The organism is Lipingzhangella rawalii (genome assembly GCF_031628175.1).
GTDB classification, from domain to species: Bacteria; Actinomycetota; Actinomycetes; order Streptosporangiales; family Streptosporangiaceae; genus Lipingzhangella_A; species Lipingzhangella_A rawalii.
On sequence record NZ_JAVLVT010000001.1, the window covers coordinates 776,572 to 834,242 of the forward strand.

The 57,671-nt window shown below is 67.4% G+C and carries 52 protein-coding genes (2 of these 52 only partly in view); 17 read left to right on the forward strand and 35 right to left on the reverse strand.

From position 1 onward, the window contains the following. The 9 genes from RIF23_RS03470 to hisD all read right to left on the reverse strand — a co-directional run. A protein-coding gene (locus tag RIF23_RS03470; RefSeq protein WP_310910832.1) for an ABC transporter ATP-binding protein crosses the window boundary here: on the reverse strand, nt 1–190 show its start. 1,679 nt of this gene lie to the left of the window's left edge; only the first 190 of its 1,869 coding nucleotides appear in the window; it begins with the start codon at nt 188–190; its stop codon lies off the left edge, out of view. Next, nucleotides 187–2,046 (reverse strand): ABC transporter ATP-binding protein, encoded by a 1,860-nt coding sequence (locus tag RIF23_RS03475; RefSeq protein ID WP_310910833.1) that lies wholly within the window; start codon nt 2,044–2,046, stop codon nt 187–189. The genes RIF23_RS03470 and RIF23_RS03475 overlap by 4 nt, the downstream gene beginning before the upstream one ends. A 242-nt stretch (nt 2,047–2,288) precedes the next feature. After that, nucleotides 2,289–3,077, reverse strand: a complete 789-nt coding sequence (gene hisF, locus RIF23_RS03480) for an imidazole glycerol phosphate synthase subunit HisF (RefSeq protein WP_310910834.1) — start codon at nt 3,075–3,077, stop codon at nt 2,289–2,291. After that, nucleotides 3,074–3,802 carry a bifunctional 1-(5-phosphoribosyl)-5-((5-phosphoribosylamino)methylideneamino)imidazole-4-carboxamide isomerase/phosphoribosylanthranilate isomerase PriA gene (gene priA, locus RIF23_RS03485; protein ID WP_310910835.1) on the reverse strand — a complete coding sequence of 243 codons (729 nt, stop codon included), beginning with the start codon at nt 3,800–3,802 and terminating at the stop codon, nt 3,074–3,076. The genes hisF and priA overlap by 4 nt, the downstream gene beginning before the upstream one ends. Nucleotides 3,803–3,848: 46 nt before the next feature. Next, the gene (hisH, locus tag RIF23_RS03490; protein WP_310910836.1) at nt 3,849–4,487 is read right to left on the reverse strand and encodes an imidazole glycerol phosphate synthase subunit HisH; all 639 of its coding nucleotides are present in this window, start codon (nt 4,485–4,487) and stop codon (nt 3,849–3,851) included. A gap of 78 nt (nt 4,488–4,565) precedes the next feature. After that, entirely contained in the window at nt 4,566–4,721 is a 156-nt protein-coding gene (locus tag RIF23_RS03495) for a hypothetical protein (protein WP_310911268.1), read from the reverse strand. Continuing rightward, on the reverse strand, nt 4,721–5,314 hold the full coding sequence (gene hisB, locus RIF23_RS03500; RefSeq protein ID WP_310910837.1) for an imidazoleglycerol-phosphate dehydratase HisB: 594 nt from the start codon (nt 5,312–5,314) through the stop codon (nt 4,721–4,723). The genes RIF23_RS03495 and hisB overlap by 1 nt, the downstream gene beginning before the upstream one ends. Nucleotides 5,315–5,396: 82 nt before the next feature. Beyond that, nucleotides 5,397–6,485, reverse strand: a complete 1,089-nt coding sequence (locus RIF23_RS03505) for a histidinol-phosphate transaminase (RefSeq protein WP_310911246.1) — start codon at nt 6,483–6,485, stop codon at nt 5,397–5,399. Continuing rightward, entirely contained in the window at nt 6,478–7,788 is a 1,311-nt protein-coding gene (gene hisD, locus RIF23_RS03510; RefSeq protein WP_310910838.1) for a histidinol dehydrogenase, read from the reverse strand. Before hisD ends, RIF23_RS03505 begins: the two co-directional genes overlap by 8 nt. Before the next feature lie 280 nt (nt 7,789–8,068). Between hisD and RIF23_RS03515 the strand changes: the two genes are divergently transcribed. Continuing rightward, nucleotides 8,069–8,620, forward strand: coding sequence for a ferritin (locus RIF23_RS03515; protein ID WP_310910839.1), 552 nt, complete (start codon nt 8,069–8,071; stop codon nt 8,618–8,620). A 171-nt stretch (nt 8,621–8,791) separates the two neighbouring features. Here the strand turns inward: RIF23_RS03515 and RIF23_RS03520 are convergent, their stop codons facing one another. Next, entirely contained in the window at nt 8,792–9,409 is a 618-nt protein-coding gene (locus RIF23_RS03520) for a hypothetical protein (RefSeq protein ID WP_310910840.1), read from the reverse strand. A gap of 217 nt (nt 9,410–9,626) precedes the next feature. Here RIF23_RS03520 and RIF23_RS03525 point away from each other — a divergent pair, with 217 nt between their 5' ends. The 6 genes from RIF23_RS03525 (at nt 9,627) to fxsT (ending at nt 19,347) form a co-directional block, all read left to right on the forward strand. Then, nucleotides 9,627–10,496, forward strand: coding sequence for a helix-turn-helix domain-containing protein (locus RIF23_RS03525; RefSeq protein ID WP_310910841.1), 870 nt, complete (start codon nt 9,627–9,629; stop codon nt 10,494–10,496). Nucleotides 10,497–10,503: 7 nt separating this feature from the next. Further along, nucleotides 10,504–10,686, forward strand: coding sequence for a hypothetical protein (locus RIF23_RS03530; protein WP_310910842.1), 183 nt, complete (start codon nt 10,504–10,506; stop codon nt 10,684–10,686). Between the two features lie 76 nt (nt 10,687–10,762). Continuing rightward, nucleotides 10,763–11,299 (forward strand): hypothetical protein, encoded by a 537-nt coding sequence (locus RIF23_RS03535; RefSeq protein WP_310910843.1) that lies wholly within the window; start codon nt 10,763–10,765, stop codon nt 11,297–11,299. 185 nt (nt 11,300–11,484) lie between these two features. Then, nucleotides 11,485–13,470, forward strand: coding sequence for a VMAP-C domain-containing protein (locus tag RIF23_RS03540; protein WP_310910844.1), 1,986 nt, complete (start codon nt 11,485–11,487; stop codon nt 13,468–13,470). 34 nt (nt 13,471–13,504) lie between these two features. After that, a complete protein-coding gene (locus tag RIF23_RS03545; protein WP_310910845.1) occupies nt 13,505–14,614 on the forward strand; it encodes an AAA family ATPase in 1,110 nt (369 codons plus the stop codon). Next, complete coding sequence (fxsT, locus tag RIF23_RS03550) at nt 14,611–19,347, forward strand: FxSxx-COOH system tetratricopeptide repeat protein (protein WP_310910846.1); 4,737 nt, start codon at nt 14,611–14,613, stop codon at nt 19,345–19,347. The genes RIF23_RS03545 and fxsT overlap by 4 nt, the downstream gene beginning before the upstream one ends. Before the next feature lie 8 nt (nt 19,348–19,355). Here fxsT and RIF23_RS03555 read toward each other — a convergent pair whose 3' ends face one another. Continuing rightward, on the reverse strand, nt 19,356–19,628 hold the full coding sequence (locus tag RIF23_RS03555) for a DUF397 domain-containing protein (protein ID WP_310910847.1): 273 nt from the start codon (nt 19,626–19,628) through the stop codon (nt 19,356–19,358). 299 nt (nt 19,629–19,927) lie between these two features. On the opposite strand from RIF23_RS03555, the gene RIF23_RS03560 reads away from it, so the two are divergent. Further along, nucleotides 19,928–20,245, forward strand: a complete 318-nt coding sequence (locus RIF23_RS03560) for a CU044_2847 family protein (RefSeq protein ID WP_310910848.1) — start codon at nt 19,928–19,930, stop codon at nt 20,243–20,245. A gap of 1 nt (nt 20,246) precedes the next feature. Here the strand turns inward: RIF23_RS03560 and RIF23_RS03565 are convergent, their stop codons facing one another. Together RIF23_RS03565 and RIF23_RS03570 are read right to left on the reverse strand one after the other, a co-directional pair. After that, nucleotides 20,247–20,975, reverse strand: coding sequence for a PaaI family thioesterase (locus tag RIF23_RS03565; protein WP_310910849.1), 729 nt, complete (start codon nt 20,973–20,975; stop codon nt 20,247–20,249). A gap of 175 nt (nt 20,976–21,150) precedes the next feature. Continuing rightward, the gene (locus RIF23_RS03570; RefSeq protein WP_310910850.1) at nt 21,151–21,600 is read right to left on the reverse strand and encodes a GNAT family N-acetyltransferase; all 450 of its coding nucleotides are present in this window, start codon (nt 21,598–21,600) and stop codon (nt 21,151–21,153) included. Nucleotides 21,601–21,703: 103 nt separating this feature from the next. On the opposite strand from RIF23_RS03570, the gene deoC reads away from it, so the two are divergent. The 6 genes from deoC (at nt 21,704) to RIF23_RS03600 (ending at nt 27,066) form a co-directional block, all read left to right on the forward strand. Then, nucleotides 21,704–22,657: a deoxyribose-phosphate aldolase gene (gene deoC / locus RIF23_RS03575; protein WP_310910851.1), complete on the forward strand. Its 954-nt coding sequence runs from the start codon at nt 21,704–21,706 to the stop codon at nt 22,655–22,657. A 26-nt stretch (nt 22,658–22,683) separates the two neighbouring features. Next, a complete protein-coding gene (locus RIF23_RS03580) occupies nt 22,684–24,129 on the forward strand; it encodes an aldehyde dehydrogenase family protein (RefSeq protein ID WP_310910852.1) in 1,446 nt (481 codons plus the stop codon). After that, a complete protein-coding gene (locus tag RIF23_RS03585) occupies nt 24,122–25,030 on the forward strand; it encodes an aldehyde dehydrogenase family protein (RefSeq protein WP_310910853.1) in 909 nt (302 codons plus the stop codon). The genes RIF23_RS03580 and RIF23_RS03585 overlap by 8 nt, the downstream gene beginning before the upstream one ends. A 32-nt stretch (nt 25,031–25,062) precedes the next feature. Beyond that, entirely contained in the window at nt 25,063–25,905 is an 843-nt protein-coding gene (locus tag RIF23_RS03590) for an AraC family transcriptional regulator (RefSeq protein WP_310910854.1), read from the forward strand. 121 nt (nt 25,906–26,026) lie between these two features. Next, complete coding sequence (locus RIF23_RS03595; protein ID WP_310910855.1) at nt 26,027–26,755, forward strand: AzlC family ABC transporter permease; 729 nt, start codon at nt 26,027–26,029, stop codon at nt 26,753–26,755. Next, nucleotides 26,752–27,066 (forward strand): AzlD domain-containing protein, encoded by a 315-nt coding sequence (locus RIF23_RS03600; protein WP_310910856.1) that lies wholly within the window; start codon nt 26,752–26,754, stop codon nt 27,064–27,066. The genes RIF23_RS03595 and RIF23_RS03600 overlap by 4 nt, the downstream gene beginning before the upstream one ends. A gap of 528 nt (nt 27,067–27,594) precedes the next feature. On the opposite strand, the gene RIF23_RS03605 is transcribed toward RIF23_RS03600, so the two are convergent. After that, entirely contained in the window at nt 27,595–29,325 is a 1,731-nt protein-coding gene (locus tag RIF23_RS03605) for a DUF2207 domain-containing protein (protein WP_310910857.1), read from the reverse strand. A gap of 125 nt (nt 29,326–29,450) precedes the next feature. Between RIF23_RS03605 and RIF23_RS03610 the strand changes: the two genes are divergently transcribed. After that, nucleotides 29,451–31,136, forward strand: a complete 1,686-nt coding sequence (locus tag RIF23_RS03610) for a thiamine pyrophosphate-dependent enzyme (protein WP_310910858.1) — start codon at nt 29,451–29,453, stop codon at nt 31,134–31,136. Here RIF23_RS03610 and RIF23_RS03615 read toward each other — a convergent pair. Continuing rightward, entirely contained in the window at nt 31,093–32,094 is a 1,002-nt protein-coding gene (locus RIF23_RS03615; RefSeq protein ID WP_310910859.1) for a LysR family transcriptional regulator, read from the reverse strand. The two genes, RIF23_RS03610 and RIF23_RS03615, sit on opposite strands and share 44 nt — an antisense overlap. A gap of 72 nt (nt 32,095–32,166) precedes the next feature. Between RIF23_RS03615 and RIF23_RS03620 the strand changes: the two genes are divergently transcribed. Further along, the gene (locus tag RIF23_RS03620; protein ID WP_310910860.1) at nt 32,167–33,147 is read left to right on the forward strand and encodes a DMT family transporter; all 981 of its coding nucleotides are present in this window, start codon (nt 32,167–32,169) and stop codon (nt 33,145–33,147) included. Here RIF23_RS03620 and RIF23_RS03625 read toward each other — a convergent pair. From RIF23_RS03625 to RIF23_RS03640, 4 genes are all read right to left on the reverse strand, one after another. Beyond that, on the reverse strand, nt 33,099–34,025 hold the full coding sequence (locus tag RIF23_RS03625) for an RluA family pseudouridine synthase (RefSeq protein WP_310910861.1): 927 nt from the start codon (nt 34,023–34,025) through the stop codon (nt 33,099–33,101). The genes RIF23_RS03620 and RIF23_RS03625 overlap by 49 nt on opposite strands. Further along, a complete protein-coding gene (gene lspA / locus RIF23_RS03630) occupies nt 34,022–34,615 on the reverse strand; it encodes a signal peptidase II (RefSeq protein ID WP_310911247.1) in 594 nt (197 codons plus the stop codon). Before lspA ends, RIF23_RS03625 begins: the two co-directional genes overlap by 4 nt. Beyond that, nucleotides 34,612–35,022 carry a TraR/DksA family transcriptional regulator gene (locus RIF23_RS03635; protein WP_310911248.1) on the reverse strand — a complete coding sequence of 137 codons (411 nt, stop codon included), beginning with the start codon at nt 35,020–35,022 and terminating at the stop codon, nt 34,612–34,614. Before RIF23_RS03635 ends, lspA begins: the two co-directional genes overlap by 4 nt. A 414-nt stretch (nt 35,023–35,436) precedes the next feature. Then, nucleotides 35,437–35,706, reverse strand: coding sequence for a hypothetical protein (locus tag RIF23_RS03640; RefSeq protein WP_310910862.1), 270 nt, complete (start codon nt 35,704–35,706; stop codon nt 35,437–35,439). A 437-nt stretch (nt 35,707–36,143) separates the two neighbouring features. Here RIF23_RS03640 and ileS point away from each other — a divergent pair, with 437 nt between their 5' ends. Next, nucleotides 36,144–39,353 carry an isoleucine--tRNA ligase gene (gene ileS, locus RIF23_RS03645; RefSeq protein ID WP_310910863.1) on the forward strand — a complete coding sequence of 1,070 codons (3,210 nt, stop codon included), beginning with the start codon at nt 36,144–36,146 and terminating at the stop codon, nt 39,351–39,353. Nucleotides 39,354–39,424: 71 nt separating this feature from the next. On the opposite strand, the gene RIF23_RS03650 is transcribed toward ileS, so the two are convergent. The 16 genes from RIF23_RS03650 to RIF23_RS03725 all read right to left on the reverse strand — a co-directional run. Next, nucleotides 39,425–40,459: a hypothetical protein gene (locus tag RIF23_RS03650; RefSeq protein ID WP_310910864.1), complete on the reverse strand. Its 1,035-nt coding sequence runs from the start codon at nt 40,457–40,459 to the stop codon at nt 39,425–39,427. Nucleotides 40,460–40,483: 24 nt separating this feature from the next. Next, complete coding sequence (locus RIF23_RS03655; protein WP_310910865.1) at nt 40,484–41,434, reverse strand: DivIVA domain-containing protein; 951 nt, start codon at nt 41,432–41,434, stop codon at nt 40,484–40,486. A gap of 131 nt (nt 41,435–41,565) precedes the next feature. Beyond that, nucleotides 41,566–41,859: a YggT family protein gene (locus RIF23_RS03660; RefSeq protein WP_310910866.1), complete on the reverse strand. Its 294-nt coding sequence runs from the start codon at nt 41,857–41,859 to the stop codon at nt 41,566–41,568. A 69-nt stretch (nt 41,860–41,928) separates the two neighbouring features. Next, the gene (locus RIF23_RS03665; RefSeq protein ID WP_310911249.1) at nt 41,929–42,456 is read right to left on the reverse strand and encodes a cell division protein SepF; all 528 of its coding nucleotides are present in this window, start codon (nt 42,454–42,456) and stop codon (nt 41,929–41,931) included. Between the two features lie 112 nt (nt 42,457–42,568). Further along, a complete protein-coding gene (locus RIF23_RS03670; protein ID WP_310910867.1) occupies nt 42,569–43,285 on the reverse strand; it encodes a YggS family pyridoxal phosphate-dependent enzyme in 717 nt (238 codons plus the stop codon). After that, nucleotides 43,278–44,009: a peptidoglycan editing factor PgeF gene (pgeF, locus tag RIF23_RS03675; RefSeq protein ID WP_310910868.1), complete on the reverse strand. Its 732-nt coding sequence runs from the start codon at nt 44,007–44,009 to the stop codon at nt 43,278–43,280. The genes RIF23_RS03670 and pgeF overlap by 8 nt, the downstream gene beginning before the upstream one ends. A gap of 16 nt (nt 44,010–44,025) precedes the next feature. Then, on the reverse strand, nt 44,026–45,582 hold the full coding sequence (ftsZ, locus tag RIF23_RS03680) for a cell division protein FtsZ (protein WP_310910869.1): 1,557 nt from the start codon (nt 45,580–45,582) through the stop codon (nt 44,026–44,028). Nucleotides 45,583–45,981: 399 nt separating this feature from the next. Continuing rightward, the gene (locus tag RIF23_RS03685) at nt 45,982–46,707 is read right to left on the reverse strand and encodes a cell division protein FtsQ/DivIB (protein ID WP_310910870.1); all 726 of its coding nucleotides are present in this window, start codon (nt 46,705–46,707) and stop codon (nt 45,982–45,984) included. Next, a complete protein-coding gene (murC, locus tag RIF23_RS03690; protein WP_310910871.1) occupies nt 46,691–48,178 on the reverse strand; it encodes a UDP-N-acetylmuramate--L-alanine ligase in 1,488 nt (495 codons plus the stop codon). Before murC ends, RIF23_RS03685 begins: the two co-directional genes overlap by 17 nt. Beyond that, entirely contained in the window at nt 48,175–49,350 is a 1,176-nt protein-coding gene (murG, locus tag RIF23_RS03695) for an undecaprenyldiphospho-muramoylpentapeptide beta-N-acetylglucosaminyltransferase (protein ID WP_310910872.1), read from the reverse strand. Before murG ends, murC begins: the two co-directional genes overlap by 4 nt. Further along, nucleotides 49,347–50,645, reverse strand: coding sequence for a putative lipid II flippase FtsW (gene ftsW / locus RIF23_RS03700; protein ID WP_407659390.1), 1,299 nt, complete (start codon nt 50,643–50,645; stop codon nt 49,347–49,349). The genes murG and ftsW overlap by 4 nt, the downstream gene beginning before the upstream one ends. Before the next feature lie 242 nt (nt 50,646–50,887). Continuing rightward, the gene (murD, locus tag RIF23_RS03705) at nt 50,888–52,318 is read right to left on the reverse strand and encodes a UDP-N-acetylmuramoyl-L-alanine--D-glutamate ligase (RefSeq protein ID WP_310910874.1); all 1,431 of its coding nucleotides are present in this window, start codon (nt 52,316–52,318) and stop codon (nt 50,888–50,890) included. Nucleotides 52,319–52,427: 109 nt separating this feature from the next. Further along, entirely contained in the window at nt 52,428–53,474 is a 1,047-nt protein-coding gene (gene mraY / locus RIF23_RS03710; RefSeq protein WP_407659391.1) for a phospho-N-acetylmuramoyl-pentapeptide-transferase, read from the reverse strand. 62 nt (nt 53,475–53,536) lie between these two features. Beyond that, the gene (locus tag RIF23_RS03715; protein ID WP_310910876.1) at nt 53,537–54,976 is read right to left on the reverse strand and encodes a UDP-N-acetylmuramoyl-tripeptide--D-alanyl-D-alanine ligase; all 1,440 of its coding nucleotides are present in this window, start codon (nt 54,974–54,976) and stop codon (nt 53,537–53,539) included. Between the two features lie 237 nt (nt 54,977–55,213). Beyond that, complete coding sequence (locus tag RIF23_RS03720) at nt 55,214–56,824, reverse strand: UDP-N-acetylmuramoyl-L-alanyl-D-glutamate--2,6-diaminopimelate ligase (protein ID WP_310911250.1); 1,611 nt, start codon at nt 56,822–56,824, stop codon at nt 55,214–55,216. A gap of 122 nt (nt 56,825–56,946) precedes the next feature. Next, nucleotides 56,947–57,671: the 3' end of a peptidoglycan D,D-transpeptidase FtsI family protein gene (locus RIF23_RS03725; RefSeq protein ID WP_310910877.1), read on the reverse strand. The gene runs 955 nt beyond the window's last position; the window shows 725 of its 1,680 coding nt (coding positions 956–1,680); its start codon lies beyond the right edge, outside the window — the gene reads right to left on this strand; it ends in the stop codon at nt 56,947–56,949.

Genomic DNA, 57,671 nt, shown 5'->3' on the forward strand with positions numbered 1-57,671 from the left:
ACAGGGCCAGGAGCACGGTCAGCCACAGCCCCCGAGTGAACTCGGGAGACAGACGCAGCCCCCGCAGGATCGTGCGGGGAGCCGAGTCTATCGCCTGGCTGAGGGCGACGGCCTGCGCCCCGGTCGCTGTCGTGGATTCCGTTTGCTCACCGACGTTCGGTTCTGCCTCGGGTCTGGGGCGTGTCGTCACCGTGCCGCCTCCTGGTCGCGTCGCGGATCGTCCCCGTCGAGCCGCGCCCGTCGTGCAGCCCGCTCGTAGGCGGTGACCAGATCCCGGTATCCCGCCGACCGCGCGAGCAGCTCTGCGTGCGTACCGTGATCCTCGATGGTTCCCCCGGCCAGGTAGGCAACATCGTCGGCCAGTTCGATCGTGGCCCGACGGGATGCCACCACCACCGTGGTCATCTGGGTGCCCGCCATTCCCTCACGCAGTGCCGCGAGAATCCGTGCTTCGACCTGCGGATCCACCGCCGAGGTGGCATCGTCCAGGATGAGCAGCCGCGGGCGCCGGACGAGCGCCCGCGCCAGGGCCAGACGTTGCCGTTGCCCTCCGGACAGGGTCGTTCCCCTCTCCCCCAGGTGACTGTCCAGCCCCTCGGGTAGTGCCGCCACGAAGGAGTCGGCGTGTGCCAGACGCAGTGCCTGCCAGACCAGCGCATCGGAATGGTCCTCGCCGAGGGTGACGTTGTGGCGCACCGTCCCGTCGAAGACGAAGGTTGTCTGTGGGACGAGCGCGGTGGTTCGGGCGATCTCACCGTGGGCGAGATCACGTACGTCGATGCCGTCCAGGGTGACCGTGCCGGAATCGGCGTCGACAAGCCTCGCGAGCAGCAGGGTCAGCGTGGTCTTTCCGGATCCCGTCGGTCCGACAAGGGCCGTAGTTCGTCCCGGCTGCACCGTGAGGTTGACCTCGTGCAGTGTCGTGGCATTGGCGTGGCGCTCGGTGTCCGGGTAGTCGAAGCCGAGTCCGTGCGCCCCGACCGCGAGTCCGCCGCCGGGCTCCAGACGTCGGGAACCGTGGTCCATCTCGCCGTCCGCGTCGAGCACTGTGCGGACACGACGCCATCCGACCACACTGCGGGGCAGGTCGCCCAGCACGAAGCCGAGCGAGCGCACCGGAAGCGCCAGCAGGGTGAACAGGTAGGCGACCTGTACCAGATCTCCGGGCCCGATGGCGCCGGAGGAGATCCGCACCATGCCCACCAACAACACCGCCAACACACCGAGATTGGGGAGCGCCTCCATGATGGGGTCAAACAGTCCCCGAAGTCGGCCCAGACGGATCTGGGCATCCCGCAGCCGGTGTGCCTGCGTGGCGAACCGCCTGGTCTCCGTGTCCTCACGGCCCAGGGTCTTGACCGCGAGCGCACCATCGAAGGACTCGTGCGCAACCCCGGCGACCTGTGCCCGCAACGCCTGGGCGCGGGTGGCCACCGGTGCGAGCCGCCGCTGGAAGATCACGTTGACCAGAGCGACGGCCGGGAACACAACGAAGGCCACCAGGGCCAGAACGAGATCAGTGTGGAGCATCGCGCCACCGGCCACGACCAACATGCACAGGCTTCCCACAACGAGTGGGAGTGGCGCCAGCGGCTGCCACGCGGCCTCCACATCCGCGTTGGCACGGCTGAGCAGCTGGCCCGTGGGGTGGCGCTGATGCCAGGACATCGGCAGGCGTAGGTAGGCGCGGGAGACGGCCCTGCGGTACCGGGCCTGCATCCGGTACTGGTGCAGGCCGGCGTAGAAGCGACGCGCCGCAATTCCCAGGGCCTTGAGAACCCCGACCCCCAGCAGGAGCGCGGCCGCGGTGGTGAGTAAGGCGGTGGTGGTCGCGCCACTGTCGAGGCTGGGCAGAATCACTGTGTCGGTGAGATATCCCAGGACGTGCGCGGAGGCCACGTTCGTTACGGCGTGGACGGCGCTTCCCAGGACCGCGAGGGCGAACACCCACGGTTCGGTGCGCATCGCCACCCACAGCACGCGCAGGCCACGTCGGAACACGGGAATCTCGGAATGCGGATCCGGATCAGCCGTGGATGAAGACATGAGGGTGGGTCCTCCCGGGAGTGTGCCGCGCGCCGGGCCGACGAAGCCGGGAAGGCCGGTGGACTGGCGGCTCGTGTTCTGACTGGCTCCTTGGATCCTCTCGGGCTCGCGGCTGCCGAAAGGACACGGGCTGCACCGGAATGCTCAGCCAGTGTCGCTCCGGAGGCGGTTGGCATTCCGGCCGTGCGCGGCCCCGCCCTCCGGGACCGCTCCCTGCCCCGAAAGCACGCACCCAACACTCCCTAGCGCACAGGATGCCCGTGGTTGCCCAGTTCCGTCTTGACCTCACCGATCGTGAACTCACCGAAGTGGAACACGGATGCGGCCAGCACCGCATCGGCGCCGGCGGTAACCGCGGGGGGAAAATGCTCGACCCGTCCCGCGCCCCCACTGGCAATCAGTGGGACATCGACGACAGCGCGGACCGCCCGGATGAGGTCAAGGTCGAATCCGGTCCTGGTTCCGTCGGCGTCCATCGAGTTGAGGAGGATCTCCCCGGCCCCCAGCTCCGCGGCCCGGGCGCACCAGGCCACCGCGTCCATACCCGTGCCACGACGCCCCCCGTGTGTGGTTACCTCGAAGCCACTGGACACATTCCCCTCATCGTCGCCGGTCCCCCCGCCGGTGACCCGACGCACGTCGGCGGACAGCACCAACACCTGACGACCGAAGCGTTCGGCGATGTCGGCCAGCAGCTGCGGGGCGGCGATCGCCGCGGTGTTCACGCCGATCTTGTCCGCTCCGGCGCGAAGCAGACGGTCCACATCGGCGACGGAGCGCACACCACCCCCCACCGTCAACGGGATGAAAACCTGCTCTGCCGTGCGGCGAACGACGTCGTAGGTGGTTTCCCGGTCCGCGCTGGAAGCCGTCACGTCGAGGAACGTCAGTTCGTCGGCACCTGCACGGTCATACCGGTGTGCCAGCTCCACGGGGTCGCCGGCATCGCGTAGGTTCGCGAAGTTCACCCCCTTGACGACCCGTCCCGCGTCCACGTCGAGGCAGGGAATCACCCGTCGCGCCAGACTCATGCGTTGACCGCCTCACGCGCCTCGGGGAAGGTGAAGGCTCCCTCGTAGAGGGCGGTTCCCATGATCGCCCCCTCGACCCCGTCCGGGACGAGCCCCGCGATCGCTCGAAGGTCGTCCAGGCTGGAAATTCCGCCACTCGCGACGACGGGCTTTCCGGTGCGGGAGCAGACCGTGCGCAGCAGGTCCAGATTGGGTCCCTGGAGGGTCCCATCCTTGGTGACGTCGGTAACCACATAGCGGGCGCATCCGGCGGATTCAAGCCGCTCCAGGGTGGCGTCCAGGTCACCCCCCTCGCGGGTCCAGCCCCGCGCGGCCAGGGTGCTCCCACGCACGTCGAGGCCGATGGCGATGCGGGGTCCGTGCTCGGCAATGATCCGTGAACACCACTCGGGGTTCTCCAGTGCGGCGGTACCGATGTTGACCCGCGTACATCCGGTGGCCAACGCCGCCCGGAGGGACTCATCGTCGCGGATTCCCCCGGACATCTCGACCTTGATGTCCAGAGAACGGACGATCTCCCCCAACAGCTGTCGGTTGTTGCCGCGCCCGAACGCGGCGTCGAGGTCGACCAGGTGGATCCACTCGGCTCCCTCCTCCTGCCACTTCCTGGCTGCGGCGAGCGGGTCGCCGTAGGTGCCGCCGGTGCCGGCCTCTCCCCGGACGAGCTGCACGGCCCGCCCTTCGGACACGTCCACGGCGGGAAGGAGCTCGAGTTTGCTTGGCATCGGTGTACTCCAGGTGGAAAGCGCTACTGCTGTGGGATGTGGTGCCCTAAAGGCTGCTCACCCAGTTGGTGAGCAGCCGCGCACCGGTGTCTGCGGACTTCTCGGGGTGGAACTGGGTCGCCCACAGCGGGCCGTCCTCCACGGCGGCAACGAACGGTTCACCGTGTGTGCACCAGGTGACCTGGGCGGGTTCCCGTTGCTCGCGGAGTTGCCCGGTGGGCTCCCAGCTGCGTAGGGCATAGGAGTGGACGAAGTAGAAGCGCTCGGTGGGCGCGATTCCCGCGAACATGCGGGAGTGTTCCGGTGCACGGACTGTGTTCCAGCCCATGTGGGGCACCACCGGTGCCTGGAGACGCTCGACCGTGCCGGGCCACCGTCCACATCCTGCGGTGGTCACCCCGTGTTCGACACCTCGCTCAAACAGAATCTGCATTCCCACACAAATCCCCAGTACCGGCTTTCCGGCAGCAAGGCGTCGCTCGACGATCTGCTCCCCGCCCACGGAACGAAGTCCCTCGGCGCATGCGGCGAATGCGCCCACACCAGGAACGATGAGTCCCGCCGCGTCCACGCTGGCGGCGGTGTCGTCGGTGACGTGCACGCGCGCGCCGGCACGTTCCACAGCACGTTGCGCCGAGCGTAGGTTCCCCGAACCGTAGTCGAGGATCACAACGTCTGGACTCACCTGTGTCCCCCTGTCTCGGTGGCGTCGTTCTCGCCGCGTTCCAGTTTCGGTGTGGGACGGTGGCCCACGAACCGAGCTTCAGTAGTCCAGGCGCAGGATGCCGGCGATCACCGCCAGCGCCGCACACACGGCCAGGGCGAGCGCCACGGCCCTGTTCACGCGCCACAGGGAAAATGTTCCTCCGGCGAGCAGGCCTCCCAGCGCGATAAGGAGGACACCCCACACCTGTGTCATCACAGAGTGCCTTTGGTTGAGGGCACGCCGACGACCCGCGCGTCCGGTTCGCAGGCGAACCGCAGTGCCCGGGCGAACGCCTTGAACTGGCACTCCACGATGTGATGTGCGTTGCGCCCGTAGGGAACGTGCACATGGAGGCCGATCCGGGCCTGGGCCACGAACGACTCGAAGATGTGCCGGGTCATGGTCGTGTCGTAGTCGCCGCCGATGACCGGGGCGATGTTCTCCGGCTCGGTGTGCACGAGGTAGGGACGACCCGAGACATCAACGGTTACCTCGGCCAGGGCCTCGTCCAGGGGCACCTTGGCGTCGGCGAAGCGACGGATCCCGGCCCGATCACCCAGGGCCTCGGAGAAGGCGGAGCCCAGGGCCAGGGCCGTGTCCTCGATCGTGTGGTGGGAGTCGATGTGCAGGTCGCCCTCGGTGTGCACTGTGAGGTCGAACAGGCCGTGCTTGGCGAGCTGCTCCAACATGTGATCGAAGAAGCCGACACCGGTGGCGATGTCGGCGGCACCGGTACCGTCGAGATTCACCTCGAGGCGGACCTTGGTCTCCTTCGTGGTGCGCTCCGTGCGGCCGGTACGACTCATGGGGTGCCTCCGTGCTTGGCTGTGGTCCGCGTTCGGCTGGAGTTCCGCGTCGGGCGGGGCGACGCAGAACCGCGCCTGTTCCCTAAGCCTGATGGGTCACTTCCAGTAACGCCGCGCGGAAGCGCGCCATTTCCGTAGCGGTGCCCACCGTGACCCGAAGCCAGCCCGGGGGCCCCACCTCGCGTACGAGGACGCCGCGTTCCAGGAGACCGTTCCAGACCGCACTGCGGTCGGAGAAGGTGCCGAACATGACGAAATTGGCGTCGGAGTCGGCCACTGTGTACCCCTGGTTCCGGAGCCAGGTGACGCAGGCGTCACGTTCCGCGCGCAGCTCGTCCACCGAGGCCAGAAGTTCCGTGGCGTGGTCCAAGGCCGTTTTGGCCACCACCTGGCTCGTCGCCGAGAGGTGATACGGCAGTCGCACGAGCTGGAGCGCCTCGACCGCGGCCGGATGCGCGGCCAGGTAGCCGATCCGGGCCCCGGCCAGGGCGAAGGCCTTGGACATGGTGCGGGTCACGATGAGGCGAGGATAGCGTTCCAACAGGCTGACGGCGCTGGGGGTTCCCTCCCGGCGGAACTCGGCGTAGGCCTCATCGACCACGACGACGCCCGGGCAGGTCTCGGCCACGGCCTCGACAGTCTCCAACTCCAGAGCCGTGCCCGTGGGGTTGTTGGGTGAGGTGAGCAGGACAAGTGTGGGCTGGTGCCGCGCGACCGCCGCCCGCGCCTCCTCCGGGTCGATCCGGAAGTCCTGCCCACGGTCCAGGCCCATCCACGCTGTCCCGGTAACCCGGGCCAGAACCGGGTGCATCGAGTAGGAGGGTTCGAACCCCAGGGCCGTACGGCCCGGTCCGCCGAAGACGTGCAACAGCTGCTGCAATATCTCATTGGAGCCGTTGGCTGCCCACACGTTCTCCTGGCTGAGGCCATGGCCCAGATACCGGGCGAGATCGGCCCGCAGGCGTGTGGCGTCCCGATCCGGGTAGCGGTTCAGCCCTCGGGCGGTTTCGGCGACGGCCGCACCGATGGCCGCACTGAGTTCCGCCGAGGGTGGAATAGGGTTCTCGTTGGTGTTGAGGGCGACGGGAACCTCGAGCTGCGGGGCACCGTAGGGTGTCATACCGCGAAGGTCGGCGCGGACCGGCAACTGGTCCAAACCCAACTCACTCATCATCGCCCCCGATCTGCTCGGTGCGTGCAGTGATGGCCGCACCGTGGGCGGGGAAATCCTCGGCCTCGGCGATGGCCCGAACCTGTGGGGATACGGCAGTGAGCGCCGAGCGATCGTAGTCGATGACCTGGACGCCACGAAGGAAGGTCCCCACACTCAGCCCGCCGGAGTGGCGTGCATACCCGCCGGTGGGGAGCACGTGATTGGAGCCGGCGCAATAGTCCCCCAGTGAGACCGGGGAATACGGGCCGAGAAAGATAGCGCCGGCGTTGCGTATCCGGGCGGCGTCCCGATCCGGGGCAGCGGTCATGATCTGGAGATGCTCGGCGGCGTAGGCATTGACAACCTCGATCCCCTGGGCGCTGTCGCGGACCAGCACCACTCCGGACTGGACGCCGGTGAGTGCCTCGCGCACCCGCTCGCTGTGTTTCGTGTCTTCCACGCACCGTGCGAGTTGTGTCTCCACCGCGTCGGCCAGGCGCTCCGAATCGGTGACCAGGACCGCAGCCGCGAGTGGATCGTGCTCGGCCTGGCTGACGAGATCCGCGGCCACGAGGGCAGCGTCGGCCGTGTCATCGGCCAGAACGGCGATCTCGGTGGGGCCGGCCTCGGTGTCGATGCCGATACGTCCCTTGAGGAGCCGCTTGGCGGCGGCCACCCACACGCTGCCGGGGCCGGTGACCATGTCGGCGGGATCGCATTCGGTGGTCCCGTAGGCAAACATCGCCACCGCTTGGGCTCCCCCTACCGCATAGACCTCATCGACGCCCAACAGGGCACACGCGGCGAGAATCGTGGGGTGGGGCAGGCCACCGAAGTCTGGTTGGGGTGGCGAGGCCACCGCCAGGGAGCCGACACCTGCCTCCTGGGCCGGCACCACGTTCATGATCACGCTGGAGGGGTAGACGGCGCGCCCGCCGGGTGCGTACAGCCCCACGCGTTCCACCGGGATCCAGCGTTGGGTAACGGTACCTCCGGGAACCACCGAAGTGCTGGTGTCCTGTGGGCGTTGGGCGGCGTGGACGGCACGGGCCCGGCGGATCGACTCCTCAAGAGCAGCACGGAGCTCGGGGTCCAGCTCCGACAACGCACCGTGCACCCGCGCGGGCGGAACCCGCAGTGACTCCATCCGCACGCCGTCGAAACGCTCGGTGAGTTCGAGGAGGGCGGGAAGCCCGCGCTCGGCAACCGCCGCACAGCTGGGGCGCACCAGCTCGAGGGCCGCGTCGACGTCCAGATCCGCGCGGGGAAGAAGCGTGCGCGGATCGCCCGTGGTGTCTCGAAGATCGATTCGGGTGAGCACCTGCCCATTCTATGGGCGGTCCCGGGGGTGGTGTGGCCACCCCGTGGGGGCTGGCCCCGGCGCGACGGACGCGAAACGTGGGCTCCAACTCCTTGGGGCCCCGGCGGCCACAGGTCTCCAATGCACCGAACCTCGGAACATGAGACTTACATTAGCCATTCCTTACTTTGGACTCACTTACCTAAACCAACACAGAACAGGCTTTCCTAAGTGGCGAACCCAACGTCAACCAAATTCGCATCGGAAGTACGTTTCGGTTATTCTCGTAACCATGACGACGATGACGATTGCCTCGGAACAGAAGCCTTCCAACCTACACCGACTCCTCACCGAACAGGTCGCCCACGAACTGGCCGCCGCGCAGCAGTACATCGCGATGGCCACGTGGTTCGACGCCCGTGACCTACCCCAGCTGGCCCGTGTCTTCTACCGCCAGTCCCTGGAGGAACGGGACCATGGAATGATGATTATTCGATTTCTCCTGGATAATGACATTCCGTTCTCTATTCCCGGAATTGACACAGTCCAGAACGAGTTCGACAGCGCCCGTGAGGTCGTTGCAGCGGCCTTGCGCCAGGAACGCAGTGTCACCGACCAGTTCAACCGTATGGCGGCCGCAGCCCGGGAGGAACACGACTACCAGGGCGAGCAGTTCCTCCAGTGGTTCCTCGCGGAGCAGGTCGAGGAGGTCGCAAAAATGTCCACGCTGTTGAATGTGATCGAGCGCAGCAACGGGAACCTCTTCGACGTGGAGGCATTCGTCGCGCGGGACATGCCAGACGAGCCACAGGATCCCACTGCACCGGGAACAGCGGGGCCTGCGGTCAGCTAAGGTCTCGCTGGTGGGGCGGGCACTGACGACCCCGACCAGAATGTCCCGCCTCCCATCGACCATTCCCGCCCCAATGATCTGGGGACCGCCCCCGGACACCAGAACCGCCGTAGCCGCTCCCGAACCCGAGGCCCGGCGCCGGTATCCCCAAACCGGTCCGCGGACACAGCGTCACGGGGCGGCTGTTGGCGGCTCCTCGCGCGACCGTTCGTCGCCTCCCGCGGGGCCGTTGACCTCCTCGGTGCTGGCGACATCGCCGAAATCGCCGGCGCTATCGACGGCAAGATCGCCTCGTAACACGCTCACCAGGTCGACGAGGCCGTACTGTGTCAAAGCCAGGAAGGGCCAGAACACCAAGGCCCCATAGGCCCGGATGCCCAACGGGGCGGGAACCACCTGGCCGGGTTCGGTTTCCTCCAGGGCACGTTCGACACCGGGGAGATCGGCGGCCACCCCTACGGCCCAGGCGAACAAGGCACCCAGAACCGCACCCACGGCCAGGCCCACCAGCACCACGAGCCTCAGGTCCGTGTGCAATCGAGCTGACCAGCGGTACTGCGCAATGTAGGCCAGATAGCCACACACCAGACCGACCCCCGCCGTAATCACGGCGAAGTAGCCGTCCGCGGCGAACAGCGCTTCCGGGAGCGGCCCCGGGTGCGTGGTTCCGTCCGGGGCCACGATCACCTCCGCACGGGGAACCAGCCACCACCACAGCAGACCAGCCGGCACCCCCAGCACCGCGACGGCTGCTGCCACCGTCGCTCCGGTCACGAGCTGGACCCGCACAGTTGGTTCCCCTCTCTGCATCCGGTCGAATCTCCACGGCCCCGGAGGACCCCGTCCGTGGACACGTGCCCTTTCCTCGCCCCACGCCCCTTTCCCGAACCGTGGGCACGGCGTATCCTCGCGTACAACCCGCACCATGCAACTTGCACGATTGCGATACTCGAATCTGACGGTTGCGAAGTCGGGAAGCCGACAGCCACCCCGAGAGACGGCCCGTATGCAACGACAGAGCCCCACCGTACGGCAGCGCCGGCTCGCACGGGAGCTGCGGCGGATCCGAGAGGATTCGGGCCTGCGTACCGCGGAGGTAGCCCGCTCCCTCGACTGGTCGGTGGCCAAACTGTCCCGGATCGAGACCGGACAGATTCGCGCCCACTGGGGAGACGTCGCCGACCTCCTGGACCACTACCGAGTTGGTCCCGCCCAGCGCGAGGCCCTGATCACTCTTGCGCGCGAGGCACGCCAGCGCTCGTGGTGGTCGGCCTACTCGGACGTGCTATCCAACGCCTACGTGGGGCTGGAGGCTGAGGCGAGCAGCGTGTGGCTCTGGTGCCCCCAGCTGGTTCCGGAACTGCTCCAGGTTGACGACTACGCTCACGCCGTCCTCAAAGTCACCCACCCGACAGCCGGGGTTGAGGAACAACGTCGTCGCATCGAGGCCCTGGGGCTACGTCGCCAGAACCTGGAACGCACACCGGCCCTCAGCGTGGACGCGATCGTCGACGAGTCTGTGTTGTGCCGAGTCGTCGACTCGGCCCGGACGCGTCAACGACAGCTGGAGCATCTGCTCAGCTGCGGCAACCGCGACAACGTCCGACTTCGGGTTCTGCCCTTCACCGTCGGGGCGCACGCGGGTATCGACGGTGCCTGCACGATCCTCTCCTTCGACAACGAGCGCGACCCCGACGTGGTCTATGTATCCAGTGGCGAAACCGAAGTGTTCCTCGAAAACGGCGACGAGGTCGCACGGCACCGGCGGCGAATGGCCGCCGTGGCAGCGACGGCCCTCGAGGAGTCGGAGACGCGGGCACTCATCGCCTCCTACTACGAGTCCTGCACCAATCCCGAACCGACCGAGAGGGAGTGACTCTCCGATGCTCACAGTCGTAGTCCCGGTCGCGGTCTTCGTCGGCGGCCTGGTCCTCGGCGCCTGGCTGACCGCGATGACGCGTACCTGGACGGTCGGTCGGCTCCTCGCCGAACGCGACCGCGAAATCCACCGGCTCCGCTCCGAGCTGCGCCTGCACCGACGGAACCCGGAAACGGACGAGTGCTGACTCCCCTGCCCACCGCCAGTCCGGGTGGAGGTCGCCAGCGCAGTGGCGGTTGGGTGATCCCCCTAGCCTGGAAGCAATGAGTTCTCACTATCCGGAACAATCCGGAGACACCGACGTAACAGCACAGCAGACCACCGACTCCGAAGATCCCCACGGCATGACAGGGGACACCGGGACAGACGCGCCTTCCACAGATCCGGCCCTGGAAGCGCCCCCAGACGAGGAAACCGCCACGACCAACGGATGGGCCCGCCCGCAACACAGCTCGGTCGTCGCCGAGACCTGTGCAGCTGCGGGGCTCCTGCTGATCGTTGCCGTCCTGGTCGGGGCCCAGCCGTTGCATATTCTCGCGCAGCTGACAGCCAGCGGGCCCAACGCGCAGGCCGCGCACATGATGCTGGCCGACGGCGCCCAGGCGCTGGGCGCGACCCTATTGGGCATCACCGCACTGTTGTCCCTCCGTCCCACCACCGGGACCTGGGTTCGCTGGGTTTCCGGTGCCACGATCGTCGTGGGCATCTGCTACGTACTGATCGTGGCCGCCGGTTATCCGATGGTGCCACCCGATGTTCCCCAACCGGCTCCGGAACAGCCGATGCCCATGCCGGAATAGTTCCGGTATCGGGGGGGACACACCACAGCTCCGGGTGGCCGTGCAGCTGGCACCCCTACGCGGTCATCGAGGGTTGTGGTAACGGGTGTCCATAACGTATCCATCGGTAGAGCGAGTTTCTCCGATGCGGGTTTCGGCAACGTAGTGACCCCTCCCCTTCCTCCAACGAAAGGGGCCTCGCCGCAGTGGATCTTCCCGCCCTCTCCCCCGAGTCCAGCTGGGAGGTGCGCATCCGCCCCGCGGATCCAGCGGGGCCCCCGGTTGGGGCCGGTGTCCTCCTCACCGACAACCGTCTTGTAACCTGCGCCCACGTTGTCCACGACGCCCTGGATCGTCCGCGTGTCCCCCGGGACACGCCCCTGCCGGTGCCTGCCCCGGGAAGTCGCGTCCTGGTGGACAGTCCCACCTACGCCGGTTCGTGGTCGGCACATGCCACGGTCCTGCCACAGTACTGGCACACGCGGGGGCAGCGGCCCGGCGATATTGCCATCCTGCAACTGGAGCACACTCCCGCCGAGCTTTCCCCGGCCAAATTGCGGCCGGTCAGCAGATACAACGCCTACCCAGAGACTCGGGTACGGGCCCGCGGCTTTCCCCGTCGCTTTCCGCACGGCCTGACCACCCACGCCGTGATTCGCGGTCCGGGTGGGGACAGCCCGGAACTGGTCCAGCTGATGCTGCTTCCCCCCGAGGCCGACCTCGAATCCGGACTGAGTGGATGTGGGGTCGTCGACGTCAGTTCTGCAACGGTGGTCGGGATTCTGACCAGCTTCCTCCGCAGTCCAGACGACCGCGCATACCTCGGATGGATGATTCCGGTGGACGAGATTCCAGCCGTACAGGGGGATGTCATCACCGCCCCACTGGATAGATTCGACGAGCTCAATGCGCATCTGGACTCCAAACTGCGCGAACTCGACCTCGACGAGGTTGCCGCATGTTACACCGCGGCCCTGGCCGGCCGCCCCGTCCGGGATGCCCGCCGGCTCGGTACTGCCTGGGAGGCCCTACAGCACTTGGGGGACCTGACGGACACCCCCGAAGGCACCCCGCGCACCGTGCTGTTCGTGGAACACATCGCCCTGCAACGTCACGACCTGGCGCGGGTGCTGCACCGCTGGACCGAGACGCATCCCGACTATGCACGTTTCCGGGACAATGTGGCCGCGATCCGCTCCGGCGCGGGCAGGCCGAGGGCGGCGGAGCAGCCGGAGGCCCCGGGGGACCCCGCAGCCCAGCCCAACCCCGCGTGGCTGATCATCCGAGCAGAGGTTCTGGACGCGGCAGGGACGACACCCCCGGGGGAGCCCGAGTCAGCGTCACCCCAAGGCACGTATCTGGTCGCACACTGGCTGCGCTATGGGCCACGGGACCACGGCCCCGAGACCGAGGCAGGTCAGTCCCGCCAGGTTCCCTACCCGGAGCTGCGCTCCCACGTGTTGGAGCTGGTCCATGCGGCGGAAACAACCCTGGCCCGGTTCGGAAACGATGAGCTGCGGCTCGAGTTCATCCTTCCGCTCGAGCTCCTGACCGAACCGATTCCCGACTGGCGGATCCCGGAGGGACATGACGTTCGGGGGCCGCGCCTGGGCGCGCGATTCGAGATCGTGCTGCGGAGCTGGGAACGCTGCTATGACCCCGCGTTCCGCCCGTACGCTCATCGGTGGCGCAGGCACTGGCATGAACTGTGCTCCGGGCAGGCGGGCGTGTCCTGGCCATCACGACGCACCGAGGACATGTCCCTGCTCGCCGAAGAGCTGGCACGTCCGGGCATGGTGGCACGCGTACTCGCCGAGCCACCCGACCGTACAGCGGGCCAGCTGGAGCTGCTCACCGCGCTGCGGGCCGGACTTCCGGTCATCACGTGGCGGGTCACTCCCCAGCACGAGTCCACACTCACCCGGAAACGGGGCGATACCCGCTTTCGTCGGTGGCTCGGCAACACTATTCTGCGGAGTCGAGACGCCCATGACGCGGTCTCCGGTGTTGCCGCCCTGCCGAGGGAGCTACGTGTGCAGCGCACGGCGGTTCCGCGGACACGACCGTTGCCGAGCGGGGACCACGATCCCTTCAAGGCCGCCCTGATCTATGACGATCCGACGCAGATACCGGATGTCGAGAACTCGGTCCGGTTCGCCAGTCCCCCCGGCCCCGACGACCCAGCCGGGTAAGGGTGGACGCGGGACAGCAGTAGGAGGGCCTGCCATGTCATCCGAGTCGATGTCCACGGCGGCCACAGGCGCCCCTGGTGGCAACCGCCAGTGGCCCCAGTGGTGGATTTACCGCGGCACGGGCCAGCCTCGCCCCCTCTTCGACGTACGTGCGGCACTTCCCGACCCGCCCCCGTGGCGCCGGTTCTCCGGAGGGCCGCCCCTACGGGACCCCCCTGAGGGGCACGCCGAGATGACCCGGGTTCTGGGCCCGGTCACCCGCGAGTTCCACCAGGCGGTCCAACAGCGCACGGACGACGAGGTGGAGGCGGTGAACGCGGCCCTGCTACTGCGGCGGCCCCTGCTGGTGACCGGTTCCCCGGGAATCGGCAAGTCGAGCCTGGCACACCACGTTGCACGGGAGTTGGGTCTGGGACGGGTGCTGCGCTGGCCCATCACCAGCCGCAGTTCCCTGGGAGACGGCCTGTACTCCTATGACCCGGTCGCGCGCCTGTACGACGTGTCCGTGTCCTCCGCGGTCTCCTCCCACGGCACGGGGGATCCCAGGCCCACAGAAGACCTGGGATCCTACCTGCGGCTGGGCCCCCTGGGGACCGCATTGCTGCCCTACGACATGCCACGGGTGCTGCTGATCGACGAGTTCGACAAGAGTGACGTCGACCTCGCCAACGATCTCCTCAACGTCCTGGAATCAGGCTCCTACACGATTCCCGAGCTGACGCGTCTCGCCGACATGCACCCCCAGGTCGCGGTGCGTACCGACGACCCGGACAGCAGTGTCGAGGTGCATCGAGGGATGGTGGCGTGCCGGGCGTTCCCGTTCATCGTCATCACCAGCAACGGTGAACGGGAGTTTCCCCCCGCATTCCTGCGCCGGTGCCTGCGGATCCGCATGCGTGAACCTACCGAGGAACAGTTGGCCGACATGGTCGCCGCACACCTGCACGAACATCCACAGGAACTGATCCGGGAGTTCGTGCGTCGCCGGCACAACGGTGCTGGCCTGTCCGTGGATCAGCTACTCAACTCCGTCTATCTGGCCAGTGCCGGTGGCCGCCCCGGCGGGGCATCATTGGACGAGGACTCGCTGACGCGGGTACTGGAACTCGTCTGGCGGAGGCTTACGGAGGCAGACCCAGAGTGAGCAGGCACGAGGGGTGGAACTCCGCACCGGATCCGGACCGGGACCACTCCGCACAGCTGTCCTGGTGGGAGCTCGCGGACGCCCTGTGGCTGCATCACCACCAGTATCCAGACGCGACCGCGCCCCACCGCGACGAGCCCACCGACCCGATGGTCATGTCCCCGTCCCCGCTCCCATCCTCGATGGGAGCGGGCGACACAGCCGACCTCCCCGAAGATCCGCATACCGGAACCGTCCCGGGTGACCAGGAGTCCCCGGATGCGACACCACCCCTGCACCAGGGCGACGACACCGCTACCGACCCCAGCGGCACTGCCGGGGCGCAGCAGGAGTTTACGAACGGGGAGCACCTTTTGGCCCCACCGTCCGGGTGGCCCGCTGAGTCCACCCACGGACCTCACCGGGTGCCGACACCCGCGGCCACGTCCCCGGACGCACCGCCGCATCAGAGCCTTCCGTGGGCACTCGGCCAGTTCCGCTCGTGGCAGGCCACAGCACACTCCAGCCTCCTGGACGAGGCGGCGACAGCCGAGGGGTTCGCGGAGCGGACGCTTGCCTTGGCGGGAACATCCGCACGCGCACCGTTGATCCCAGAGCTTCGTGGCGGGCGGGAACGCGCCCTGCGACTGACCGTACTCGTCGACGACACTCCGACCATGGTTGTGCACCGACAGCGCGTGGCGGAGTTCGTGGACCTGGCGGTAGGACTCCGCGTGTTCCGCTCGGTGCGGGTGTTCCGCTTCGACTCCGACAAAGGAGGTCAGCCGCCAGGTACGGATCTGTGGCTGTCCCCGGAGCGGTCCGGCCGCAGCGCCGGGGCACACACCACCGGGGCGTCGAAGATCGCGCCACAGGATCTGTTCGGCCGCGAGGGCCCCACGCAGGGGGGCACGGCGACGGGCTCGGGCGACACGGAGGTGACGCTTGTCCTGACCGACGCTGTCGGTCTTGGTTGGACCACCGGCGTGATGGAGCAGTGGCTGGCACAGTGGGGGCGATACTGCGCGCTGGCCCTCGTCCAGCTTCTGGATCGTAGCCAGTGGCCCCGTACCGCGATGGAGCTCTACCGGGTCACCCTGCGGAGAATCCGCCACCTGGGACGACCAGCGGGGGTCGTGGGCAACGACCACACCCGTGCCCAGCCGATCCATACCGCGGAGGCGTTGCTGCCCACTGACGATGCAGCCGCCGGGGACGGGGACAGCCACGAGGACGAGATCCGACGTCGGCAACGCACCGAGGACGCCATCCCGGTGCCGGTGTTGGAACTGGACCCGAACCAACTGTATCGCTGGGCCCGGTTCGTGATTCGGGGCACCGCGGCCACGAGCTACCACGGTCCGAGTCTGTTGGCCCGGGGGAAGGTGGATCCGGCGGCTGCACTGCTGGGCCACGGATCCGTCAGCACTGCCGGGGTGTCCGGATCGGACACCGGGCAGCCAACCGCGGCGCAGCGGGTCGCCCGGTTCCGGGCCACAGCCGGACCCAATGCCTTCGAACTCGCGGTGCTGCTGGCGGCCGTGCCGCTCTCCCTGGACGTTATGCACGTGGTGCAACAGCGGCTCCTTCCCAGCTCCGGTGCCAGTGACCTCAGCGAGGTAATCGCGGGTGATCTCGTGTACCAGCTGGCCGGAACGACACCACAGCAGGGTCCGGAGGAGATCTGGCTGGACTTCCACCCGGGGGTACGCCACCAACTGCTGACGGTTGGGGGGCGGCGTTCCGAGACCATTGCGGCCCTGGACCTGGCCTGCACGCAGATGTCGCTGCGGATTCCCTGGCTACACCGTGTGCACTCGGCGTTGTGTGCACCTCGCGACCGGCACGAGCTCAGCACCGGGGTGGACAGGGTCCCCGATTCGGTGGTCCATGCGGTTCTGGCCGCGTTTCAGGCCCTGTCCGGCCCCTACCGCGATGCCGTTGCCGACCTGGCTGCTGTCCGGGGCGACACGCACCCCGAATTCTCCGACAACGCCGCAGAGTCGCCTCCCGATAACATAGGGTCGACAACCGTGGACGGGCGAGCCCCGGATCCACACGTGGATTCCGGGGCCGCACCCACGCATTCCAGCCCCGACACCGGCGCAGACCGACCTGGGCACGGTGTGCATTCCCCCTCGAACGCTGTGCGCGAGCCGGTCCCTGCGGCTGCCCCCGCCGCATTGCCCCAGGCCGGCCCTGCGGAACTGATAGGAGCCCGCGTGGTTGATTCGTCCCCCGCCCAGGTGTCTACCCAGCCCCGACGCGGCCCCGACTATCCACCCCCGGTGTGGGGGCAGATCCCGCCGCGCAACACGAGTTTCGTCGGACGTTCGGATTTGCTGGAGCTGCTGCACGAGCGACTCCAGCAGGGAACGACGGCCGTCGTTCCCACCTCGCTCCAGGGCATGGGTGGCGTCGGCAAGACCCAACTGGCCCTGGAGTACGTGTACCGGCACCGCCAGGACTACGACCTGGTGTGGTGGATCCCCGCCGACAGCCCGGCACAGATCCAACAGTCGCTGGCGGACCTTGCCACGCGGCTCCGCCTCCCCGGATCGAGTGAGGCCGCCACCGCCGTCCGCTCGATCCTGGAGGCCCTACGACTCGGGGAGCCCTACGACAACTGGCTCCTTGTCTACGACAACGCCGGCTCCCCCGACTCCGTGCATCCCTTCATTCCGGTGGACGGCCCGGGACAGGTGCTGGTCACCTCACGACAGGCCGAATGGCGTCGGGATCGCAACAGCGCCCTGGAAGTGAACGTGTTCACGCGTGCGGAGAGTCTGGAACTGCTGCGTCTGCGTGGCCCGGCCGGATTGGGCGAACAGACAGCAGACCGGATCGCCGAACGCCTCGGGGATCTTCCACTGGCGGTGGAACAGACCGCAGTCTGGCTGACCGAGACCCTCATGGATCCCGAAGACTGGCTGCGGCTGTTCCAGGAGAAGTCCGTGGAGCTGTTGAACGAGGCCGGATCCGAGCACCACTCCTCGGTCGTCGCCACGATGAACCTCTCCCTGGATCGGCTGGCCGACACGAACCCCGCCGCGCTCCAGCTGCTTCGGGTGTGCGCATTCCTGGCTCCACAGCCGGTACCGCGTCGGTTGTTCTATGGGGCACGCAATGTCGACGTTCCATCGGAGCTACATGAACTACTCTCCGACCCCATCAAGCTGGGGCGTGCGTTGCGTGCCGCGGACAAGTATGCGCTGGTGAAGCTCGACCACCGCAACGAGTCCTTCCAGCTGCACCAGCTGGTGCAGCTCGCGGTGCTACAGCCCATGTCGCAGCAGGAACGTACCGCCATGCGCCGGGCGGCGCACATGCTGTTGGCGAATCTCAACCCGGGGGATCCGAGCTCGGCCGCGGACTGGCCCCGCTATACGGAGCTGCTTCCGCACGTTCGGGCAACCGACATGGTCGATTCGGATATCGCGTGGGCGCGGGAGCTGGTCATCGGCGAGATCCGGTTCCTCGGGCTCTGGGGAGCCTACAACGAAGGCTACGAGTTGGGTCAGTACACCCTGACCCGCTGGCGCGAGCAGCTGGGACCGGAGCATCGCCAGACCGTGCGTGCGGCCCTCGCCCATGCACGGATCCTGCGCTACCTGGGCAAGTTCCAGGACGCCTACGACCTGTGCACCAACTCGGTGAACACCCTCGCCGAAACTCGGGGGGCCGACGATGAGGAAACCCTGGACGCCAGTCGGCTGCTCGCTTGGGATCTGCGTAATCTCGGCGAGTTCCACCGTGCGGTCGAGGTCAGTGCGGACGTGCTGGCCAAACACACCCGACAGTTCGGAAGGGACGATCCCTACACGCTCCAGGCGGCGCATGTCCACGCTCTGGGTCTGCGCCTGATCGGGCAGTTCCAGGAGGGAATGGAGATCTCCTGGTACAACTTCCAACGCCTACAGGAGATGGTGGGCCCGGAGCATGAGAGCACCAATGCGGCACGGCACCAGCACGGGATCGCGCTCATGGAGTCGGGACGCTACGCCGAGGCGGAGTCCGAGCTGGACCAGCTGGTTCGTGACCTCAACCAGTTGCGCGAACCGAACGCGCCGGGGCGGCTCAGTGTGTTGGCCTCCCTGTCCGTGGCCAAACGCCGGACCGGGCAGTTGGAACGCAGTCGGACCCTGTCGGAGGAGGCCTGGTCCTACAGTCTGGACAGCATCGGACCCGACGCTCCGGACACGATGATCATTGCGAGCTGCCATGCCGTGGCGCTGCGGGTCACCCAGGAGCACACCGCTGCCCTGGAACTGTCCGAAGAAGTGCACCGCCGGTTGCGCGCCCTGTACGGCCCGCACCATCCGCACTACGCCGGCGCGGCGGTCAATTTCGCGGTGGTCTTGCGTCAGCACGGACGCTTCGACGAAGCCCGGGAGGTGAATGAGGAAGCCCGGTCCATTCTGGCGCTACGACTGGGAACGGATCACCACCACACCCTTGCCTGCGACGTGAACCGCGCGAGTGATCTGCGAAACTCCGGCGACACCCGAGAGGCGATCGAGCTTGGGGAGGACGTGGCGCGCCGGTGTCGGGAACTGCTGACCTCCGATCACCCGCTGACGCTGGCGGCACGCCGCAATCTCGCCCTCGACCGCCAGGAGATTGACGCAGACACCACGGAACTGAGCGAGGTTCACCGGAACTACCAGGCTGTCTTCGGCCCCGAGCATCCGGCGACCGTGGCGACCGCCGAGGGGCGCCGCGCCAACTGCGATATCTTCCTCACCGGTCTCTAGACACGGATTCAGCCGAATTCTCCCCGACGCACAGCGACGACGAACTCCACCCACGCGGTACTCCCCAGCCAGATGGACACCCCGTGTGGTGTCGTGGAGTCACGCAGGGAGAACCAGCCACGCTGACAATGCCGCACCTGGAGGCACCCCGAGGCGGCCTCACTGTAGCTGGACTTGAGCCACCTCTGCCCAACATACAGCAAGCCCGCAGAGCGAACCGAGGAGCGCCGAGCGGCCCAGGTTCGGGAGCCCGGTTCGGAAACCGTGTGACCAGTATTCATCCAGCACTCTCGCTGTTGTGGGGACCCTCGGACCACGATGGGTTGTCCGGACACGCGCCATTCCTTGGTGTCCGGAACGATCCTCGCAGTCTCATATATCCCCAGGACGTTCCCGATCCATGTTTCCTGGAGACAACAAGTCCACCAATCGGCGGGATCAGCGGAATGCGATGGTGAATATCCCGACGTGCACCGAATGCATCCCGTCAGCTACTGGCCACGGCATCGCCTGGGGCGTAGGCTGATCCGGACCCGCGTGACGGCTGGACCCAACCAGTCACAGAGATGGGGAACCAACTGTGGCAGAGATCATCGAGTTTGGCACCGAACAGGGCGACACCATCCTCGTCGAGTGCTCCACCAGTAATAGCACCATCATGGACGCGAGCGGCCGCGATGTTATGCGCTATGCGGAACATAATTTCGAGAGAGTTCTGGGAAAAGTGCGCCAGGTCGCCAGCGGGGTGGCTGCCGAATTGTCCGACCCGGAGTTCCGTCCTGCCGAGGTGAAGGTCGAACTCGGAGTCAAGATCAATGCCGAGGCCGCGGTCTACATCGCCCGGGCCAGTGGCGAGGGTAGTATCAAGGTCACCCTCACCTGGCGTACCGAGGCCTGAATCACGTCGAACGCTGCGTGGCGTCCCCGCCGGCTGCGAGTGTGGGCAGGATCTGCACCATAATCGCGCTCCCCCGGGCCGTAACCTGATCACCGTTACGGATCTCGGCACGCACGAACACCTTGCGGCGTTCACTTCCGGTGACCCATGCCCTGATGGTGAGGGGGGTGAACAACGGAGTCGGGTTCGGGTAGTCGGCCTCCAGGTGGGCGGTCAGCCCGGGCATACCCGCTGCGGACGCGGCCTCCCCCAGGGCCTGGTCCAGCATCGCCGAAATCCAGCCACCGTGAACGAGACCTGGCGGCCCCTGGTACACGCCACCGAGCGTGATGGCTGCCGACACGCCCGCCGGGGTCTCCTCGCCGGCCTCGTGGCGCTTCAGTTCCAGCGGTGGTGCCGCAGGATTGGTGATCCCGGTGACCACGTTGGTGACGGTCCCGTATTCCGCGCTGGCGTCCGGGTAGTCCCGGCGCAACATCGTCCCGATCTCGCGCCGGTCCATATCCAACTGGTCGGCGAGCTCGGTGACGATCGTGCTTGCATGTGCGAGCCGCTCGGGCGGCGCCCCCGTATGAGCCACCACATCGACCAACCGCCGCATCCCGGCGACAAGCTCATGGAGTTCTGCGGGAATCTCGGCGTCAGCCACCACCGGCAACCCGAAGGCGGCCGGGTCGAGTGTTCCGGAGCCGTTCTCGGTCGTACTGGCCTGGCTGGCATCGAGCGTCATGGGTTCCCGTTCCGTCCGTCGTGGCGTGGCTGGACACTACTACCGAATATTACTCGGCAGTAGCATTTGGGGTGACACATACGCCAGTGTCCCCGCCCAGCGAGCCTAGGCCGAGGTCCAGCTCGAGGACCAGCCACGCGGCGGTGAACCTCGCCACGCTCCAGGGCAGAGACGGCTACAGCCGTTGCCACATCCGTCGATGGGGAATACCGGCGTCGTCGAACTCCGGACCGTCGACCGCATATCCCAGGCGTTCGTAGAACCCGAGTGCCTGCACTTGGGCGTGCAACTCCACCATGCCGAAGCCCCGCTCCCGCGCGAGGTCCTCCAGGCCCCGAACCAAGGCGGCACCGACCCCTCGACCGCGCGCGGAGGGAAGCACCGCCAGGCGACCGATCCGGGCGGCACCCGCGCTGGGCCCGAGAACAATCCGTCCCACGCCCACTGGCTGCGTGGCGTGCCAGGCCAGCATCTGCCGGGTGGTATCGGCGTCATCCGCATCGTCCCACTCCAGCTCGACGGGAACCCCCTGCTCCGCGACAAAGACCGCGCCACGGATCGCGAAGGCCATCGCGTGCTCCCGCCGGTTCCGCACCATGGTTACTGTGGACCCTGGATCAGCCATGCCAGGAGCCTAGCCCAGCATCCGGGCCGATCCACCGGACCGTCGCAGCTGCGACACAGGGGCAACGGTCCGGTGCAGCCATCCAGTCAGTGAGGTGCCCGCGATGAGCGAGACCGTTTCCGCCGCCGCGAACCCGGATGTCGGGGTGTCCACGGCGCGGCTACGAACGCGACTGCACGCCCTGCCCGGTGTGGACGAGGCGGGGGTGGCCCAGCGGACCGCGGATCTGGCCACGCGCTCGGTCAAGACCTCCGCCAAGTCCCGGGCGATCGACCTGGCGATCCGGATGATCGACCTCACCACGTTGGAGGGAGCCGACTCCCCGGGTAAGGTCGCCGCGCTTGCGGGAAAAGCCCGAAGGCCCGACCCGGCCGACCCGTCGGCCCCGCCGGTCGCTGCCGTGTGCGTCTACCCCGACCTGGTCAGCACCGCGGTGTCGGCGCTCGCGGGCAGCGATGTGGCCGTGGCCTCGGTCGCAACCGCCTTTCCCGCCGGCCGGGCACCACTGGAGGCCAAGCTCGCCGACACTCGCAGCGCGGTCGCTGACGGAGCGAGCGAGATCGACATGGTCATTGACCGGGGCGCGTTCCTGGCCGGCGACTACGGCACGGTCGCCGCGGAGATCGCGGCCGTGAAGGCGGAGTGTGGTTCCGCCCACCTCAAGGTGATTCTGGAGACCGGCGAGCTCGCCACACTGGACAACGTGCGCCGGGCCTCCTATCTGGCCATGGACTCCGGAGCCGACTTCATCAAGACCTCGACGGGCAAGGTGAACCCGGCGGCGACACTGCCGGTGACCCTGGTCATGCTCCAGGCCGTCCGGGACTACCGCAGACGCACCGGACGCTTGGTCGGGGTCAAGCCGGCCGGTGGAATTCGCACCACCAAGGACGCGATCCGTTACCTGGTCTTGGTCCAGGAAATCGCTGGTAACGACTGGCTCGACCCTGCCCACTTCCGTCTGGGCGCCTCCAGCCTGCTCAATGATCTGCTCATGCAACGAACCCGGCTCAGAACCGGGACCTATCCCGCTGCCCACCATTTCACCCTGGACTGAGGCGACGACCAGCCGAGGAGACTACCGTGGCCGAAGACCCCATCCTCAGCTACGCACCCGCGCCCGAGGATCGATCTGTCGCGTCAGTCGCGCCCAGCTACGGACTGTTCGTGGACGGGGAGTTCGTGGCGCCCGAAGGCGAAGACCACATCACGACCGTCAACCCCGCCGACGCCGAACCGCTGTCCACCATTGCGGTGGCCACACGGGCCGACGTCGACCGTGCGATGGCCGCGGCGCGTCGCGCCAGTACGGGGGTATGGTCCACCATGCCCGCCGCGGAGCGCGGGAAGTACCTGTTTCGCATCGCCCGGGTGGTGCAGGAGCGGTCCCGGGAATTGGCTGTCCTGGAAACCCTGGACAATGGCAAGCCGATCCGGGAGAGCCGCGACGTCGACCTGCCCTTGGCCGCGGCCCACTTCTTCTACCATGCGGGCTGGGCCGATAAGCTCCACTTCGCCACGCCGGGTGGCAGTCCCCACCCCCTGGGGGTTGCGGCCCAGGTCATTCCGTGGAACTTCCCGCTGCTGATGCTGGCCTGGAAGATCGCACCGGCACTGGCCACAGGCAACACGGTTGTCCTCAAACCGGCGGAGACCACCCCGCTGACCGCGCTCGCCTTCGCCGACATCTGCCAGGAGGTGGACCTGCCACCGGGAGTGGTCAACATCGTGACCGGCGCGGAGGAAACCGGACAGGCACTGGTGAACCATCCCGACGCGGACAAGGTGGCCTTCACCGGCTCCACCGCTGTGGGTCGGGAAATCGCGCGCAGCCTGGCGGGCAGGAATACCCGACTCACTCTGGAGCTGGGCGGGAAGGGCGCCAATATCGTCTACGACGACGCGGCGCTCGACCAGGCCGTGGAGGGAATCGTCGGCGGCGTCTTCTTCAACCAGGGCCACGTGTGCTGCGCCGGATCGCGGCTGCTGGTACAGGAATCGGTGGCCGATGAGGTCCTTGCCGCCCTCAAGGAGCGGGTCTCGTTGCTACGCGTCGGCGACCCCCTGGACAAGAACACCGACCTGGGTGCGATCAACTCCGCGGCACAGCTCGACCGGATCCGGCAACTGACCGAGGTTGGCACACAGGAGGCCGCCGACTGCTGGACCGCACCCTGCACCCTCCCGGAGCGGGGTTACTGGTTCCCACCCACAGTGCTGAGCGGAGTCACCCAGGCCCACCGCATCGCCCAGGAGGAGGTGTTCGGGCCGGTGCTCTCGGTGCTGACCTTCCGCACCCCCGAGGAAGCGGTGGCCAAGGCGAACAACACTGCCTACGGCCTGTCCGCCGGGGTGTGGAGCGAGAAGTCGTCGAAGCTGGCCTGGACTGCCGAGCGGCTGCGAGCCGGAGTGATCTGGGCGAACACCTTCAACAAGTTGGATCCGGCCAGCCCGTTCGGCGGATACAAGGAGTCGGGCTACGGGCGCGAGGGTGGCTGGCACGGTCTGGAGGCGTACCTGAATGGCTGAGCGGAGCAGGAAACAATCGACCTCGGAGTCCCCGGACCCGATTGCGGAACGCCTGGCCGTCCGGCGAACCCACAAACTCTACCTCGGGGGCGCGTTCCCCCGCTCGGAGTCGAACCGGAGTTATGCGGTGACCTCGTCCACGGGAGTCCATCTGGCCAATGCCGCACGTGCCTCCCGCAAGGACGTGCGCGACGCCGTGTCCAGCGCCCGCGCGGCCTGGCCCGGCTGGTCCGGACGCAGCGCCCACAACCGTGGCCAGATCCTGTACCGGGTCGCGGAATTGCTGGAGGGTCGACGTGCCCAGTTCGCCGAGGAACTGACGCAGGCGACCGGGCTGGGGCGCACCCGCGCCGGACAGCGGGTCAGCGCCAGCATCGACCGGTGGGTCTACTACGCAGGTTGGACCGACAAGATCGCCCAGGTGCTGGGCAGCACCAACCCGGTGTCCGGACCGTTCGGCAATGTCTCCCGTCCCGAGTCATGCGGGGTCGTCGGAGTGATCGCTCCACAGCAGGACCCGTTGCTGGGTCTGGTCTCGGTTCTGGCCCCGGTTCTGGCGGCCGGCAACACGGCGGTCGTGCTGGCCAGTGAACCGGCTCCCATACCGGCGGTCAGCCTGAGTGAGGTCCTGGCCACGGCCGATGTTCCCGCCGGCGTGGTCAACATTCTGACCGGACACACCAGCGAACTCGCCCCGCCCCTAGCCAGTCACGAGGAGTTGGACGGACTCGACCTGTGTGGGGCAGGCACGCAGACCGCCGACCTCGCCACGGCGGCCGCCACGACACTAACCCGCATCCTGCACCCGATCGCGGGCGAGGATTTCACCGCCGATCCCGGCCTATCGCGCATCCGACCGTTCATGGAGACCAAGACCGTCTGGCAGCCGTTGGGGACCTGAGGACGCCCACCAGTCGCGGCTAGGGTGGAAGCATGGCCATCGACGCCGACAGTACCGCAGAGTACGCCCGATTCTGGCGCAGCCCGGGACTGCCCGACGTGGATCTGCTCACCGCCCGGTTCGTACGGCACCGCTACAACCGGCATACCCACGAAACCTACACCGTGGCACTGGTCGAGGCCGGTGTCGAGGAGTACCTCTACGATGGGCAGACCCACCGGGTCGGTGCCGGCGAGTTCGCGGTCGTGGAGCCGGGTGTGGTGCACACTGGGCACGCGGGCGTCCCCACGGGGTGGAGTTACCGGGTGATGTATCCCAGTGTGGAGCTCGTGACCACGATCGCCCGGGAGAACGGCATCCGGGGGACACCGGCTTTCCGAATGCCCACGCTGCGGGATACGGACCTGGCTGTCCGGTTCCGCCAGGCGCACCGAGCCGCAGAAGACGGCGATCAGCTAGCCTCCTCCACCCTGCTGCGTGCGGTGGTCAGCGCCCTCCTGCTCCGCCATTCCCGGCCGGCCCGGCACACGGCCACGTCCACGTCGGCACCCGCTGCTCTGGCGGCGCAGGTTCGGGACCTCCTGCACGGCCAGCTCGTTGATCCGCCCCGACTGGATACGCTCGCTGCCATGGTCGAGGTGAGCCCGTATGCTCTGGTTCGGACGTTCCGCGCCGACTACGGGCTGCCACCGCACGCCTATCTCAACCAGCTGCGGGTGCAGCATGCCCGCAGTCTGCTCGCCGCTGGCGTGGCCGCCGGAGACGTTGCCATACAGGTGGGCTTCGCCGACCAGCCCCACCTGACACGCCACTTCAAACGCGCAGTGGGTGTGGGTCCCGCGGCCTACCAACGCGGGGTGCGCGCGGTGCGGTGAATGAGCGCATGGCCGGGGCCACTCCGCGTGGCTACACGTGGGGTGGCATCCCGGGACGCCGCCCGGGGAGCGCAATAATGTACAAGACCGCGCATATCACACCGTAGTAGTTTCTTCGGCTATGAGCGTTTTCCTGCGCGGAGTGGCCGGGTTGTCGGCGCCCACCCGGAATGGACTGGGTGTGGGGATCGCGGCCGGTTTGTCCGGGCTGGCCTTCGGAACAGCCGCGGTGGCGGCCGGGTTCAGTGTCGCCCAATCCAGCGTTCTCAGTCTGCTGGCCTTCACGGGTGCCTCCCAGTTCGCCCTTGTCGGAGTCGCGGCCGGTGGCGGAAATCTGGCTGTAGGGGCGGTGGGTGCCCTGCTATTGGGGTCACGCAACACCCTGTACGGCCTGCGGCTGTCCCATGTGTTGGGTTGGCGTGGGCTCCGTCGGGTGTTCGCCGCGCACGGCGTGATCGACGAGAGCGCCGCGGTGGCCCTGGCCCAGCGCAGCCAGGCCGAGGCGCGCACCGGTTTTCTCACCACCTTCGTGACCACCTTCGTGTGCTGGAACACCACCACCCTGATCGGGGCACTGGCCACCGAACGCATCGGTGACACCAGCGCATTCGGCCTGGATGCGGCGGTACCGGCCGTCTTCCTGGCGTTGCTGTGGTCTCGGCTCCGCGAGGGGGCCCGCGAGCGCTGGGTGGCGCTTGGCGGGGCCGTCATCGCGCTGGCCGCCACACCGTTCCTGCCCCCCGGAGTACCGATCCTGCTGGCATCGGCCTCGGCGCTCGTGGCCACCCTCATCCCGGCCCGCGCTCCCCGGCCTGAGGGTGGCACACCAGATCGAGAGGTGCGGTCATGAGCTTGTGGATCGCGGTGCTGGTCACCGCACTGGGCTGTTTCGCGTTGAAACTCGCTGGACTCGCCGCACCGCAACGCCTGCTGAACCAGCCACATGTCCAGCGATTCGCGGCGATCGTTCCCGTGGCGCTGCTGGCTGCCCTGATCGTGCTGGAGACCTTTGCCGCGGGGCAGCGGATCGAATTGGATGCGCCCCGACTGGCGGGGGTGTCAGCCGCGGCACTGGCGTTGCTGCTGCGGGCACCGTTCCTGCTGGTACTGGTGGTGGCCGCGGCGACCACGGCCAGCCTGCGGCTGGCCGGTCTCGGCTGAACGCCGGACGCGGTGAACCCAGGTGTTGATTGGAGTGTCTGCGGGGTGGGTGCTAGTCGGTCCGCCTCGGTGGGCATGGTCGCGGGTTGGGACCTCTCCCCGGATGCCGTATGGAGGCTGCTGGCTGCGCTGATACGCGCCGATCCGCCCAGGCAAGGCCGGATGGGAAAGCACCCGTACTCCACCCCGGTGGCCGGGGTGGAAGCAACGGTGCCGGGTGTGCAAGAGAGCCGGCGGGGAGGCTGGAGGGACGCGTCCGCGCCCGACCTTCCCCGGGGGAAAGTGTGGGTGGGGGGTGGCTATGGGGGGCGCGCCGTGTCGGCCGCCGGCGACGTCGCTCCCCGGTAGTGGCCTGTTTCCGGGGCGCTCCCCTGCACGACGGCCAGCGGGGCGTGGGGGCGGTGGCCGTGGGGCGCATCCCGCTGCTCGGGGGAACGCACGCTCAGGCACAGCGGCCAGCGGGCCTCGGGACGGGGTGGACGTTGCCAGGCCAGGCCCATCCTCGCTCCCAACCCCAAGAAACTGAACCTAACGACGCCCTCCGCCGCCGCCACCGCCCCCGCTTCCGGTGCCGCCACTCCTGCTGCCCGAGCTGCTGCTGCCGCGGTGACGGTACCGTTCCGGGTTGATCCGCCGATCCACGCGACGGTGCCAGGAACGACGAAAACCGTCATCGCAGTAGTACGGTCGCGCCTCGGCGTAGCGCTCCCGCGCCTCGGCAGCGATTCGAGGCGCGTGCGCGACGAGCTTATTGGGCACATCCACCGCCACGGCCCAGGCCGGATACTCGGTCAACCAGGTGGACCGCCCCGCAGTGGCCTCCCGTCGGGTGGCCACCAGCATCCGGCGCACATGTCGTCCCCACGATGTCAGTAGAAGTGGCCGCCACTGCGCCAGTGCCAGAACTCCCGCAGCGACCAATGCCATGATGATCAGCGCAACGCCAGTGATCTGCACAACAAGCCCGGCGAAGAAGAGCACCCCGGCACCGGCAAGGGCGAGGGCCCCCACGAAAAAGACCAGACAGCCAAGCTCTGTGCGGAGCATGCCCGCCTGGGTCCCCGCGTTGATGATCGCCTGGGTCACCCCCCGCACCCGCTTATGGTCCAGCTGTCGGGCGATCCGGACCAGGCTCGTCACCGCCCGCTCGGCGAACATCACCTCCAATAGCCGCTCTTCGGCCGAGGTGACCTGCCAGTCGGAACTGGGGACCCGTTGGCGGAACACCCACACACCGCGTCCACTGCGGTGGGCCTCGATGATGCCACGCTGTTCCAACTCCACGACCATGGCCAGAAGCACGTGCGTGCGCATCCGACATCCCGCAACCATGTAACCGGCGAGCTCAGCCGACAGGCCGTCCGGACGGGCCGTACCGAACCTGGAACGCGCCGTGAGACGAGAGTAGAGCAGGAACCCCAACGGCAGAGATACCAGCAGAGCCAAGGCTATCGCCGCGGCCGCCCACGGCGTGAGAACGAACGCGGGGCGCAGGGTGCGTGACGGCTCGACGACCTCGACCGCACCCGGCGGCAAGCTCACCTCCCCGGTCAGTCCAGACCCGCTCTCCAGACTCGGGTCGGCGACGTAAACACTCTCCACGTCGCCGGCCCCCTCCTGGGTATCGGACGCCACGAGTTCGGCCACGTCACACGGGGTATATGACCCGGGAGGCCCGCGGAAGCAGTCGAGATCCCGCACGGCCGGAGCGGAAATCTCCACCTCGACATCCCGAATGGGCACGTCCCACTCGGTTCCGACGAAATCCCATCGCAGCTCGATACCATCGGTTCGCTCGCGTAGAGCACCCTGCACCTGATAGGAGATCTCGTAGGTCTGTTCCCCGACAACATCCGTCGTCTCGTCGGAAGCGTCTCCGACGAGTAGTCGCAATTCGCCGCGTTCCTCCCGCAGCTCGTCGATGGTGTCGTCCGCACCGCTCGGGCTGCTGACCGCGACCTCGGCGATGTCCATCCGTTCCTCGGTGAACAGACTGCGCTCCAGGTGCAGCGGAATCTCACGGGAGATCCCGGGGCTGGGAATGTCGCCGAAGTCGTAGGTGATGGTTTCGGTGATATCCAGGCGTCCGTCTGCCTGAATATCCATGGCGGTGTGGTAGGCCGTGATCTCGTCGGGTGGCATTTCTGTATCGTCCGCGGCCCCCGATGGGGCGAGCGCGGCCACACCGAGAACCAGACCAACGCTGACGGTGAGGACCCGTCGGAAATGTGCCCCAGTGGGGGATGCTGCGGCAGACATTGGACTCAAGAATAGACCGCTGGTTCGGGTCCGGCGTCAGGTGGGGCCGATACCGTTGCCTTGGAAACGGTTCCCCCGGCGCTGCGGCGCCGGGGGGCCAACGGCGATGCAAAGGAGCACTGCCCGTGTCTGACCTCCCGCACGCGCGCACGGCCGCAGCCCAGGCCGTGGACGTCCTGGCCGCTGCCGGTGTGCGGCGCTGCTACACCGTGCCCGGGGAAAGCTTCCTCGAGCTGACCGATGCCATGGATCAGCACCCGGACTTTACCCTGGTCTCCACGCGCCACGAGGGCGGCGCCAGCTTCATGGCCGAAGCCGATGCGAAACTGACCGGCATCCCGGCAGTAGCGGCGGCGACCCGGGGCCCTGGCGCGGCAAATCTGGCGGTGGGTGTGCACACCGCCCAGCAGGACTCCACTCCGATGGTCGTCTTTCTCGGGCAGGTCGAGAGCGATTACCTGGGGCGGGAGGCGTTCCAGGAGGTGGACCTCACCGCGTTCTACCAGCCCATCACCAAGTGGGCGACCACCGTGCACCGTGCCGATCGGCTGGCCGAGGTCACCGCACAGGCCGTGCGGGTGGCGACCACGGGCCGCCCCGGACCGGTGGCCATCGCCGTACCGGAGGACCTGTTCGGAGTGCGAACTCCGCAGCTGGAACGCCTCCCGGGCGTGGGCAACATCCCCCGGCCCACTCTCACCACCGGCGACCGGGACCGGCTGGGTGCGTGGCTGGCCGCTGCCGAGCGTCCCGTCCTCATCGCAGGCGGTGGCACCCGGAGCGCGCGGGAGAGCCTCATGGCCCTCGCGGAGTGCTACAACATCGGGGTGTTCACCTCATGGCGACGCCAGGATCACTTTCCCAACGACCACCCTCTCTACCTGGGTCATCTGGGTCTGGGCTGTCCCACCGAGATCGTGGCCACGCTGGAGTCGGCAGATGCAATCCTGGTTGTGGGATCGCGTCTGAGCGAGATCACCACCCAGACCTACCGGCTCCCGGAGCCGGCACCCCCGGGTGGCACTCCCGCCGTTGCCCAGATCGATATCGATCCCGACCAGATCGGAGCGGTTACCAGGGTCTGGCTCGGCGCGGTCGCGGACGCCGACGAGGCGCTGTCCGCCCTGACCGAGGTAGCACCTGCCACGGTTCCAGACCGTGACTGGTCCCGTGCCCACACCGCGTGGCTGGACACCACCACCCCGCCGAGCGAGGTGGCGAACCATGCGGGACCTGGTCTGCATCCAGCGGCGGTTGTGGAACACCTTCGGCATGCACTGCCGGCGGAGACGATCCTGGCGTCCGACGCGGGGAACTTCGCTGCTTTCGTGCAGCGGGGGTGGCACTTCACTCGGCCGGGAACTCAGCTGGCTCCCACGAGCGGCGCTATGGGTTACGGGGTTCCCGGTGCCGTGGCCGCGAAGCTCTGCGCTCCCGACCGGTGTGTGGTGGCGCTCGCTGGGGACGGTGGCGCGCTCATGACCGGGCAGGAGCTGGAGACGGCGGTACGGTTCGGTCTGCCGGTGTTGACGGTGGTGTTCCAGAACGGCCTGTACGGCACCATCGCTATGCACCAGGCCCGACGGCTGGGGCGCACCGCGGCAGTGACCATCGGTGGACCTCTGGACCTGGCCGAGTGGGCCCGCGGTCTGGGTGCCCACGCTACGTGCGCCACCACACTCGGCGAACTTGACAAGGCCATCGAGTCCGCACGTGCGCAGACGGACACTCCCACCCTCATCGACGTGCGGGTCGACCCGGACGTGATCAGTCCGACGGCGAACCTCTCGGAGCTGCTGGACGGCCGGTGAGCGTTGGGTCCGTTTCCGCAGCATCCGTGGTCGGCTGGTCCACGGTATCCGGCGAGTACTGGTAGCGCTGTGCTGCGGTGTGCAGGGCGGCGACCGTTGCCCGGACAGCGGGCCGGCGCTCGGAGTCAGTGCGCCAACACACGTACACCTGACGCACCAGTGCCGGCTGGACCGCCACCATGCGCACCCCTTCCGGAACCGGTCCGCGCCCCAGCCTGGGAATTACCGCAGTTCCCAGACCGGCGCTGATCAGCGCCAGCTTGGTCTGGTGTTCCTCGACCGCATGGGCGATCAACGGTTCGGTGCTGCGTTGCTGGAGCACGCGGGACAACCACTCGTCACAGATGGACCCAGTGGTCCAGCTGATCCACGGTTCGTGCGCCAGCTCGTCCAGATGCACCAGATCCCGCTGGGCCAGCGGATGGTCGACGGGCAGGGCGATATCGGCGACATCCTGGAGCAGGGGTTGGCGCTGGATCCCCTCCGGGAGGTGCACCTGTGCTCCCTCCCAGTCCACCAGCAGGGCCAGATCCACGTCACCGTGGGTGAGGGCGGGCACACTGTCGTTGGGCTCCAGTTCCCGCAGCTCCACCCGGAGCCCGGGACACGTGGCACGGAGGTCCACCAGCGCGGCCGGAACCAGCTCCCGGGCCGCCGTCGCGATCGCGCTCAGCACGAGATGCCCGATGGCCGCTCCCCGATGCTCCTCCGCCTCAGCTTCCGCAGCGCGTACGAGGGCCAGGATCTGGCCGGTGCGCTCTGCGAGGAGCTTGGCCGGATCCGTGAGTCGTACGCCTCGACCATCCCGCTCCAACAACGGCTGGCCGACCTCGCGTTCCAGCTTCGTCAGCTGCTGGGAGACCGCCGAGTTCGTGACGTGGAGGGCCCGCGCCGCACCCCCCAACGACCCGCTGACGGCCACCGCGTGGAGGACCCGGAGCCTGTCCACACTCAACATACAAGCAACACTAATACTCCTATTAAGAAAAATGAAGTAGACCTAAACAGAAAGCCTCGGTAGACAGGGGCTGTGTCCAGCCCACTCGCCTGGGTCAACCAGCACCTCACGACGCTCCCACGTCGAATCTCACTGGACTGGCGATTCCAGTACCTGGCGCTCGCCCTCGTATGGGGCCTGAGCTTCATGTTCATCACGGTCAGCACCGAGGTCCTGGAACCACTCCAGATCACCCTCGGCCGCATGGGCGCGGGCGCACTCCCCCTGGTACTGGTGCTGTGGCTGACCAGGGGGCGGCTTCCCCGGAGCCTCCAAACCTGGACTCACCTGATGGTCACTGCCGCACTACTCAATGTCATACCGTTCACCCTGTTCGGATACGCAACCGAGTTGATCCCCTCCGCGCTGGCAGGAATCTGTAACGCCGCCACTCCACTGTTCACAGTGCTGGTGTCCCTGCTGCTGCTCTCGGACGAGCGCCCCACACACCGCCGACTGCTGGGGCTGACACTCGGATTCATCGGGATCCTCGTCGTTTTCGCCGCCTGGCGTGGGGTCGTTGACGCAGACGCACGTGGCATGCTTTTCGCCTTCGGGGCCACGGTCTGCTACGGGATCGGCAACCCCTATCTGCGCCGGTTCGTTTCCGGCTCTGGACACTCCGTCCTGGAACTGTCCACGGCCCAGATGTTGGCCGGAACCGCGCAGCTGTTGGTGCTCACGCCGATGTTCACAACCGCGCCCACGGAGCTTCCGCTGCGCGTGGCCGGTGCCGTGGCGGTACTGGGTGTGTTCGGCACCGGCCTAGCCTACGTCCTCATGTACGGCGTGATCCGGGCCGCCGGATCGACGGTGGCCTCAACGGTCACCTACGTCGTTCCAGTCGTGGCCACCGCCGCAGGGGTGACGCTGCTCGGCGAGACACTGGCATGGAACGAACCGCTCGGAGCACTGATCGTCGTGGCCGGTGCGGCGCTGTGCCTGCACACCGCCCCATCGTTTCCTCAATCCTCGCGCAGGATCTCCAATGCACGGTGGAGATCAGCCGGATGATCGCTGGTGAACTCGACCCGGCGCCGCTCGGTGGGATGTTCGAAGGCCAGGTGTGCCGCGTGCAGCCATTGACGCTGCACTCCCAGGCGAGCGGCCAGGGTGGGATCGGCACCGTAGAGGTGGTCACCGACACAGGGATGGCGCATCGCCGCCATGTGCACCCGAATCTGGTGCGTGCGCCCCGTCTCCAACTGCACGTCGAGCAGACTGGCGGCCCGGAACGCTTCGACGGTTTCGTAGTGCGTCACCGAGGGACGACCGCCACTGACGACGGCGAAGCGGCCGTCCCCGGCGGGATGTCGATCGAGGGGAGCATCTATGGTACCCCGCAGCGGATCGGGGTGACCCTGCACCAGGGTCCGGTACCCCTTGTCGACCTCCCGTTGGCGGAACGCCGCCTTGAGTACGGTGTAGGCGCGTTCACTCTTCGCCACGACCATGAGACCAGTGGTGTTGGCGTCCAGTCGATGGACGATTCCCTGCCGCTCGGCCGCTCCGCTGGTGGACAGGCGCACCCCGGATGCCAGCAGGCCCTCCACCACCGTGGGGCCACTCCAGCCTACGGTCGGGTGGGCCACCACCCCCACAGGCTTGTCGATCACGATGATGTCGTCATCCTCGTGGACCACCCCAAGGCCCGGCACCGGATCCGGCCGCGGACTGGGTGCCGTGGGGGGTGGTGGCAGATTCACTTCCAACCACGCCCCGGCGACAACCCGGTCCGACTTGGCTGTGTCCGAGCCGTCGAGACGAACCTGGCCCTGTGCCACCAATTCGGCAGCTCGGGTCCGCGACAGCCCGAACATTCGAGCCAGGGCCGAGTCCAACCGGTCCCCTTCGAGCCCGTCGGGGACCGGCATACTGCGCTGATCACTCACTGCTCATCCTCCGACGGGTCCGTTCGGGACTCGGAGGACTGACGGGCGGCTGTGCTCTCCAGCTGTCCGTCGAGCCCACGACCTCGGAACGCGAGCCACACAGCGAGCACTCCTCCACACACGATCGCCGAATCGGCAATATTGAACACGGGCCAGTTCGGCACTTGGATCCAGTCGACGACGGCACCGTGCAACGGCACCGGGGCCCGAATCAGCCGGTCCACGAGGTTGCCGGCCGCACCCCCGAGGATGAGCCCTAGGGCAACCGCCCACCACGGATCCCGAAGCCGCCAGGCCAGCCACAGGATATAGCCCATAACGGCAATCGCGATCAGGCCGAAGAGCCACGGCATTCCCTGCCCGATCGAGAACGCCGCCCCATCGTTGAAGGTGAGGGTCAGCGTCAGCAACCCGCCGAACAGCTCCACCGGGGCCTCGGGCGAGAACGAGGCCAGCGCGATCTCCTTGGTGACGAAGTCCGCGCACAGCGCCGTCGCGGCGAGGACCGCAAACAGCGTCAGCCGCCGCGGCGGAGCCGGCGTTGTCTGGGAAACGGTCTGGTAGTCCCCCGCAGGGTCTGGATTCGTCAGCGACGCTCCTCGCGTTGTTTACACCGCACACACTGGGTTGCCCGGGGAAAAGCCTGGAGCCGTGCCTTACCGATGGCCTGGCCACACGACTCGCACTCCCCGTAGGTCCCAGCCGTCATTCTCTCGATCGCTCGCTCACTCTGCGCGAGCAACTCCCGAGTATTGTAGGCGAGCGCCAGATCATGCTCACGCTGGTAGGCCTTGGCGCTGGAGTCCGTGGGATCGTCTCCGGCATCCGCGACCGAATCCGAGAGCTGCTCGGCCAGCTCGCTCTCCTTGTCCTCGATCTCGGCGCGAAGCTCGGAGATCTCACGGTCCAGTTCGGAACGAACCTCGGCCAGTTCGGCTGCGCTCCAGGGTTCCTCCCCTGGCCGCACGGGCAGTTGGGAGGCATCCGTGTCCGCCACGCGCTTCCCTCCTTCCGCTGCCTCGTACCGCTGCGTGGTCTGCGGAACCATCTGCGTCGTCATGGCCGAATCCGCCCCCTTCACGCCGTCTGCCCTACAGACGGCCCTGGAACTGTCCCCCGTTACACACGTGAGCTTCTCCGCAATTGCCTATGAGCTCACGCACAGTGTTCGGAAGCTTAGATGTCGGCTATGTGGCGGAGCAACCAGGCACGCACGGACTGCTCCGTGTCGCTGGACTTTTTCTGGCTGTTCCCACTACTCCTTGCACCGCGGGTCTCAGGGACTAGGGTTCCCCGAACACCGCCACTCAACGCGCTCGAATTCCGCGGCTGAAACTCCTACGTAGCCGGCGCCGCCACGCGAACCACATGTCCAGTGACGCCAGGAACCACCCGCCCTGGTCGCCGCGCGCTAGTCCGCAACCGCAAATCCTCCGTAGTCGGCGGCCAACGTCGCCAGATGGGGCTCCTCGAAGGCGGCCGGCCCGCCATGCGGACCAGTGTGCACCTCGATCACCCAGTCGACGTCCTCCGCGTCATCCTCGCCCGCGAGCATGTCCCGGTGTACGGTACACGGCTCGTACCCGGCATCCTGGAGCTCCTCGGCCAACTCCTCGGCATCCGACCGTTCCGGCAACGTCACCAGAACCCGTCCTTCCACCGCCTGCTTTCCCTCAGCCACGACGCGCACTCCCTCCGTTGGCACGAACCCTGACGGATGCGGCTGCATCCCGGCGAGTCGAGGATACGGTGCCAGCTGCCGATCCCCCCACCCGGCCTACTCACCCGGAAACGGATGTGTCACCCCGCACACACTGCGCTATCCTCAAGGTGGCGGCAGGCGTGGATGGGGACGAGTACCGCCGGACACAGCCCACAGCGACCCGGGGACGGTGGGAGCCCGGGGGTATGCCCGGCCGGGAAGATCACCCCGGAGCCGTCGGAAGAACGGTCGACCCGCCACGGCGACTCAGTAGAACCGACAGCTGCACCCAAGTGAGAGGGGGCACCGTGCGGTGCCCCAAGAAGGGTGGTACCGCGGGGCCAGCCTCGTCCCTTCGGCAGGCAGACATTCCCGTCACAGGGCGGGTCCGTTCCTGATCGGAGGGTATTCGAGAGGTGTCAACACAACGCCCCACCGACCCCGAGCCCCAGCGCACCGTAACCGCACTGCCCACCCAGGTGGACCTGCCGGCGATCGAACGGGCTGTTCTGGACCACTGGTCGACCGAGGGCACTTTCCAACGGTCCCTGGAACAGACCCGGGGCGGCCCCACATGGGTCTTCTTCGAAGGTCCCCCGACGGCGAACGGAACCCCCGGAATCCACCATGTGGAGGCCCGGGTGTTCAAGGACATCTTCCCGCGGTTCAAGACCATGCAGGGCTTCCATGTGGAACGCAAGGCCGGCTGGGACTGTCACGGCCTGCCGGTCGAGGTAGCCGTGGAACAGGAACTCGGGCTTTCCGGAAAGAAGGACATCGAGGAGTTCGGTGTCGCCGAGTTCAATGCCCACTGTCGCGAATCCGTACTGCGGAACGTCGGCGCCTTCAGCGAGATGACGCACCGCATGGGCCACTGGGTCAACCTGGACGAGGCCTACCGCACGATGGACGCCAGCTATGTGGAGTCCGTGTGGTGGGCCCTGAAGGAGATCTGGAATCAGGGACTACTCGTTCAGGACTACCGGATCAGTCCCTACTGTCCCCGCTGCGGCACCACGCTCTCGGACCACGAACTCGCGCAGGGCTACGAAACCGTCACCGACCCATCGGTCTACGTGCGGTTCCCGATCGTGAGCGGCCCCCTTGCCGACACCGAACAACCGACATCCCTGTTGGTTTGGACCACGACCCCCTGGACCCTGGTCTCCAACACAGCCGTGGGCGCCCACCCAGAGGTCACCTATGTCGTCGTGTCCAACGGAACGGAACGGCTGCTGCTGGCCGAGCCCCTGGTGTCGACCGTCGTTGGCCCGGAGTGGACACCGACGGGAGAGCGCTATCTGGGGCGGGAACTGGAAGGGTGGCGCTACCAACGCCCCTTCGAACTCCTCGAGTTCCCCACCGAGGCGCACTTCGTGCTACTCGCCGACTTCGTCACCGTGGCGGACGGAACCGGTCTGGTCCACATGTCTCCCTCCTTCGGCGCTGACGACATGACGGCGTGCCGCGCCTACGACCTGCCGGTGATCAACCCGGTTCGCGAGGACGGTACCTTCGATCCGAGCCTCGACCTGGTCGGTGGTGAGTTCTTCAAGTCCGCGGACCCCACCCTGGTAGCCGACCTGCGATCCCGCGGGCTTCTCCTGTCCGAACAGGGATACGAACACAACTACCCGCACTGCTGGCGGTGCCACACCCCGCTGCTGTACTACGCGCTGCCGTCGTGGTACATCCGCACTACGGCGATCAAGGAGCAACTACTCCGGGAGAACGCGCGCACGAACTGGGTCCCGGAGAACATCAAGGAGGGGCGCTTCGGGGAATGGCTCCGGAACAACGTGGACTGGTCGCTGTCCCGGAGCAGGTACTGGGGCACCCCACTGCCCGTGTGGATCTGTCCGCAGGACCACCGCACGTGTGTGGGTTCCCTGGCCGAGCTGGGCAGGCTCGCCGGAGCTGATCTGAGTTCCCTGGATCCGCACCGCCCGTACGTCGACGACGTGACCCTCACCTGTCCCGAATGCGCGGATACGGCACATCGCGTCCCCGAAGTGATCGACGTCTGGTTCGACTCCGGGTCCATGCCATTCGCCCAATGGGGAGCGCCCTGGCGAAACGACGAGGTGTTCCGCGCAAACTTCCCGGGTCAGTACATTTGCGAGGCCGTGGACCAGACCCGAGGCTGGTTCTACTCGATGATGGCCGTCAGCACCCTCGTCTTCGGACACTCCTCCTACGAGAACGTGGTCTGCCTCGGCCACATCCTCGCCGAGGACGGCCGTAAGATGAGCAAGCACCTCGGCAACATCCTGGAACCGATCCCGGTCATGGATCGACACGGCGCGGACGCCCTGCGCTGGTTCATGGCGGCGAGTGGCTCGCCGTGGCTGTCCCGGAGGATCGGTCACTCATCGCTGGAGGACATCGTCCGCAAGGTCCTCCTGACCTACTACAACACGGCCTCCTTCTTCACCCTGTACGCACGCACCGGATCAGGATGGTCGCACGATCAGCTCGACGATGCGCCGCCGGTGCAGTCCCGCCCCCTGTTGGACCGGTGGGCACTCGCCGAGCTGCACCGAGTTGTGCGGGACGTCACCGCGGCCATGGAACGTTACGACACCGCCGCGGCCGGACGCACCCTGGCGAATTTCGTGGACGACCTCTCGAACTGGTACGTCCGGCGCTCCCGGCGCAGATTCTGGTCCGGGGCGCACACCCCCCAGGGCGCTGCGGCCTTCGCAACACTCTTCGAGTGCCTGGAGACGGTCACCCTGCTCATGGCACCCCTGGTACCGTTCCTCACCGAACACGTGTGGCGTGCGTTGCGGCGTCCGTATGCTCCCGAGTCCGTTCACCTGGCGACGTGGCCAGAGCCAGACGCCACTCTGATCGACCCGGTGCTGACCGAACACATGGCTCTCACCCGCAGAATCGTGGAAATGGGGCGATCGGCTCGGGCCGAGTCGAAAGTGCGGACCCGGCAGCCTCTCCAGCGGGCGCTGGTAGCCGCCCCCGGCTTCGACACCCTGCCGGAGGAGCTGCGGGAACAGGTCGCCGCGGAACTGAACGTGGGCGCGGTCGAACCCCTGTCCATGGTGGGCGACCTCGTAGACCACACCGTCAAACCGAATTTCCGTGCGCTGGGTAAACGGTTCGCGAAGCGAACCCCGCGGGTCGCCGAAGCGATCGGAGCGGCAGACGCGACGAAACTGGTCCACCAGCTCCGCGACACAGGGCAAGCTCACGTCACGGTGGAAGGCGAGTCCATCGCCCTGGAGGAGTCGGAACTCATGGTCACCGAGCAGCCGCGTGAGGGCTGGGCCGTGGCCAGTGTCTCCGGTGAGACAGTCGCCCTGGACCTGACCATGACCGAGGAGCTGCACCGCGCCGGCATCGCACGCGAGGTTGTGCGCCTGATCCAGGAGGCCCGCAAATCCGCCGGGTTCGAGATCACCGACCGGATTGAACTGTGGTGGCGGGCCAGTGACGTGTCCACGGCCACAGCAATACGCGAACACACCACCCTCATCGCGGGTGAGGTCCTTGGTGTCCAGGTCACCGAGGCACCCGAGGGCGTCCCAGAGGCCGACAGCGACGACGCAACGTACGACGTTGACTCGTCGGAACTCGGGCTCACACTGTGGCTACGCCGATCGGTGTAGCCAACCGAACGCCCGTGGTCGTGCCCCGGTGGAACTCGGGGCGCGACCACGGGCAGGCGCCGTTGTGCCACTCACTGGATTCGCTTGGGCGAACCCGGCCCAGAACACCGGGATCTCCCGGACTCGGTGTCCGGCGCCCTCGAAGAATCGACGGCTTCGGCTTCGGCTTCGGCTTCGGCTTCGGCTTCGGCTTCGGCTTCGGCTTCGGCTTCGGCTTCGGCTTCGGCTTCGGCTTCGGCTTCGGCTTCGGCTTCGGCTTCGGCTTCGGCTTCGGCTTCGGCGATGAGACTAGCCGAGTCGCCCTCGGCGGGCTGATCCGGTGGCTCGACCTCGGGCAGGGCGCTCGCCGCGTCCGCGCACTCATCGAACGCCGCCCCTGCGGTATCCACAACGCCGGTGTCCGGCGCGGGTGTCGCCTCGGTTGGCTCCGGACCAGAGACAGGATTCGCGCTGGAGCCGTGGCCGATCGTTGCCGCATCGTCCGGGGTCTGGTCGCTGTCCGACATCTCAGTGTCGGACTCCCAGGTGATCCCGGAACAGGATGCCGGAGCGGGATCGGATTCCGCTAGAGCCCGCAATGCGGCCGTGGTTTCCTCCCAGTCCAACGGACCGGTGGTTTCGGATGCCTCCTCGGCAACCCCTGGACGTTCAGTCCCAGGTTCCGGCTGGGCATCGCCCGTAGCGGGTGCCGGGAGTGCCGAACCGTTCAACCGGTGGTCCAGATCCTGCCCGGCCAGGGACCGACTGAAGGACGCAGCGGCGCCGCCATCCCGGGGCCAGTAAGCGTCGTCCGGGCCGGAGCTGATGCCCGGGAGACCCGGTGTTGGCTCCTGGCCGACCTCAGCTTCGTCTACGGGCGCCTTCCCCAAACCGCCCGTCGACACTGGAACCGAGCTGTCGGCACTCTCGGTGGAACGCTGGTCCACCTGTCCGGAGTTCCCTCTTCGCCATCGGCGTCGGCTGAGCATCGTCTCAACGGCAAGCAGCACCGCTGAAACCCCCCAGAGTCCAAGCGCAACATAGACCAGAGGTAGCTCAGCAAGTGCTAACGCCAGCACGATGACGACGACCGCAGCCATCGCGAAGGCCAGGCAGAGGATAATCACCGAACGGGGAACCCTTCCCGGGAACTACCGGTGTTCGTGCGGCGGTTCACCCGGGTGGTATCCACCGTGCTGCACGGCTTCCGGCTGCTGGGCCGCGAACTGTGCCTGGCTCGGCCCGGCTGCCGCCGGCTGTCCTCCGGTGTGTTGCATCGCGGGCGCACCCCCGGTCGCCGCGCCGGACATCGTCGCGAAGTTTCCAGTGTTTCCAGTGTTGCCCGCGGGCTCTTGGGCTCCCTCGTTGAGCTCCCGAAGCTGACGCTCGAAGTACTCCTTGAGTCGGCTTCGGTACTCACGCTCGAAATCCTTGAGCCCGTTCACACGGTGCTCCAGCTCGTCGCGCTGCTGCACCAGCGAACCCATGACCTGCCGGTGACGCTCCTGGGCGTCCCGGTCGAGATTCTCGGCCTTGGCGCGAGCCTCACTGACCATCTGCTCGGCCTGACGGCGTGCCTTGCCCAGAATGTCCTCGGCCTCGTGCCGCGCACGGCCAAGCGTCTCGTCCGCTTCCCTCCGAGCATCGGAGATTGCCTGGTCAGCGGTCTGCTGAGCGAGAGCGAGTACCCGGGAGGCCGTGTCGGTGTTCTCTCCGTCACCACCCTGCTGCGCCCCCATCGCCATGCTCGCGGCCAGAGCCGAATCCGACTGTGCCTGAGGCTGGGGCTGGGGTTGGGGCTGGGCCTGTGCCTGGGGTTGGGGCTGAGGCTGGGCCTGGGGCTCCGGTTGTTGCTGCTGCGCCTCAGGAGCCATCTGACCACCCTGCTCCTGCGGCTGGGCGTCCTGGGCTGACATCGGAGGAACCTTGCCACGCAGGCACTCGGCGAGCTTACCGCGCAGCTCCTCGTTCTCCTGGATGAGTCGGTCGAGCTCCGACTCGACCTCATCGAGGAAAGCGTCGACCTCCTCCTCGTCATAGCCCGGCCTCAGCCGGGTGGTACTGAACTGCTTATTCCGCACGTCAGCGGGTGTCAGCGGCATGATCGTCTCCTTGGCGCGCTTGGACTCTGTCCGTAGGGACGCTACCCGATCGTGATGATACGTGCCGTGGGACCCTCACGAAGACCACAAATCGGAACGAGGGGAATCTCTTCCTTCTCCTTTGCCAGTACTTACCAGAGGAGGGCACGAGCGATCCACATGAGGATCAGCACGATCAGGAACAACGCTGTGTAGCTCAGATCCAGCGGAATGCTGCCGAGCCGCACCGGCTTGACGAACTGCCGGATGAAACGCAACGGCGGATCGGTGAGGGTGTATACCAGCTCGGCAACAACCAGCATGAAACCCCGTGGTTTCCAGTCCCGGGACCACTGCTGCACGATGTCCAGGACCAGCCGGCCGATGAGCACGAACATGTAGAGGTAGAGGATGACGTACACCACGCCAACCACTGTGCCTAGCATCGTGTCCCTCCAACGGGCCGGACGCACGCTCCGGCCATACTCTCCGTGTCTCGGCCTGTGATCATAGTTCTAGCTCTGATTAAAGAACCCTCGTTCCGCGATCCGCGCCTTGTCCTCCGCCGTGACCTCCACGTTGGCCGGGGACAGCAGGAACACCTTGTTTGTGACGCGTTCAATACTTCCGTGAAGCCCGAAGATCAGTCCCGCAGCGAAGTCCACCAAACGCTTGGCGTCACTGTCGACCATCTCCGAAAGGTTCATAATCACCGGGATTCCTTCCCGGAAGTGCTCCCCGATGGTACGTGCCTCGTTGTACGTTCGTGGGTGCAGTGTGGTGATCCGCGCAAGGTCGGTCGTGGCCGACAGGGGACGGGTTGCACCGCGCCGCTCTCCAGACGTCACCGGTTGATCCGCATCTTCCAGCATAACTTCAGATCGGGAATCGGGGTCCGAGCCGTCCGGCTCGCCCCTGCGCCGGTCGTCGACACCCTCGTCGAAGTCGTCGAAGTCATCGTACTCATCCGCGAAGCGGTGATCGTAACGGTCGTCCTCCACGAGGCCGAGGTAGACCGCCGCCTTGCGCATCACGCTGGCCATCTCATGTCCTCCGTCGTCCTGTGGCATACCGCGGATGACTCGCCGTGACTTACGCCTCCTTCACCCTTGAGGGCGCATCGGGCGGATGACTGCCATGGCTCATCTGGGGACATTACCCGACGATCGGCGCACGGTCGCCGAGCAACGCCGCACCGATGCGCAGGTGTGTTGCCCCGTGGGCCACGGCCAGTTCCAGGTCGCCACTCATACCGGCGGAGACCACATCAGCCTGCGGATACCGCTCCCGTACGGCGGCGGCCGCGTCCGCGAGTACCGCAAAGCCCGCTTCAGGATCGCCTTGCCGGGATGCCACCGCCATCACTCCGGCGAGTTCCAATCCCTCCTCCTCCACCACCTTGTCGGCGAGCTTCACAGCCTCGGTGGGCGGCACCCCACCGCGCGTCGCAAGCTCACCGGAGATACCCGGCGGATCCAGGTTGACCTGGACCAGACAACGAACGGTCCGATGCGCATCCCGAGCACCCCGCCCCAGAGCGCCGATCAGCCGAGGCCGGTCCACGGAATGGACCATGTAGGCATACCGGGCCACGGACCGAGCCTTACGGGTCTGGAGCTGACCAACGAAGTGCCACCGCACATCCAGGTCGGCACATTCGGCGGCCTTGGCCGCCGCCTCCTGGTCTCGGTTCTCCCCAATATCCCCGACCCCCAGCTGGGCCAGGGCGCGGACATCATCGGCCGGGCGGGTCTTCGTGACCGCAACCAGCGTCACCTCCGCGGCCGATCGACCCGCCCGCGAGCAGGCAGTGGCGATGCGGGTGTGTACGTCAGCCAGATTCTGACGGATCTCCTCCAGGCGCTCACTCACGTTGCGACCTCCAAACAAAGGTGGCGAACCGCCCGGTGCGCCCGTCCCTGCGGTACGAGAAAAGCTCGGAGTTCTCCAAGGTACAGCGCGGGTCGTGACGCAGGTCCCGCACCCCGGCCCGCCGCAGCTGCGCCGAGACTCCGGAACGCAGGTCGACTCCGGGAGTTCCTGCACGGGTGTGGCACACCGCCTCGGGGACAGCCTGCCCCACCCGCTCCTGAAGCTGGCGGCCCACTTCATAGCACCGACCGCAGATCGCGGGGCCGAGCAGTGCGGTCATGCGCCCCGGAACCGCCCCCTGTCGCGACATCTCGCTCACCAACCGGAACGCGACCCCGGCCACGGTCCCCGGTCGGCCGGAGTGCGCGGCCCCGACCACCCCGGCTTCTGCGTCGGCGAGAACGAGGGGGAGACAATCAGCCACCTGAACCGCGAGCACCACCTCGCTCCGTGTGGTCACGAGAGCATCCACCCCCGACACGCCGCCGGGTTCGGAAACCACCGCCACATCCGCCCCGTGCACCTGATCCATCCAGGCAACCTGATTCGCCGAGATGCCGATGTGTTCGGCGGCGATCTCCCGGTTCCTGGTCACCGCCGCGCGCTCGTCACCAACACCATGGCTCAGGTTCAGACGCGCGAACGGCGGGGCGCTAACCCCGCCGTCCCAACGTTGACTTGTCCAGGTGTGGACACCCGCCCCCAGTGTGCTCGTCGCTGTCATAGACAGCAGGGTAGGGCTACTTCAGAAAATCCGGGACATCCAGGTCGTCTCCCTCGTCGAACACAACCCGCCGGCGGGGCGGGGTAACCTCCCCGCTGCGGCCAAGGTTGGGGCGTTCCCGGTCGCGGCTGTGACTATTCTCGGATGGGCGGGTGGATCCCAGAACCGGGTCCGTGCCGGTGGACGCCCGGGGGGAGCCGGGGTGCTCCTCGGTGACGGGCTCCTCGGGGATTTCGTGCTCCCACATCCCGGACGGGGATTCGGACGACGTCGCTGCTGTCGCGGCCTGTTCCCCCACGGGCCCGGCCCCGGAACCAGAGGCGACCGTGGGGGCCTCCGGCGCGCCAGGGCTGCCCGCATCGCCCCCCGGTTCCGGTGGCGTCTCAACCGGGTCGGGCGCCACCGCCGGCTCACTGGTTTCCTTGGCGTGGCGCGGAGACCGCACGGTTTCACCCGCTGGGGCTGCCGGAGTGACAGGGGCGGCCGGGCTGGCCTCGCCCCCGCGGGTGTCCCGGCTGTTCCGGCCCGACGGGGGTGTGACCTCCGGTTCTGTCGCGCCCGAACGGGGAAGCTCCGTGGAGGTACCCGAGGTGGTCACGGCCTGAGCGGGTTCGGGCGCACGTTCCCGGGCATCGTCGAAGCCGGCCGCGATCACGGTCACCCGAACCTCATCACCCAGGGCGTCGTCGATAACCGCACCGAAGATGATGTTGGCCTCGGGAGCAGCCGAGTTCGCAACCAACTGGGCCGCCTCGTTGATCTCGAACAGTCCCAGGTCGGAGCCGCCCTGGATGGACAGCAGAACCCCGTGGGCGCCGTCGATGCTGGCTTCCAGCAACGGCGAGGAAATCGCCATCTCCGCTGCGGCAACGGCTCGATCATCCCCACGGGCCGACCCGATTCCCATCAGTGCACTGCCCGCACCGGACATGACGGACTTCACATCCGCGAAGTCGAGATTGATCAATCCCGGTGTGGTGATGAGGTCGGTAATCCCTTGGACACCACTCAACAGGACCTGGTCCGCGGCCTTGAACGCGTCCAGAACACTGACCTGTCGATCCGAGATGGACAACAGCCGGTCATTGGGGATAACGATGAGTGTGTCGACCTCGTCCCGGAGCATCGCGATACCCGACTCCGCCTGGGTGGCACGACGTTTTCCCTCGAAACCGAAGGGGCGGGTCACCACACCAATCGTCAAGGCCCCCAGGGAACGGGCGACACTCGCGACCACCGGGGCACCACCCGTCCCCGTACCGCCGCCCTCACCAGCGGTCACAAACACCATGTCGGCGCCCTTGAGGACTTCCTCGATCTCCTCACGGTGATCCTCGGCAGCCTTCCGGCCCACGTCCGGGTTGGCCCCGGCGCCCAGGCCGCGAGTGAGCTCACGTCCGACGTCCAGCTTCACGTCGGCATCACTCATGAGCAGCGCTTGGGCGTCCGTGTTGATGGCGATGAATTCGACACCCTTGAGACCCTCCTCGATCATCCGGTTGACGGCGTTGACGCCACCGCCGCCGATACCGACGACCTTGATGACCGCGAGGTAGTTTTGCGGTGCTGCCACGACGAGGGGCCCTTCCGCTCGCTGTACGACTGGTGTCGTGTCCTCCGGCACACGCTCGGTGAGTCGAGGGCACGACGACTGGCTCTACAGATTCTCTGTGGGACGACACCCCGCCGGGTACCGCCCACAACCGGAGCGTGCCGTCCCGCCACGCTCCGGCTTCGACATCTCGGGCGGAGCTCGCAGTCTCACCTGCATGCCCCCGCTCCACCCATAGCGCGCTGTTCCTTACTTATGTCACCTATCGCAGTTCCTCCGACAGTAGGCTTCCGCCCACCAGGGGAGCAACCGAACACGCATCAGCCTAGCGGCGTGTTGCGGTGCACGGCGATGAGTGCGGCTTCCCGGCGCGTCGCGTGGGCGTGCCAGGAGACGGTGCCGCACCTTCCGGTTCGGCCGTTACCGCACCGCGACGACGTCGGGAGAGCTCACGTCGTAGCTCAGATCCTCGGCCGGGGGGTGCTGTCGAACCAGAATCTCGAGAACTTCGGCCTTGTCCGCGCTGCGCTCCACGTCTCCCCAATGCACCTTCGCCCCGTTCTCCAGCTGGAGGGCGATCGACTCCGGGTCGTCGGCGTCGATCTCCACCAGCTGTTCGAGCAGATCCGCGGGAAGCTGACTCCGGATCATCGCGGCATCGGCGATAGCAGGGTTGCCGTGCACCTCCCCGCGCACCTGCACCAGGGGCTGGTCCGGGGGGAGCTCCGTGGCGTCTTCGATCCACACTCCAGCGTGATCCACGAGTTGGTAGCCGTCCTCGGCCCGTACGCTCAACACCGGTTCGCGCTCGGCCACCGAGACGGTGAGGGTCGCTGGCCACCCCCGCGCGACCTCGGCAGTCTCGACCAGACGTAGGTCCTCGACCCGTTCCGTCACGGCGGTGGTGTCAATGCGGATCAGCGGGGTCCCGGTTTCGACACCGACCGCCGCCAGCACGTCCTCGTCCGTGGATCGCTGAGTTCCGGAGACATCCACCTCGCGCAGGACCAACAGTCGGGAACCGAGTAGAATCCACACCACGACCGTCAGCATGCCGACGATGAGCAGCACGACGAAAGCGATCCGCCACGGATTCGACCGAGGGCGCCCCGCCACCTGCCCGGTCTGACTAGTCCCCGTTGCCACGCTCCATCCCCCGCCGTTCGAGCACCGACACGATCTGCGGACCGAGGTGGGTGACGTCCCCGGCCCCCATGGTCACCACAATGTCGCCGGAGCGGGGACGGGTCTGCTCCACCAGTCGGGTGGCCACGGTCTCCCAGTCCGCACTGTCCAGCGTGTGCACCCGCCCGGAGTCGATCTCGTCGCTGATGAGGTGTGCGGTGACACCCGGTTGGGGGGATTCCCGGGCTGGATAGATCGGAAGCACCGCGATCTCGTCCGCCTGGGACAGGGCGGCAGCGAACTCGCTGGCGAAGATCCTGGTCCGACTGAACAGGTGTGGCTGGAACGCAGCCACGATGCGACCGGGAGCGCTCCCGGTCGCATCCGAGACGCTCTGGAGCGCAGAGCGGGCCGCACGCAGGTCGGCCGCGACCTCGGTGGGATGGTGGGCGTAGCTGTCGTACACCCGAACACCCGCCACCGTCCCCTTGGGCTCGAACCGTCGGGCCGTGCCCCGGAACGTCGCCACGGCGTCCCGTGCGTCCTGGGGCGCGTAACCGAGCATGTGCAGCACCGCGATTGTTGCCGCCGCGTTCCGGATGTTGTGCCGGCCCGGCAGCTCCACCCGGCATCGCAGCGACTGCTGCTCGGGGGCGGGTTGGTCGTGGGGAAACGTGATGGTGCAGGTCGTGGCAAAGCCCTCCGCGGAAATATCCGCGAGACGGTAGTCCGCCTCCGCTGCTGTTCCGAAGGTTCGGACGTCCACACCACGCATACGCGCGTGCTCGGCGACCTTGCGTGCCCCCGGGTCATCCGCACAGGCGATCAGGCCGTGGCCGACACGGTCGGCGAAGCTGGCAAAGCTCGCGTGGATCTCGTCGAGAGTCGCGTAGTTGTCCATGTGATCGGCTTCGACGTTGGTGACGACAGCGATCGCCGGATCCAACATGAGGAAGGAGCCGTCACTCTCGTCCGCCTCCACGAGCATCAGGTCGCCGGCCCCCGCATCGGCGCCGATACCGTTACTTACCAGCGATCCACCGATGACGTAGCCCGGGTCTGCCCCCAGGTGCTGCAATGCCGAGGTCAACATCGAGGTCGTGGTGGTCTTGCCGTGGGTTCCGGCCACGGCGACACCCCGCCGATCCAGCAGTAGGCTGCCGAGAACCGAGGCGCGCGGCAGCACCCGGATCCCCGCGGCACGGGACCAGCACAGTTCTGGGTTGTCGTCCCGGACCGCCGAAGAGACAACGACCGTGTCGGCTCCGGCAGTAGAGACGTTCGTTTCGGCATGCCCCACGTGGACCTGTGCCCCGAGTTCGGAAAGCTCGGTCAACACCGCGCTGTCCACGGCATCGCTGCCGCTCACGCCCACGCCCCGCTGCAACAGAACCCGAGCGATTCCGGACATGCCGGCCCCTCCGATCCCGATGAAGTGCACCCGTTTCATATGCGCCAGCGGCACCACGGGCGTCGCCTGGACCAGGCTCACTGGGTATCCTTCCCATCGTCGCGGAAGTCGTCGTCCACGTCGTCACCATCGTCGGCTTCGGGGTCCACGGGGCGCTCGCCAGTGGGGCGCTCACGCCGCGCGATGGCCAGCACCTCCTCAGCCAGTTCCGCATCGGCGTGGCGTCGTCCCCGATTCGACGACACTTCGGACATGCGCACCAGCCGTTCGGTGTCCGTAAGGATCGGCAGCAGCGTCTGTTCGATCCAGCGCGCATCCAGATCGGAATCGTCCACCAACAGCCCCCCACCGGCATCGACGATGGGTTCGGCGTTGCGCCGTTGCTCGCCGTTGCCGTGCGGCAGGGGAACGAACGCGGCCGGCAGGCCCACGGCGGAGAGCTCGGCACACGTCATCGCACCGCTACGGCACAGGGCGAAATCCGCGGCCGCGTAGGCGAGCTCCATCCGGTCCACGTACGGCACCACAACGTAGGGGATTCCGTCCCGGGTCCGGTCTTCCGGTTCGTCGGCGTTACGTTGTCCCACCACGTGGAGGACCTGCACACCCGACCGGTGGAAGGCATCAGCGGCGGCAAAGGCGGCCTCGTTGAGGCTCTGGGCCCCCTGGGATCCACCGAAGATGAGCAGGGTGGGCAGTTCGGGGCGCAGCCCGAAATGGGCCCGGGCCCGGTCCCCCTCGGCCAGACGGTCCAAGGTGGAGATCTCCCGGCGCAGAGGAATTCCGAGGAAACGCCCGTCCCGCAGGTCGGCATGGGGATGTCCGGTGAATACGTGCTCGGTGAGCCGCGACCCGAGTCGATTGGCCAGCCCCGGGAGAGGGTTGGCTTCGTGCACCACGATCGGAACTCCGCGCCAGCGCGCCGCCAGGTACCCCGGCGTGGCGACGTAGCCACCGAACCCGACGAGGACGTCCGCCTGGGCCTCGTCCAGCACGGAGGCGGCGCTGCTGATGGCCCCGGCCAGCTTTCCAGGAACGAGGAGGAGGCGCGGGGTTGGCTTGCGTGGTAGTGGAACGGCCGGGATCTCCGCGAGTTTGTAGCCGCGCATCGGCACCAGTCGCGTTTCCAGCCCTCGTTCGGTGCCGAGACAGGTGATCTGCGTGTCGGGATCGACGCGCAGTAGCGCGTCGGCCAGAGCCAGCGCGGGCTCGATGTGTCCCGCGGTACCGCCGCCGGCGAGGACTACCCTCATTTCGGCCGATTCCTCCTCGTTTGTTGTGGCCGCGCGTTCGCCTTCGTGGACGTACCACGCGGACCACGACCGGTGTCGTGGTCCTGTAGGCCCAGCCAGCCTAGAGCCCGCTGCACACGGCTGGGACTCCGGGCTGCTAGTGCGGTACGCGCCGCAGGTTCGGACTTGGCCAGGCTCATGAGCACCCCCACGGCAACCATGGTGGGAATCAGCGCAGAGCCTCCCGCGGACACCAGCGGCAACGGGATCCCGGTAATCGGAATGACCCCGATGACCGTACCGATGTTCACGAAGGCCTGAACCACGATCCACACGGTGAGGGCTACTGCGGCCAACCGCACGAAGGTGTCCCCTGCCCGCAGTGCGACCCGGAGGCCAGCGTATCCCAGAAGTCCGAACAGTCCGACGACGAGCAGGGTCCCGATCAGCCCCAACTCCTCACCGATGATCGCGAAGATGAAGTCACTCTCGGGATGCGGGAGAAAGCCCCACTTCTCCCGGCTCGCACCGATCCCCACCCCGAACAGGCCACCGGTCCCCAGGGCGTACAGGCCGTGCAGACCCTGGAACCCGGTGTCGGTCGGGTCCAGCTCGGGGTTGAGGAACGAGGTCATCCGCACCAGCCGGTAGGGTGCCACGGCGACCATGACCCCGACCAGGGCGACCACGAGTCCGATCATTCCGATAAACAGGCCGCGTGGAGCCCCGACCACCCACAGCAGGGCAAGGAAGATCGTCAGCAACACGCAGGACGTACCCAGGTCGCTCCCCAACAGCACCAGCAGCACCAGCAAGGCACCCCCCGGCAGCAGGGGCATCAGGAGCTGGCGCCACTCCCGCAGCTGCCCCAGCTCCTCCCGCCGAGCCAACACGCTCGCTCCCCACAGGGCGAACGCGAGCTTGGCGGGCTCCGATGGCTGCACCGTGATCCCCCCGAGTTCCAGCCACCGCGTCGCCCCCGTGTTGTAGGACTCTCCCTGGAAGATCGTCAACGTCAGCAGCAACATGGACACCGCCATGATGGGAGCGCCCAGTCCGCGCAACACCCGTACGGGTAGATGGGAGGCGAGCAACAACAGCGGCAATCCGATCGCCGCGGCCAGGAGCTGGCTACGAAACTGGGCAAACGAGGAGCCCGTGGCGTCCAGAGAGTCGATCATCGACGAGGACAGCACCATGATCAGCCCGAGTGTGGTCAGTAGCGCCCCCACGCCACCGATCAGGTAGTAGGACGTCAGTGGCCGATCCAAACGGGCCACGCATTCCCCAGCCCAGGCTCGGGTTCGCGCGAGCAAGCCGTCGCTGTGGGCCGTGGCGGGTGCCCGCCCTGTCCTCGGCGTCTGCTGCGTCCTGGCGGGCTTGCGTGCGCTGCCTCCTGCACCTTCCCTACGCTGGGTACCCGTCACGCGCCGCGTCCTCCTGTCCTCGCACCCCAGGGCCGTCGCCAAGTGTGCCCTCCCCGCGGCCGACGAAGCGGGAGGTTTCGTCGCGTGTTGGGATACTGCGCCTGATCGGGCCCCGGGGAGAGGGATGTGGGTCAGCCGGTTGGTACACGCCGGTGTACCGCCGCGACGAACGCTGCTCCCCGTGCCGTGTAGTCGGAATACATATCCATCGACGCCGCGGCGGGTGCGAGGAGTACGGTGTCTGCGTCGTGTGCGGTGGCCAGCGAGGCGGCCGCGGACACGACCTCATCCATCGCCCGATCGTCGACGCGTTCCACCTCCACCACCGGGAGGTCCGGAGCGTGCCGACGCAGCGCCGAACGCAGCTGGGCGCGATCTGCTCCCAGAAGCACGACGGCCCGTACCCGGGTCGCCGCCTCGGCAACGAGTCCCTCCACGTCGGCGCCCTTCAACAGGCCACCAGCAATCCATACCGGAGCGCGATAGGCGGCAAGCGAGGCCGCAGCCGCGTGTGGATTGGTGGCTTTCGAATCGTCGACATAGCGGACCCCGTCCACCGTGGCGACCTCGTTGATCCGATGCGGCTCGGGGGTGAAGTCCGCCAGTCCCTGCCGAACGGACTCGGGACGTACCCCCACGGAGCGGGCCAGGGCCGCCGCTGCCAACGCGTTGCTCACGTTGTGTGCCGCGGCCGGACGGATCTCCGTGACCGGGGCCAGTACGATGCCCTGCCCCGAAGTCGGGGCGCCGCCGTCGAAGGCACGGTCGACGAGCGCACCGTCGACAACGCCCAGTTCCCCCGGCCGGGGCTCGTCGTTGGTGATACCCACCAGGGGTGTGGACGGATCTCCCTGGCGCAGGGCCAGTTCTTGGGAGGTGTTGTCCGCACGGTTGACCACCCGGACGGTACCTGGGCCGTAGATCTTGCCCTTCGCCCGTGCGTAGGCGGCCATATCCCCATGCCAGTCGACGTGGTCGGCGGCCACGTTCAACACCACCGCCGCGTACGGCGCCACCGATGTCGACCAGTGCAGCTGGAAACTCGACAGTTCCACGGCGAGAACATCATGGGGTGGCTCCGTTCCGCCCACCGCCGTGACCACCGGAAGACCGACGTTACCCACGGCCTGGGCTCGTTGTCCGTCCGCGCGCAGCATTGCCTCCACCATGCGCACCACGGTCGTCTTCCCGTTGGTTCCCGTCACCGCGAGCCACTGTTGACCGCGGGGACGCAGCCACCAGGCGAGTTCCACGTCACCAACCACGGGAATGTCGGCCGCGGCGGCTTCCTGGAACACGGGTGACTCTGGCGGCCAACCGGGTGAGGTGACGACCAGTTGTGTGTCCGGCGGTAGGTGACACGTCCCCGTCGGGGAACCAAGAGTGACGGACACACCGGCGGACCGCAGTTCGACGGCACGCTGGCGGGTCGTCGCGTCGTCCCGAGCGTCGATCACGGTGATGCGGGCACCGTGGTCCCGGAGTGCATGTACAACGGCCATTCCGGATACGCCAATGCCGGTGACGCACACCCGACGGCCACTCAGGTCCGGTTTCGTCAAGACAGAACCCACTCCCCCTGTGTCCGTGCCCGCAATGGTGCGGGGTGGACCGAATGTCGTCGTGGCGCCGTGGTGACGCGCACGCACAGTCTGATCCGCTGTTGCGGGACTACCGCGGCATCCACTCCAGATAGAACAGACCGATGCCGATCCCGACGAACAGTCCCTGGATGATCCAGAACCTGATCACAATGGTGGTCTCGGCCCACCCCTTCAACTCGAAATGGTGCTGTAGCGGCGCCATCCGCAATACCCGGCGCCCCGTGAGACGGAAGAAACTCACCTGCACCATCACCGAGGCCGTGATGAGGACGAACAACCCACCGAGCACCAGGATCAGTAGCTCGGTGCGGGTGGTGATCGCCAGCCCGACGATCAGGCCACCCAACGCCAGGGACCCAGTGTCGCCCATGAAAATCTTGGCTGGGGGGGCGTTGTACCACAGGAAGCCGATACACCCACCGAGACCGGCCGCGGCCACCACGGCGAGATCCAGGGGGTCGCGCACCGTGTAGCAATTGGGCTCGAGCACGTTGACACAGCTTTGGCGCAGCTGCCAGTTACCGATAATGACGTAGGCGACGAGCGCGAGAATCGTCGCACCGGTGGCCAGCCCGTCCAGACCGTCGGTGAGGTTGACCGCGTTGGAAAATCCCACGATCAACAGCAGCGCCCAGATGACGAACACGGGTAGCAGCATCGGCGGCCCGAAGTCCCGCAGGAACGACAGATGCTGGGATCCGGGGGTGTAGGTGTAGTTGTTGGGGAACTGGGTGGCCCCGTAGGCGAATCCGATACCGACCACGGCCTGACCGGCCATCTTCGCACCGCTCCGCAGTCCCAGGCTGCGTTGCATGAAGATCTTGATGAAGTCGTCCAGGAACCCGACCAGCCCCAGCCCCACGAACAGGCCCATCACCAGCAGTCCGGACGCGGTGGGGTGGAACGCCCAATCCACCTCGGTGTGTCCCGAGTCGAAAACGAAACGGACCAGCTCGATCACCACGGGGGCGAGGTGGGCACCGAAGTACCCCACCACAGCGCCTGCGATGATCACGATGCCCCCCATGGTGGGGGTTCCGCGCTTGTCGTGGTGGGCTTCGGGCCCCTCCTCACGGATGTGCTGGCCGTAGCCGTACCGGCGAAGAATCCGCATCAGCAGCGGTGTGCCAAGCAGGGAGACCAGCAGTGCCAGTGCCGAGGCGACGAGTATCCCGGTCACTGCACTCCCCCTTGGGTGTAGAGCCGCTCGGCTACCTGTTCCAGCCCGGCCACGCGCGATCCTTTCACTAGGATGGCCTCCCTGAGGGGCCGGTCCGCCGCCCCCCGTTGCTTATCCAGTTCCGCGGTCGCCTCGGTCGCGTCGGCGACCTGTCGCACCGCGCTCATCCCGGACGCTCGGGCACCCTCGGCAATCGGTGCTGCCTCCGGCCCGACGACGATCAACTCGTCCACCCCGGTCTCAGCGACCACTCGCCCCACCTTGTGGTGTTCGCTGTCATGCTCGGCCCCAAGCTCGGCCATGTGCCCGAGGACTGCGATCGCCCTGCGGTCGCTGCCGGCGATCGTACGCAACGTCGACAGTGCCGCGGCCACAGAATCGGGGTTGGCGTTGTACGCGTCGTCGATCACTGTTGTGCCATCGGCGAGGGTCCGAACATCCATCCGGGACGGACTCATGGGCAACGCCTGCCCCAGGGCCGAGGCGCACTCGGCCGCACCGAGGTCCGGGTCCAGGGCGGTCAGTACGCCAGCCACGGCCAATGCGTTGGCGACCTGGTGCTCCCCAGACAGGCCGAGCTGGGCGGGAGCGTGGTCCGCACCCAGGTGTAGCGTGAAGCGCGCGCGGCCAAGGGGGTCGAGCCGAACCGAACTGGCCCGAACCATCGCCTCGGCGTGCTGCCCGACCGTGATGACCCGGGCGGCGGTCCGCCCGGCCATAGCGAGTACGGCGTCGTCATCGGCGTTGAGAATCGCCACACCGCCGTTCTCGGCCCGGGGCAGGGCCTCAACCAACTCGCCCTTGGCGACAGCGATGGCCTCCCTGCTGCCGAACTCGCCCAGATGGGCGGTTCCGACGTTCAGCACCACACCGATACGCGGTGGGGCGACCGTGGCCAGGTGCGCGATATGGCCGCGCCCCCGCGCCGCCAGTTCAGCGACGATAAAGCGGGTGTCCTCGGTGGCCCGCAGCACCGTCAGCGGATGACCGATCTCGTTGTTGAACGAGCCGGCGGCCGCCACGGTACTGCCGCGGGGCTCCAGCACCTGGGCCAGCAGATCCTTGGTGGTGGTCTTCCCCGCCGAGCCGGTGACCCCGATCACGTCGGCGTGCGGCAGAGCCGCGACCACGTGCCGCGCGAGGCGCCCCAGAGCCGCGACCACCTCCGTGTCACCACCGTCGACCACGAGTTGCCGCTCGCTCTCGACACCGGCCATCGGCCGGGAGCCGAGAACCGCAGCCGCACCAGCGGATCGGGCCGCACCGGCGAAGTCGTGCCCGTCCACCTTCTCCCCCCGCAGTGCCACGAACAGTGCGCCGGGGGTCACCGCCCGGGAATCCACAACAACCGGCCCGGTCACCATGGTCTCGTGCACAGCTGCGTCGGAATGCGCCCGCGTGACCTCGGCGATCCGATCGAGCGTCAGCGCGATCAAATCCACTCCTCACGTCCGGCCCGGTCCACCATGCCCCGTACCGAGGAGCGAGCGCCAGACACGTGCCACATGGGCCCACAGGGGCCGGCACGGTGGAGCGACGTTTGGACACGCCGAATCCGGGCTGCAATTGCCGGACCTACCTTAGAGCATCGAGAGTGGCGACGTCGCGGCGGCATCATGCCGCTCCCCCAAACCGGTTGCCCCAACCCGGGGCACCGTAACGCCCGCTGCCCCTCACGCACGAACCCGCGCGCGCAGTGCCTCGGCCACGACGGCGCGGTCGTCGAACGGGAGTACCTCCCCGGCAACATACTGCCCCCGTTCATGCCCCTTGCCCGCGACGACCAGCACGTCGCCCGGCTGGGCCCGCTCCACAGCCAGAGCGATCGCCGACGCCCGGTCGGGTTCCACCGTGACCCGGGCTCGCTGGTCCTCGGGAACCTTGCGCACCCCCTCCAGCATCGCGGACAGAATGCCTAGCGGATCCTCCCCCCGTGGGTTGTCGTTGGTCAGTACGACAGTGTCCGCGAGCCGGGCCGCAGCTTCCCCCATGAGCGGGCGTTTGGCCCGGTCCCGTTCCCCACCACAGCCCAGAACAATACCGATCTGGCCGGTCGCAACCGAGCGTAGTGAGGTGAGGACCGCTTCGATGGCTCCGGGTTTGTGCGAGTAGTCGACCAGGGCCGTGAAGTTCTGCCCCGCGTCCACCTGCTCCATTCGCCCGGGAACCCCTGCGGACTCGGCCACACCGGCGAGAGCCGTATCCAGGGGAATTCCCGCCTCCACCAGCCCGACAACGGCCGCCACGGCGTTGGCGACGTTGAACGGGCCCGGAAGAGCAACGGCACCGCTGGCCTCGATTCCTCCCGGACCGCGCAGGCCGAAGGTGCTGCCGTGTGCGTCCAGCTCGACGTCGACGGCACACCAGTCGGCGTCGGGGTTACCGGAAGCGGAGAAGGTTGTGATCGGAATCCGCCCGGCGACCAGATCGATCAGCGCCCGTCCGAACCGATCGTCGAGGTTGACCACCCCGACACGGGCGAACTCGGGAGTGAACAGCCGCGCCTTGGTCTCGAAGTACTCGCGCAGGTCGGCGTGGAAGTCGAGGTGATCCTGGGAGAGGTTGGTGAAGATCGCGACGTCATAGGCAACGCCATTCACTCGCCCCAGGGCCAGTGCGTGGCTGGAAACCTCCATCGCCGCAGCGGACACACCCTGCTCACGCATGACGCCCAGCAGCGCGTGCAGATCTGTGGCCTCGGGCGTGGTCAGTTCCGATTCCACACGCTGACCCGCGATTCGGGTCTCCACGGTTCCGACGAGACCGCAACTCAGTCCGGCCGCTTGGAAACCGGACTCCACCAGGTAACTCGTCGTGGTCTTGCCGCTGGTTCCCGTGGTTCCGATCAGCAGGAGGTCCTCGGCGGGACGGCCATAGGCCCAGGCGGCGATCTCGCCCAGTCGGACGCGGGGATCCGGAACGCTGATGACGGGAACTTCGGTCGCCGCCGCACGGTCGTAGCCGCTGGGATCACACACCACGGCGACAGCGCCGGCGGCGACTGCCTGGGCACAGTAGTCGGCTCCGTGCACCCGCTGCCCCGGGAGTGCGACATACAGATCGCCGGGCTGAACTGTCCGGGAGTCGTGGGTGATCCCACGTACCATGACCGCGTCGAGGTCGGTGTGCGGCTCGTCCCCGGCGTCGGGCTGCGGGGGGTCCTCCCCGTGCCGGGGTGATGACAGGCCGCCGACGGCGGTAACCACGGTGTCAGCTTCGGCGTCGGCTTCCAGGAGCCGGACGAGCTCCGACAGTGGGCGCGGCTGGTTCTGCACAGGTCGTATAGGCGGTGGCACGCCGCGAGGGTACCCGGTTACCTGCCACGACGGCGAATCCGGAACCGACGCACCCCGGCACAGGTCCGGGTCAGCGCTACCGCGGTGGCCCCGTCTGCTCCGTGCTCGAATCAGTCCTCAAAGATCCGGATCGGCGGTGTCTCCTCGGAGCTGGGGGGCACGTCCAGAGACTGGAGCCCGAACTCCATCACGTCCACGAACACGGGACCAGCTGCGGACGCCCCGTAGTGGTCCTCCTCGGGATCATCCAACACGACCTGGACCACCAACTCGGGATCCTCCGCGGGAGCGAACCCGACAAAGGTCGCGGTGTACCCACCATCCTCGTAGGTTCCGGTGTCGGGGTTGACCCGTTGCGCGGTCCCGGTCTTGCCGGCAACACGGTAACCGGGCACCCGCACCGAACTCCCCGTGCCGTGCTCGCCCATGACCGCCTCCAACATCAGGGTCAGTTCCTCGGCGGTTTCCGCACTGACGACGCGTTCCCGAGCCGGTTCGGCGTCGGAGTGAAAGTCCCCGTGTTCGTCGATCGTCCCGTCCACGACACTGGGGTCGACACGCACCCCCCCGTTTGCGATGGTTGCGTACACACTCGCGGCCTGGACGGCGTTGACGGACAGGCCCTGGCCGAACGAGATCGTTGCGAGTTGGGTGCCCCACCAGTCGTCCGGATCGGTGAGAATTCCGGCGTTCTCCCCGGGGAGATCCAGACCGCTGGGCTGACCGAAGCCGAACATACCGAGATAGTCGTAAAGCCCCTCCGCGCCCACCTGCTCCGCCACCTGAATCGTGCCCACATTGCTGGACGTGGCCATGATGCCGTTCAGGGTGAGCC

Excerpts from the sequence above, each read along its gene's own strand:
- RIF23_RS03505 (WP_310911246.1), bottom strand. The coding sequence starts at position 6,485 with ATGAGTGAGTTGGGTTTGGACCAGTTGCCGGTCCGCGCCGACCTTCGC.
- RIF23_RS03665 (WP_310911249.1), bottom strand. The coding sequence starts at position 42,456 with ATGGCCAGCGTGATGCGCAAGGCGGCGGTCTACCTCGGCCTCGTGGAG.
- hisB (WP_310910837.1), bottom strand. The coding sequence starts at position 5,314 with ATGAGTCGTACCGGCCGCACGGAGCGCACCACGAAGGAGACCAAGGTC.
- RIF23_RS03615 (WP_310910859.1), bottom strand. The coding sequence starts at position 32,094 with ATGTTGAGTGTGGACAGGCTCCGGGTCCTCCACGCGGTGGCCGTCAGC.
- RIF23_RS03535 (WP_310910843.1), top strand. The coding sequence starts at position 10,763 with ATGAGTTCTCACTATCCGGAACAATCCGGAGACACCGACGTAACAGCA.
- RIF23_RS03545 (WP_310910845.1), top strand. The coding sequence starts at position 13,505 with ATGTCATCCGAGTCGATGTCCACGGCGGCCACAGGCGCCCCTGGTGGC.
- mraY (WP_407659391.1), bottom strand. The coding sequence starts at position 53,474 with ATGCGGATTCTTCGCCGGTACGGCTACGGCCAGCACATCCGTGAGGAG.
- RIF23_RS03515 (WP_310910839.1), top strand. The coding sequence starts at position 8,069 with ATGACGATTGCCTCGGAACAGAAGCCTTCCAACCTACACCGACTCCTC.
- RIF23_RS03555 (WP_310910847.1), bottom strand. The coding sequence starts at position 19,628 with ATGAATACTGGTCACACGGTTTCCGAACCGGGCTCCCGAACCTGGGCC.
- RIF23_RS03530 (WP_310910842.1), top strand. The coding sequence starts at position 10,504 with ATGCTCACAGTCGTAGTCCCGGTCGCGGTCTTCGTCGGCGGCCTGGTC.
- pgeF (WP_310910868.1), bottom strand. The coding sequence starts at position 44,009 with ATGACAGCGACGAGCACACTGGGGGCGGGTGTCCACACCTGGACAAGT.
- priA (WP_310910835.1), bottom strand. The coding sequence starts at position 3,802 with ATGCCAAGCAAACTCGAGCTCCTTCCCGCCGTGGACGTGTCCGAAGGG.
- hisF (WP_310910834.1), bottom strand. The coding sequence starts at position 3,077 with ATGAGTCTGGCGCGACGGGTGATTCCCTGCCTCGACGTGGACGCGGGA.
- RIF23_RS03585 (WP_310910853.1), top strand. The coding sequence starts at position 24,122 with ATGGCTGAGCGGAGCAGGAAACAATCGACCTCGGAGTCCCCGGACCCG.
- RIF23_RS03655 (WP_310910865.1), bottom strand. The coding sequence starts at position 41,434 with ATGCCGCTGACACCCGCTGACGTGCGGAATAAGCAGTTCAGTACCACC.
- RIF23_RS03595 (WP_310910855.1), top strand. The coding sequence starts at position 26,027 with ATGAGCGTTTTCCTGCGCGGAGTGGCCGGGTTGTCGGCGCCCACCCGG.
- RIF23_RS03525 (WP_310910841.1), top strand. The coding sequence starts at position 9,627 with ATGCAACGACAGAGCCCCACCGTACGGCAGCGCCGGCTCGCACGGGAG.
- murG (WP_310910872.1), bottom strand. The coding sequence starts at position 49,350 with ATGAGGGTAGTCCTCGCCGGCGGCGGTACCGCGGGACACATCGAGCCC.
- RIF23_RS03590 (WP_310910854.1), top strand. The coding sequence starts at position 25,063 with ATGGCCATCGACGCCGACAGTACCGCAGAGTACGCCCGATTCTGGCGC.
- RIF23_RS03475 (WP_310910833.1), bottom strand. The coding sequence starts at position 2,046 with ATGTCTTCATCCACGGCTGATCCGGATCCGCATTCCGAGATTCCCGTG.
- RIF23_RS03565 (WP_310910849.1), bottom strand. The coding sequence starts at position 20,975 with ATGACGCTCGATGCCAGCCAGGCCAGTACGACCGAGAACGGCTCCGGA.
- RIF23_RS03495 (WP_310911268.1), bottom strand. The coding sequence starts at position 4,721 with ATGACACAGGTGTGGGGTGTCCTCCTTATCGCGCTGGGAGGCCTGCTC.
- RIF23_RS03570 (WP_310910850.1), bottom strand. The coding sequence starts at position 21,600 with ATGGCTGATCCAGGGTCCACAGTAACCATGGTGCGGAACCGGCGGGAG.
- RIF23_RS03600 (WP_310910856.1), top strand. The coding sequence starts at position 26,752 with ATGAGCTTGTGGATCGCGGTGCTGGTCACCGCACTGGGCTGTTTCGCG.
- deoC (WP_310910851.1), top strand. The coding sequence starts at position 21,704 with ATGAGCGAGACCGTTTCCGCCGCCGCGAACCCGGATGTCGGGGTGTCC.
- RIF23_RS03660 (WP_310910866.1), bottom strand. The coding sequence starts at position 41,859 with ATGCTAGGCACAGTGGTTGGCGTGGTGTACGTCATCCTCTACCTCTAC.
- RIF23_RS03605 (WP_310910857.1), bottom strand. The coding sequence starts at position 29,325 with ATGTCTGCCGCAGCATCCCCCACTGGGGCACATTTCCGACGGGTCCTC.